This window comes from Leptolyngbya sp. FACHB-1624 (assembly GCF_047649235.1).
GTDB classification, from domain to species: domain Bacteria; phylum Cyanobacteriota; class Cyanobacteriia; order Leptolyngbyales; family Leptolyngbyaceae; genus Leptolyngbya; species Leptolyngbya boryana.
In genome coordinates, this window is record NZ_CP180258.1 from 4,419,945 (window position 1) to 4,475,573 (window position 55,629).

Sequence of the window (55,629 nt, forward strand, 5' to 3'; positions counted from 1 at the left end):
GCGCACTCAGTTTGGTTATCTTGGTCGATCGAGACTAAATTTCAACTGGATCTAGTCAGGGGATCAAACTCTGTCAATCCAATGCTGTATTTAAAAATAGGAGGCTTAAGGTTGCGTCGTTTCGGCTTTCTTTTCGGTTTTGCTCTGAGCCTAATCCTAGTGCTCAGTCCAACGACTTTGGCACAAACCCCAATTCTGCCAACTCCTAAAATTGCCCTTCCCCAAATCAATAGCACCGATATTGTCACGACCGGGATTCAACTTGACGGACGGGAACTCTTCACGATCGCGCTGCCTGCGACGGCTCAGCCGAATCAACCGAACCAAAGAAGCGCGATCGCAGTGCGTCGCCAAAGTATTGAAGCCACCTTGCAACGATTCGCAAATCAACGGAACGCCCCTGACCTTCAAGTTAATTCCACACTAGACGCAAATAGCAACCTGCCGATCATTTCCATCAATCAACGGTATTTGATGACCGTGACAACATTGGATGCCCAACTTCAGGGACAAGAACCGACTCCTTATGCAGAAGAACTCACTCGGATCATTCGCACCGCTTTACTCGAAGCGGAACGAGAACGACAGCCTGAAGTGATCACGCAACAAACGGGAAAAGCGATCGCGACTCTGGGTGGCATGTTTGCACTCAGTTGGCTCGTTTCCCGCTTGCAAAAATATTTGCGCAAGCGACAAAGGCTGCTTGAAGACGAAACGCCCTCCCCGGCTGACATTCTGCCGAACACACCAGAAACAGCGAGTCCTCGCACTCAACTCACTGTCAAACAACAGATGAAAAGTAGGCGGGAGCGAACCTTGCAAGATATGCAACGGAGATCGCTGCAACTGATGCAGATCGGAATCTGGATGGCTGGCATCTATTTCATTTTGGGACTCTTTCCAGATTCGCGTCCCCTCCAACCGCTCGTCCTTTCAACACCGTTAAAGGTACTTGGAATTATTGTTGCGACTTATTTGGTAATTCGATTGAGTGATCTGATCGTCGATCGCATCTTCGGAGCACTTGATATTTCTGAATCAACGCCAGATGCCTCTCAACGGGTGGCACTGAGAGTTTCAACGTTTTCGGGCGTTGCAAAAGGTATCCTCAGCTTAATGTGGATTAGCATTGGCATTGTGATTATTCTATCGATTATCGGAATTCAAATTCTGCCATTGCTCGCGGGTGCAGGAATTATTGGGATTGGTATCTCTTTAGCGTCTCAGAATTTGATCAAAGATATGATCAATGGATTTCTCATTTTATTTGAAGATCAATATGCAGTAGGCGATATTATTCAAGTCGATGATGTCAGTGGATTAGTCGAATTTATTAGTCTCAGAATTACTCAGATTCGTAGTGCAGATGGACGATTAATCACGATTCCCAATAGTTCGATCGCGATCGTCGAAAATCTCTCGAAAGATTGGTCAAGAGTCGATTTGTCGATTGTCATTTCATACGATGCAGATGTCGATCGCGCAATTCAGCTGATCGAAAAAGTTGGCAGAGATCTCAGCGCAGATCCCGACTGGCATACCAAAATTCTCGAAGCCCCTCAAGTATTAGGCGTTGAGGATTTTAGCAATGCAGGGATTACCTTACGAACTTGGATTAAAACCCAACCTTTACAACCAGCCGTGGTCGGGCGAGAATTCCGGCGGCGAGTCAAACAAGCCTTGGACGCAGCGGGGATCTCGATCGGAATTCCCCAACAGGTATTCTCGGTTCGAGAAGCATTCCAAGATGATCCATTTGATTCCCCGAATCGATCCAACCCAGAAAAGCAATAGAAATGGGTCTGCGAAGTTCGGGCTTTAGATTGCTTTTTTCACAGAGGTTTTCAGGATCCGGTTGACCAACTCAGGAATTTCTGAAGGTCTTTCCGCCACTGGAATGCCTGCCCGCTTAAATGCCGCCACCTTACTTTCAGCCGTGCCTAAATCTGGTCCTAGATCCGCTGCCTGCGAATCAATAATCGCGCCAGCATGTCCCATCCGGCGATTGCGGGGTGCACTCCGACCCGCAACATAGGCAACGACAGGCTTATCGATCGCTTCTGCAATATAGTGCGCTGCCACTTCCTCACAATCTCCGCCAATTTCCCCAACCAGTACAATCACATCGGTCTGAGGATCTTCATCCAAAATCTGCAACCACTGCGGAAACGTCGAACCCATAATCGTATCGCCGCCAATACTCACCGCGATCGATTGCCCTAAGCCCGCTTGTGACAACACCCAAGCTACCTCATAAGTTAGGGTTCCATTTCGACTCACCAGTCCGACTGACCCAGGTCGATAAAAGTCTGGAGGATGAATCCCGAGGAGCATTTGCCCTGGAACAATCACACCCGGACTATTAGGTCCCACAATGAGCGTATCGGTTGCCTCAGCTTTACGGATCAGATGTACCATATCTAAAGGAGGAATCCCTTGGCTAATCAGAATAATCTGACGAATTCCAACCGCGATCGCTTCTAAGGCAGCGTCTAAGGCAGCATAGGGGGGCGAAAAAATTACCGTTGTATCGATCGATCCCAGTTTCGGGATCGCCTGCTCCAGCATGTCAAATACCGGAATTCCAGCCAGCGAACGACCTCCTTTGCCAGGGCTAACCCCTGCGACAATCTGAGTTCCGTACTTCTGCATCAAAGGAGTATAAATTTCTCCCAATGGTTCCAGAATGCCTTGCACAATCACTTTGCTGGCTGGCGTAAATATCATAAGAAATAGATGATCGCTGGTAGACTAAAAATCATTCCGCTGAATGGCGCGCGAAACTGTTCAAAATGAGCTTTTCGCTAGAACTATAGACGGTTGACTTTGGCGATACAATCCGTTTAGGTTCAGCATTCTATGACACAAGTATTCGTATTTCTAATATCACTACGGAATTGCAATCGGCTCGAAGCATTCTCGTAGATCCCGTTATGATAACGCTATTCCAAGGATCAAGTCATCCCTAGAATTATAGTTGTGTGAGTTAAGGCACAGTTGCCTAGATTTGCCAAACTCCAAAAAAGAAACGATTTGGTCAAGCAAAAAATCCGTAAAAACACTCGAATTATATTTTGGTTAAAACAAGGTTAATACCGTCTTAACCTTCGCGCCGCTTTGTGAAAGCAATCAGTTGCTCGATCGCGCTATCGAGATCGTCTAGAACCAGGGCAGGAGTGCTTGCTAGGATTTCTTTTGCTTCATTCATGTTGGTGCCCAACAGCCGAATCACCAGCTTAGGAACTGGCACGCCTCGGCTAATCCGGAGATTATCTTTATGTGCCCCAATCGCGATCGGAGGCGCAGGCGGACGCTGGAGAAATTTTGAGATCGTTGAAGCAATACGATCGCTCGGAACCGTTCCACCGACGAGGTTCACTAAAATGACTTTGACTTGCTTGTTCTGCGACAGCATTTTCAAGCCTTGGTCAACCCGGTCACAGAGCGTTTCAGGTTGCCAATCGTGATGGGTTTCGCTGCCAATGTTGAGATAGTGCAGGAGCTTGCCACCCGCTTGACTGACTAAATCCATCGTTGCCATGGTCAACGCTGCCCCATTACAAAGAATGGCAATCTGTCCATCGGCATCGATCGTCGTGAGCGAATCCGGTAAGCGATCGAGCACAAATTTTTGGGGTCGGTTATCCAAAGCAGCAAGCGCTGGATGCCGTCCTAGGGCCGCATCATTCACGCTGACTTTTCCGTCGAGTGCCATGACTTCGCCTGCGGCATTCACGCCCAAGGGATTGATTTCGACTAAATCGAGATCTTTATCAATGAACAGGCGATACATTCGCTCCACCACATCACTGACCAAGTTGATCAAATCGCCACTCAGTCCCATTTTGATCGTTAATCGACGCGCATAGAATGAGGAAAATTCTTGATCGACGACCACATGCTGCATCTCGTCGATCGAGGTCTGAACATCGATCCCGCCTTTCTTCGATCCCAGTAAGACAGGGCGACGAATCGAGCGATTTAACACAACCGCCAGATAAAATTCTTGCTGAGCATCGTATTTCGCTTCAGCCAAGAGAACTTTGGGGTATTCGCCGACGATCGACAAATTGAAAATCGAATGAGCGGCAGCAATGGCATCGATTGTATTACTGACAAAACGAATTCCGCCGACTCGTCCCCGTTCTCCCACGTATACCTGGGATTTCAATACAACGGGGTAAGGAATTTTCAGTGCTTTCAAATCAGTTGGACGCTCAATTCGCTGGGCTGGAAGCACTGGAATTCCAACTTCGCGAAATAGCTCTTTGGCTTGATATTCGAGTAAATTCATTACAGGGAGGGCTGACGTTGACGATTTTTCCACTCTTTGGCGACTCGATCGATGCCGTAAAACTTCTGCCAAAAGCGATCGACGATCCATGTCGGTAACACCTTAGTCATCATAAACAACAGGAATCCACCCGCCGTCGCTGCTACATATCGGGGTTGAGGATATTCTGCCATGATAGCTTTAACGATGACCGCTGCAACTTTGTCAGAACTCCAAGCCTGGCTTTTTGTGAGTTTATCTAGGTTATCTAGATTCTCAAAAGCTGCGCGATATGGTGTATCTTTCCCGTCCGGCATCGTGATATTCACTTCCCGCTCCACCACATCAAAGAATTCTGTACTGACGGGACCGGGTTCAATCACACTAACTCGAATATTAAACGGTTCTAATTCTCGCCGCAAACTATCACTGAGCGATTCTAGAGCGAATTTAGAAGCACTGTACATTCCACAAAATGGAAATGCAATCCGTCCTCCAAGCGAACTGACATTAATAATTTTGCCGCCCCCTTGATCTCGCATCACCGGAATCAGGGCTTGAATTAATGCGATCGCGCCAATCACATTGACTTGGAACTGGCGCTGAGCTGCCTCGATCGGCATCAGTTCGATCGGTCCCATTTGCCCATACCCCGCATTATTGACTAACACATCAACTCTGCCAAATTTCTCGATCGCGGTGTTTGCCAACGCTTTCACTTGATCCGGCTCAGCCATATCTGTTGCAACGGTGAGCACTTCGGCTCCTTTTTTTCGAGCACGATCGGCAACAAGATCAAGCTTGGCTAAGTTCCGCGCCGCTAAAATTAATCGAATGTTGGGAATGCGATCGGCGAGGGCTTGAGCAAGTGCGGCTCCAATTCCCGCAGATGCACCCGTGATCAGAACAACTTGAGGCGACGCAGACATAAGCAAAAAGAATGATTTCTCCTTCTCAATCCTATGCTAAGTCGATAAATTGTAGCGGATCAGTTATTGCGCGGCTTATGAGATCGGCAGAGTGATACAAAATTGAGTCCCCTGTCCGAGTTCTGAAATGCATTGGATCGTGCCTTCATGTCGCTCTGTAATCACCTGATAGCTAATAGAGAGTCCCAGTCCCGTTCCTTGCCCTACAGGTTTTGTTGTAAAAAACGGGTCAAACAGCTTTGCTTGAATTGAAGCTGGGATGCCAGTGCCATTATCTGCAATCACAATCGAGACAGAATGCTCAGACTGCATCTCTGAAGTGATCGTAATGGTAGCTGGATTAGCTTCACACTCTTGTTTTGAGCATTGGGATGCAGCTTCATCCAGGGCATCGATCGCATTCACGAGCAAGTTCATAAAAACCTGGTTCAATTGCCCCGGATAACATTTCAGAGGGGGCAGATTGCCATAATTTTTAATGATTCTAATTTCTGGGCGGTCTATTTTTGACTTGAGGCGGTTTTGCAGAATCAACAGAGTACTATCGATTCCCTCGTGGATATCGGCAATTTTCATGCCATCCTCATCCAAGCGGGAGAAATTCCTCAAGGATTTAACAATTTCTTGAATCCGAATCGTACCGATATCCATCGAAGCTAAAACTTTCGGTAAATCCACACGGAGAAATTCAAGATCAACCGCTTCGCTCAGATCGACGATCGTCGCGTCCGGATGCGGATACGATCGCTCGTAAGCTTGCAGCATATCCAATAAGTCCTGCATATACTTCTCAACGTAATGCAAATTTCCGTGAATAAAGTTGACGGGATTATTAATTTCATGAGCAACGCCTGCCACTAATTGTCCTAGGCTAGACATCTTCTCACTTTGCACCAATTGCATTTGGGTTTGCTGCAATTCCTGGATCGTTTGAGAGAGATCTTGGGTTAACTGGCGGGCTTCGTTGAGTGCTGCATTTTTGGCTTGCATTAAAAACAGAAAATCGATGATCGGATCGTGAATCGCAAAATCCTTAAATTTCAAACCCAATTGGGCTAATTGCTGGGTGTCATTGATCCGAGGAGAACCGAGAAAGAAGATGACATCTTGTTCTTCGACATACACCATTTGCCCTCGAATGTGTAGATCGCTATGCAGGAGTTCCAGCAAAAACAGAGCCTGTGAGTGTTTCTGAATTGCCTCAAAATCGAGTTGTACTCTTGGACGGCTGATTTTGAAGTGATCGCGGAGGGAACTGCCGACCAAGGGTTTTCGACTCATACGTTGCAGCACTTCCCCAGTTTGAATAATCGTTAAACCGCGATCGTAAACAAAGTGAAAGGGAAATGCGGTCGTAAAGAGATGCGGGGGTAGGCTCCAAGCTTCACGGGGCAACTCAGGTGAAGTCATATGTGATTAGTCTTGATGGTATTGAATCACAAACTCATCATGGTCAGCCCCTTCTGCTTTGCTTTGTGTCTGAGTCACTTCTACCTCAGTCTCAAATCGGTTGCCTAAGCCCTTAACCAATCCAACAACCATGGGGGCGAGTCCTTCTCGATGCGTGTGGTATGCCAAAGTCATTGATGCTTCATCTGTCTCAGTGCACTCAAACGAAGGAGGCTGAAGTTTGGGAAAGGCAACGCCAACTCGTGCATGGAGGGTATCGAGATTCTGCAAGAATTCGGGTAAGTTCTCTCCACTCATTGCCATCAATTCTCCGTACCCTTCTTCTGCGGTATACTGTACCCAAAATTCGCCAAATGCCTGCATGATTTCGGCAGAAGAGAGTCCCAAGACCTGGCTGGCTGCTTTCACTAACCGATGAGTCAAGTCATCAGGATATCCTTCCATCGTCAGAAAAACGTCGATCTCAATATCAGCTTTTTGTCGAATTTCGTGCCAAGTTGCCTCACCAAAATGAGCGCAAACCATGTCGCGAATTGCCTTATTCACTAAGCCATACATAAAATATCTTTCCTTAGATGGATGGAAAATTAGTGAATCTAGTATTCCCAGGAGAATAATTGACCCAACAGAGCGAGATTGCGGTTCGGTGAAGTTGGAGTTGACCGATTGAACTCTTTTGAACTTAGTGCAGTCAAAAGAGTATCCTCAATGAATTGAAGGCACATCTTCCAGTGTTAGCGGTAGCAATTTCTTGGATAGGTTCTACATTTCCGGTGCAAGCAAATGATTCTTCCTCAAATTCTGCGGCTCAGGGCGATCGCGAACTGATTCTAGCTGCGATCGAGGGAGATACTCAGAGCTTCCGTCATCTGTATCGTCGCTATCATCCGCGTGTGCGTGCTTTGCTCTACCAACTTTGTGATGTCTACGCCATCGATGATCTGGTTCAAGAAGTGTTTCTGCGAGTCTGGAAAGGCTTGCCTAAATTTCGGCAGTCTTCGCAATTCTCGACGTGGCTTTATCGAATTGTTTGGAATGTTGCATCCGACTATCGGCAATCTGCGGCAAAAGGTCGATCGCGCTTAGAAGTTTTGACTCAACAAGCTTCAAAGCAGCAGGATGCACCGGATCTCATGCAATTACATTACGAAGATATTGTTAGGCGAGGATTACAAGACTTAAGTTTTGACCATCGAACGGTCTTGGTGATGCATGATTTAGAAGGAATGCAGCAAAAAGAAATTGCGGACATTCTACAAATTCCAGTGGGTACAGTTAAGTCTCGATTGTTTCATGCGCGTGGTGCGATGCGTCAATTTCTCGATCGTCAAGGAGTCCAATTATGAAACCTTTTCCTGAAGATGACGAGGATCTGACTCAGTTTCTTCAACGTCATCGGTCGAATCCTCCTCCGCCTGCCCTCGGCTTAGAAGACCAGATTATTCAATCCCTGCCGCGCAGAACTGCGCGATCGCGATCGCTGATTTTTCTAGTAGCTGGAATTGCTGCCTGCCTTTTGGCAACGGTGATCACGCGACCTGGACAAACGCCTTATCCGGTGGCTGATGCCGATGAGATAGAAAGCTTTATGACCAGCAATTGGTCCAGTGTGGTGGAGGGAGCATCGATAAACGATATGCCCGATTATCTTGCCTTGGTTGAACCAAATTTGAATGAATAGGAGTTGAAATCTATGTTTCGTCGTGTCGCGATCGTGGCAGCTTCAACCGTGCTTGTTTTAGTGGGAAGCGCGGCGGTTTTGCGGGCGATCGATTTTGGAAATGAGAATTCACCTACGATCGCCCAGGCTCCCAACGAACGTCCTGGCAAGCGAGGACCTGGATTGATGCGTGACTTAAATCTCTCTGCTGATCAGATGCGATCGATCCAGCAGATTCGATCGCGCTATCGAGATCAATTAGACAGCGATCGCACGGCTGCCCGTCAAGCTCAACAAGAGTTACGCAAATTAATGGCTGGAAATGCAAAAGACGATGAGATTCGCGATAAATTTCGCCAGGTTCAATCTCTAAGAGCAAAAGCCGCAGAAGCGCAATTTAACAGCATGTTAGAAATGCGCGGTGTTCTGACTCAAGAACAACGTCAGAAATTTTCGGAACACATGGAGAAACGGCGCGGGGAAGTGCGAGAACGATTTAGAGATCGGATGCCAGGGATTTGATGCGAGAATGGGGGAATGGCGATTTCCCTACTCCCCACTCCCCACCTTCCTAAAAATCCTCCTCGTAACCCGCCGACTCTCCACCGCCGCCTTCATTGTCACGTTTCGAGCCGAGTAATTGCAGCCGATCGACTAGAATGACAGGAGACGACCGCGCCGCGCCCGAATTTTTATCTGTCCAAGTATCGAGCTTCAGCGATCCCTTAACCCCGATTAAGCTACCTTTACGAACATAATTGGCAGCCACATCTGCTTGCTTGCCCCAAAGTTCTAAATTAAACCAATCTGGCTGATCGCTATTGCGTGTCTGACGATTCACTGCCAGCGTCAGCCGACACTTGACGCTGCCTGACTCAAAATACTTGACATCCGGATCTCCACCGACTCGCCCAACCAGCGTGACAACATTTAAGCTCATGGTTCTTTTGTACTAAATAATGCAGTTGCCTCCCATATTAAATGATTTTCTGGGTCATTGCTCTTAACTTGTGCTAACCCCTAGACTCAGGGGTGAAACTGTAATAAAATCCACTATCGATCAGCATCATTGCTTACCATTTCATTTGATCAGCGTACTCATTGCAGTTAAAGAGGCAAGAATCTAGTGGGTTTTTTCAATCGCTTCTCCCTCTCGCGGGACATGGGTATCGATCTCGGTACCGCTAACACCCTGGTCTACGTATCCGGAAAAGGTATTGTTCTCTCAGAACCTTCCGTCGTGGCGATCGACCAGTCTGACAGAGTCCCCTTGGCTGTCGGAGAAGACGCAAAGCGGATGCTAGGTCGAACCCCCGGAAACGTTGTGGCATTACGCCCACTTCGAGATGGCGTAATCGCCGATTTTGATACGGCTGAGTTAATGCTCAAACACTTCATTCAGCGCGTGCATGAAGGAAAAGCATTAGTTTCTCCGCGGATTGTGATTGGAATTCCTAGCGGTGTTACTGGCGTTGAACGCCGTGCGGTTATGGAAGCTGCGTCTCAGGCAGGTGCGCGTGAGGTTTATTTGATCGATGAACCAGTAGCCGCCGCGATCGGGGCAGGATTGCCGGTTGCTGAACCCACAGGGAACATGATCATTGATATTGGTGGTGGGACAACGGAAGTTGCTGTTCTCAGCTTGCAAGGAACCGTTTTGAGCGAGTCGGTTCGAGTTGCAGGGGACGAACTCAGTGACGCGATCGTGCAATATATGAAAAAAGTCCACAACCTGGTGATTGGGGAACGGACGGCGGAAGAAATTAAAATTCAGATCGGCTCGGCATATCCAGGTGCGGTCGATGAAGAAATGATGGAAGTGCGCGGACTTCATTTGCTGTCTGGATTGCCACGAACGGTGACGATTAAGGGACCTGAAATTCGTGAAAGTATGTCAGAGCCTTTGTCTGTGATTGTCGATGCTGTGAAACGGACGTTGGAAAGAACTCCGCCAGAACTTGCCGCTGATATTATCGATCGAGGCATTATGTTGGCAGGTGGTGGAGCATTGCTGAAAGGCATTGATACCCTGATCAGTCATGAGACTGGGATCGTCGTACACGTTGCTGCTGATCCTCTCAGTTGTGTTGTGTTGGGAACCGGGCGCGTGTTAGAAAACTTTAAGCAATTAGAGCGGGTGTTTAGTACTCGTCCGCCTCGCTAAAGTTGTCCTGATAGGGCGACCTTAAGTGTGAAAATTGTGTTTAATCTTGCCTCGGTAAGGTGTATTGTTAGGCTGCTCACTGATTGAGAACGCGCTGAATGTACGAACTGCGTCGCTGGTGGGATCGATTTGGGATTCCATTCACTCTTGCTACTCTTGGATTGGGAACTGCACTCTTGATACGTCAGAGTCAGGCGGGGTTTGTGATGGAAACTTATCAGTGGTTAACTCGCCCCTTCCAGAGTAAGCCAGTGGCGATGGATCGGTTGATGAATGCTCAAACCCGTGAGTTACAGCAGCGCTTAATCGAGCTAGAGAGCAAGAATCAAAAGCTCGAAGAACTGCTGGGATTTGTCAAGTCGAAGAAGGCAGAAGGGATTCCAGCCTCAGTGATTGGGCGGAGTGCGGATCATTGGTGGCAGCATGTGACGTTGAGCCGTGGCTCGAACGATGGTGTGAAAGAAGGAGCCGTGGTCATGAGTCCGGGCGGACTGGTCGGACGGATCATTGATGTTAGCCCGAGTACGAGTCGAGTGCTGTTATTGAGCGATCCTTCTAGTCGTGTTGGGGTGGCGATTAGCCGTAGTCGATTTATGGGCTATCTGCGCGGGAAAACAGGGAATCGCGCAGTTATGGAATTTTTTGAGAAGGTTCCAGATGTCCGCAAAGATGATGTGGTGACGACTTCTTCGTTTAGTCAACTGTTTCCGGCGGGAATTCCGATCGGACGAGTTGAATCTGTTGATCTCACCAAAAGTCCGGCTCCTGAAGCCACGATCGAACTGACTGCCCCGATTAATTATTTAGAGTGGGCAATGATTTATCCGCATTCTCCTGCTCTCGCAGATCCTCAACCTGCAGCTAAACCAAATCTGGTTCCGTCTCCCTCTGCCTCGCCTGATCCCACTGTTTCACCGAGTCCTGATGCTAGTTTGACTGTTTCGCCCACTCCTGAAGCTTTGCCGAGTTCTACGCCATGAGCCTGCGTGCGATCGAGAATTTTGTCGATACCTATCCGAGCGCTCGCCCGCTTGTGAATGGAGCCGTAACTGTCGCATCGGTATTTTTATGTTTGTTGATTTTGCCTCTGCGATTGCCAGGAATGGAACTGGCAGGGATTAGTCCAAACTGGCTCTTAATTTGGGTGGTCGCTTGGAGTGTCAAACGAGTGGTTTGGCAGGGCGCAATGGCAGGATTAATCTTGGGACTGTTGCAAGATGGCATGACTGCACCCGAACCGACTCATGCGATCGGCTTGATGATTGTGGGAGCTTTGACTGCAAAATTACAAAAGCAACGGTACGTGCAAGAAGACTTTATTTCTGTTGCACTCATTGTCTTTCTCATGGCAGTGATTTCAGAAACGATCACTGCGCTACAGTTTAGTTTCTTAGGGGAACGATCGCTGTCTGACATTTGGACGTATCACCAATTTATTGCGCTGAGTTCTGCAATTTTAAGCAGTTTGTGGGCACCGGTCGTTTATTTTCCACTGAATTGGTGGTGGGAAATGATGGGCATTGACGAACAGAGCTAAATCGATTTTAGATTGGGATTTTTAGACTGGGGATGGCTCAGTCTGAATTTGCGATCGACATAAATTTTGAAGATCAAGTGTGAATGAGGGGGTTGAACTAACGACCTCAAGATTTCGCGCGCAACTTAGATTGAGTAGCATAATATACTCACCTAGACTGATTTTTTGCTGTGAAATTACTTGCATTATTTTCTGCGATCGTTCACCCGTAACCGCTAGCATTGCCTTTGTTGTTGAAAGTGAGCACGATTGCGAATGCAATGATTTGAAAAGTAGATCAGCGTGCTGAGTTCGTTATCTTACTTTGAGCCATGATATTTCATCGAGCTTCTCGCAACTTAACCCGCAGGCAATTCACCGCACTTTCGACTTTTGGTTTTCTCAATTTGATGGCTGCTAGTGCAGGGGCAACGATCTCTCTGCCGGATCTTGTTACTCCACCTCGATCGATGAAATTAGGGACGACGTTTAGCCAGTTGCAATGTTGGTATTTGGGATTGGATTATCGTGAGACATTCCAAGCGATTTGCGATTTGGGATTTAAGCGGTTGCGGCTGTGTGCTTATTGGCATGAATTGCAGCCGCAGGCGAATCAGTTTGATTTCAGTAAGATTGATTGGCTCTTAGATGAGAGCCATCGACGCGGGATTCAGGTCGTATTAGCAGTCGGTATGAAAGCGCCTCGCTATCCTGAGTTTCATTTTCCAGATTGGATGCGAGCAAAGTACGATACGACGAGTGCGAGGGTTTTGGATCGAGATCCTGCGATCGCAGATTTGACGTTGAAGATGCTCGATCGCGTTGTTAGTCATGCAAAAACGGCTCCAGCGATTCGGTATTGGCAAGTTGAGAATGAGCCGTTTACAACGCTAGAGATTACGCATGGGCGATCGTTGAGTGAGAAGTTTGTCCGACAAGAAGTGAAATTAGTACGATCTCGCGCGCAAGCAGGTCAGAAAATTTTACTAACGAATGCAATTACCCTCCCAGATGGACAGGGACAAGAAGACGATCAAGCCTTTCGAGCCAGTCTTTGGTTAGCCGATGCGATTGGATTTAATGTGTATACGAAAGTGCCACAAGGGGCGAGTCAGGCCTATCTTGAGGCACAACCTTCGTATTGGAAAAAGTTAAAAGATTGGCGATCGCAGTTGCGACGATGGGGGAAAGAGAGCTGGATTGCTGAAGCACAGGCGGAACCTTGGGAGGCGAATGAGTTAGTTCCGGTATCGCAGCTTGAGTATCCAAGTTCATCCCCACTTCAGGCAACGAGTATTGTCGATCGAGTTCAAGAAATCGGCTTTGATCCGGTGATGTTGTGGGGCTGTGAATATTGGTATTGGCAGCGCAAGCAAGGGCGCGATCAGTGGTGGCTGGCAATGCAGCAATTGTTGAGTTTGTGATATCTCTTAATTGCTTCTGAGCGAGTCATTGACCGCAATAAATCTGATAGGGGGATAGGGTGAAGATCTGAAATCATGGTTTCTGCTCCTATCTCCCCAAGCGCACTTTTCCTCTCTTCAGGCGACACCATAGTCTGTATAGGGTCGTTTGTAAGGCGGCTGTAATCCTAAAACAATGTCTTCTCTAGGTACGCCCATCTTGATTAGCTCCTCAGCCGGATTCTGATCAGTTAGGTTCTGTTGAATCCAAATTTTTTCATTTTTGATATCAATGTGCATGACACAACGGTAGATCCGATTCAACCCTCGCCAACCAACATTCATCCACTGATAATGATCCCGTTCAGCATCAAGAATGAGTTGCACCTCAACTTGCTCATCTGAAATATCATCGCTGGCGTACTGGCTCAACAGCGTTTGAATATACTGGCGGTATTGAATTAGTTTGTCCATTGCATGATCACCTCATTGGCAGGATCGTACACAATTATTAGAACTTGATATCGTTGTATCGCAATTTGGGTGAATTCGTACTGAAAAAAGGTTTGATAGGTATCGAACGGGACTGCAAGGTATAAGGTTCGATCAGGATGAATTGATTCTAGAGCAAGGCGATAGCTCAGAAATTGCCCTAATGCAGCGTAGAAATCTGTAATTGCTGATGGATTGAGAAAACTTTTGATTTCGACTGCGATTTTCTCGCCCGATCGCTCTGCGGCAAGCAGTTGTTCTGCTCCTAAATCAACTTGAAAGTTGACGTTGCCAAATTTGAACTTCAAAGGATCGTCTGTGATCGTCCATTGTTCTTTCTGCAATGCGTGTTTGACAGCATCATGAAAAAAATCTTTGGCAGACACAGATCGAATCTCATTACGGCAAACTTATGATACTTTGTGCGATCGCTGTATTTTTGATGCGATCGCACAAGTGCAAAGCGATTTGCTAATCGTTCAAAAACTAAATCTATCGCAGCGCTGCTCAAAGTCGCGATTAACAACTTTGAGCAGTTCACTACTCTTCCTCGACTCGATAGCCAAATTCTGCAAGCTTGACTCGCGATTGTCGCCATTTCGGCATGACTTTCACAAATAGCTCTAAGTGAATTTTGCCTTCAACTAGCTTTTGCATTTGCTCGCGGGCAGCAGTCCCGATCGCTTTAATCATTCCTCCACCTTTTCCGAGCAAAATTGCTTTTTGTGAAGGACGTTCAACATTGATGGCAGCAAAGACTCGCGTGATCTTTTCTTCCTCCACAACTTTCTCAATTTCAACCGCAACCGAATGGGGAACTTCTTCACGAGTCATCATCAAGATTTGTTCTCGAATCAACTCGCCCATGATGAAACGTTCGGGCTGATCGGTGACTAAATCCGGTGGATAGTAGTAGGGGCCGGGTTCAAGCTGTCCGATAATTGCCTGCTGCAATTCCTCCATGCCATCGCCTTGCAGGGCTGAAAATTTCGCGATCGTCCAGTTTCGATCCGCCGCTAAGGTTTGGTAGGTTTGATCGAATTCTGCATCTGATTGCTGATCAGATTTGTTCAAACCCAGAATGACAGGCGTTTCAGTCTGGGCTAGAAGTTCTGCAACATAGCGATCGCCTCCTCCTGCGACAACAGAGCAATCGACGACAAATAGAACGACATCCACTGAGTCGATCGCACTTTGAGCATTTTTGACTAAGACTCGTCCGAGTTGATGATGCGGTTTGTGAATCCCAGGGGTATCCACAAAGATAATTTGGGCTTCAGGCGTGGTTAAAATGCCCCGTAACCGATTTCGAGTTGTCTGGGCAACGGGAGAGGTGATCGCGATCTTTTGACCCACGAGAAAGTTCATAATCGTGGACTTGCCGACATTGGGGCGACCAATAATGCCAACAAAGCCCGATCGATAGTTCTCAGGCGGCGTGGGAATCGTGAAAATGTCTGGATGTTCTGACATTCCTAAATGAATTCTGTAATCTGGGACACTGTCTGACGTGGCGTATTAAACTCACACAGCCTATTCAGTGTAGGGGATTTATGGGTGAAGTCAAACGGATTGGAATTTTAACCAGTGGTGGAGACTGTGCTGGGTTGAATGCGATCATTCGCGCTGTGGTGTATCGAGCGACGGGCTATGGCTGGAAAGTGTTTGGAATTTCACGAGCGACAAACGGGCTGATGGCTCGCCCGCCAGAGTTTACGGCTTTGGAGATTGAAAAAGTCGATCGCATTTTGACCCAGGGTGGCACGATGCTAGGAACGACGAACAAAGGCAATCCCTTCGCTTTCCCGATGCCGGATGGGCAAATTCTCGATCGCTCTGAGGAGATTATCGAAGGCTATCGTATGCTCAACCTCGATGCCATCATTGGGATCGGGGGCGATGGCAGTATGGCAATTCTTCGCAAACTGGCGCAACAAGGCGGAATGAACCTCGTCACCATTCCGAAAACCATTGATAACGATGTCGATATTACAGAACAATCGATTGGATTTGATACGGCTGTGAATATCGCCACAGAAGCGCTCGATCGCTTACATTTCACAGCAGCAAGTCATTCGCGCGTGATGATTTTAGAAGTGATGGGACGAGATGCCGGACATATTGCCATTAGTGCGGGAATTGCCGGGGGAGCGGATGTGATTTTGATTCCTGAAATTCCCTATACGATTAGCAATTTGTGTCGCAAATTAGATGAACGGCAAGCCCAAGGTAAAAATTATTCATTGATTATTGTTTCGGAAGCAGTCAAAACTGAGGCAGGTCAAGCCGTCAATTGTACTCACGCATTTGGGGAGATGCGCTATGGAGGAGTCGGGCAGTATCTTGCCGATGTGATTCATGAATGTCATGGTGCAGAAACACGGGTAACTGTGCTAGGACATGCTCAGCGAGGCGGTACACCTTCCCCGCTCGATCGCTTACTGGCTTCTGCCTTTGGCGTTGCTGCCGTGGATCTGATCGCACAAGGTAAGTTTGATCGCATGGTCGCTTGGCGCGATCGTAATGTGATTGATGTACCGATTCTGGATGCGATTCAGCAGTACTGTGTGGTCGATCCAGACAGTACACTCGTCAGGACAGCACGAGGGTTAGGAATTTATTTGGGAGATTGAATGACGGTTATTTTGACAAATGATGATGGCATTGATGCCCCAGGCATTCGAGCGTTATTGAAAGCGGTGAATGGATCTGGAATTTTGGTTGCGCCAAGTGGTCATTATTCCGGCTGTGGGCATCAGGTCACGACGACTGCACCGATTCGAGTTGAGAAAAGAACCGATCAAGAATATGCGATCGCAGGTACTCCAGCGGATTGTAGTCGCATTGCGCTAAATTATCTTTTTCCTGATACTAAGCTAGTTCTGTCAGGTATTAACTCCGGTGGTAACATGGGCGTTGATGTTTATATTTCAGGAACGGTTGCAGCGATTCGAGAAGCAGCATTTCATCGCGTGCCTGGAATTGCGATTTCACAATATAAGAAAGGCAGAATCCCGGTGGATTGGGAACGTTCGGCGCGATGGACAGCCCAGGTTGTCGAGCATCTCGCAAATCGTCTCTATGAGCCGGGATTTTATTGGAATGTGAATCTTCCTTACGTTGAACCTGATGCTCCCGATCCTGAAATGGTGTTTTGTCATCCTTGTACGCAGCCCTTACCCACCGATTTTCGGATTGAGGGTGATGAGTTTTATTACTGCGGCGAATATGGAGCGAGAAAGCGCGATCGCGGTTCTGATGTCGAGATTTGTTTGTCTGGAAAGATTGCGATTACTTACCTCAGCATTTAGAATTAGTACAAAACAACTCAAGGCATACAAATGGCAAGGCTGAGAAGGATTTGCCCATTTATTCCAGCAGGTGAAGATGTTGCAAGAACGATCGCATTTTATGAGCAGAAGCTAGGCTTCAAGCGGCAATGGCAAGATAGTGAAACGCCTGAATTAGCTTTGATTTCGCGCGATGAAATTGAGTTGTTTCTACAAAAGAACCCTGATCCAGAATGCGCGGAATGGACAACCTTAAGAATTGAAGTGCAGGACATTGCCGATTTGTATCGGGAGATCGTGGAATGCGATCGTACACTGATCCATCCGAATGGTAAGTTAGAAAAGAAGCCTTGGGGAAGTACTGACTTTACGATTCTCGATTGTAATGATGTTTGTATTACCTTTTATGAGTTCTAATGGGTTCTAGTAGTTCATCACAATGCTCTACATCAGTTCAATCAGCAACGTTAGATTCTAGTTCCAAGGCTTTCTCATGAACTAATTGCTAAGCAAATCGCTTACGCAAACGATTGATTCCACACAGCAGACCAGAAACCGCTAACCCTGGAAGCGGCGTGAAGCCGAAAGGCACAGGCGTTGCCTCTCCGAATTGAAGACTACTAATTCCTGCTGCTCTCAGTTCCGCACCACCTACAGCAATTTGGATTTGGTCGAATGTTACCCCTGTGAATCCATAGTAATCTCCGGGCATATCAAAGATACTACTAGAGGTAAACGATTCTATCGGCGTGCCATTCAGCAGGGCTGTGAAGGTTACAGTAGGTTTACTACTATAGATTTTGAAGGCCGCGCGTGTTTGGGGAGATGTGAACTGGATAGAGAAGGGGTTCACAGTTGTCATTCCATTGGAAAAACTAGTGATATTGAATGCAGATGCTGGATCTTGGTAAGGGAATTCGCCAAAACTCGAAATGTCGAAATCTGCAGACCCCACAAAATAAAGGTTAGAAAACGTGACTCCCGCGCTGGAATATTGATTAGTAAGCGCAGTGGTACCAGCCGGTGCCTCGCCAGCGAGGTCACTAAAGTCGATCGTTTGAGCAGGATTTGCAAGTCCAGTTGGCGAGGCATCAATCGCTAACGCATGAGCCGGGGCAACATCAATACTCGATAGTGCGATCGCTATCGCCGCTCCAGCTTGAGCAACGAGCGTACGCTTCAAAAATGCGTTCATCGTCTAAATCCCTGTTAGGAAACAAGACCATTTTGTCGATCTCTTAACCTGCGCCATCCACAGTTCTGCTTACATCTATTCTCTTGCATTTAGAGAAAATGTGAAGATATACTGACTTGCTTTGTTACGACACCTCACTCACTTACTCGCCCCCATCAGCGCAGGCTCAGGTAACGCTCCTTGCATTCGACCTAACCAATCGATCAAATTGGTCAATTGTTGATCGGCACTTAGCGCACCTAAACCGCGTACAGTTACTTTTCCAGCCGTGAAGACAAAGCGCGATCGTAAATGATCGGGTAAGTTCTCTTTCAGCAGATTCCAAGCGGGTTCTTCCATTGGAGTCTCTAAAATCACATGCTGCTTGCCTTCTGGCTTGATGCGCGAGAAACCGAGCTTTTTCGCAATTTGCTTGAGTTCCATGACTCTTAGCAATTGCTGGGCAGCGAGTGGAATCTGTCCATACCAATCAATCCAATCGGCTGAAACTTGCATCAACTCAGCTTTGGATTGAGCTGCAGCAACCGCACGGTAAGCGGACATTTTCTGATCGAGATCGGGAATGTAATCGGCGGGAATAAACGCCGTCAGACTGAGATCAATCTGAGTATCATCGACTTGCGGAATCTCTTGACCTCGGATCTCTTGAATCGCTTCTTGCAGCATTTCCATGTAGAGATCAAACCCGATCGCATCCATCTGTCCCGATTGTTCTGCACCCAGTAAGTTTCCGACTCCTCGAATTTCCATGTCTCGAACCGCTAATTGATAGCCCGATCCAAGCTGGGTGAATTCTTGCAAAGCTCGAAGCCTTTGTCTGGCATTATCTGAGAGTTGATGTTGCTTTGGATAGAACAACCAGGCATGAGCTTGAATTCCTGCCCGCCCGACTCGACCTCGAAGCTGATAAAGCTGCGATAAGCCAAACTTCTGAGCATCTTCGATGAGAATCGTATTCACTCTGGGAATGTCTAACCCAGATTCGATAATCGTTGTACAGAGTAAGACATCTGCTTCGCCTGCTCCAAACGTTAGCATCACCGATTCGAGTTCGGCTTCGGGCATCTGACCATGCGCGATCGCAATTCTCACACCCGGAATCATTTCTCGAATGCGCGCTGAAATCTCTTCAATTCCTTCGACCCGCGGCACGACATAAAAGACTTGTCCACCACGATCGAGTTCTTGGCGAATTGCCGATCGCACCATTTCCCCATCGTAAGGAGAGAGATGCGTTTTAATCGGACGACGCGAAGGAGGTGGAGTCGTAATTAAACTCATTTCTCGCACCCCTGAAAGTGCCATATACAAGGTTCTCGGAATTGGAGTTGCACTGAGCGTCAGCACATCAACTTGCGTTTTCAGGGATTTGATCTTCTCTTTCTGATTCACTCCAAATCGTTGTTCTTCATCGACCACGAGTAAGCCTAAATCTTTGAATGCAACGCCTTTTCCGAGAAGCTGATGGGTTCCGACAACAATGTCAAGTTCACCTGTGATCATTCGACGCTGAATATCTTTGCGTTCTTCAGCAGATCGAAATCGATTGAGCAATCCCACTTGAATCGGATAGGGTGCAAACCGTTCTTTGATTGTGTGATAGTGCTGCTGAGTCAGAATAGTCGTCGGTGCGAGTAACGCAACTTGCTTTCCAGCCGTCACCGCTTTGAAAATCGCTCGAATTGCAACTTCAGTTTTACCAAAGCCAACATCACCGCAAACTAAGCGATCCATGGGTCGATCGCTTTCCATATCGAGCTTCACATCTTGAACTGCTTTTAACTGATCCGGTGTGGGCTGGTAAGGGAAAGAATCTTCCATCTCTTGCTGCCAAGGCATGTCAACCGGATAAGTAAAGCCTTGCTGCTGAGCGCGTTGTGCATAGAGTTGTAGCAAATCGACTGCAACTTTTTTAACGGCTTTGCGAACTTTGCTTTTCGTTTTTTCCCAAGCTTTACTCGACATCTTGTTTAGCTCAGGCTTAGCATCGCCCATGCCTCGAAAACGCGAGAGTGAACCGAGTTGATCCGCAGCGACTCTTAGCAATCCGTCTGCATACTTCAGAACGAGATATTCACGAGTTTCATTGTTAATCGTCAAGCTTTCGAGCTTGATAAATTGCCCGATGCCATGACTTTTGTGAACGACAAAATCGCCTTGCTCTAGCTTGTTTGGATCGACTTGTTTTGATGCGGCTCGGCGACGTTTGCGAACATAAGTTGGAGTTGCTAACGTTTGCTGTCCAAAGAATTCTTTATCTGTAACGACGACTAAGCGAAACGTCGGTAGAATGAACCCTTCAAGTTCTGCTAAGCCAGAGTATTTGACTGCGACAGGAACGTGTTGAATTTGCAGTTTCTCGATCGCTAAATAATCTTTCGGATTCGGAACGAACTGTGCCGGACAGTCATGTTCTTGAAGCAATGCAACCGAGCGAGAAGGCTGTGCTGAAACGAGCCAAATTGCAAAGTTACGATCGCGTTCCCCCCTCAATGTCTCGGCTAATCGCGCAAACTGATGCGGAATTGCTGGAACCGGACGACTTGAAAGGTTCAGACCATTGTTGACCTCTGCTAACTCAGTGAGATTAATCCGCTCGAACCTTGCCAATTCGACCAGCGAATCCTCGAACGATCGATGAATCTTGGGCACAGTCGGCTTAACTTCTTGCCAATGCTCTTCGACATGTTCCAGCCAGCGATCGCTGTGGGCTTGTGCCATGTCTGGCTCATCGAGTGCCACCAGCGTATTCTCAGGTAAATAGTCGAGCAAAGAAGCTGGCTGCTCAAATGCCAAGCCTAAAAAGCGGCGAATTCCTTCGATCGGTGTTCCTTCTACAAATCGCTCTTGGTCTTCAGGTGAGAGAAGATCGAGAACGTCTTCTCCGAGTGCAGATTGAATAATCGGGCTAAAGCTCGTCGGTGTGAAGGTAACTTGCGTGACGCGATCGAGCGATCGCTGCGTAGACGGATCAAACTCCCGAATCTGATCCAACTCGTCGCCAAATAGCTCTAAGCGCACAGGGAGTTCTGCGGCAACGGGAAACACATCAATAATGTCGCCTCTGCGGCTCCACTGCCCTTCGGTCTCGACCAAGTTCGATCGCTCATATCCCAACTTCGCCAACGTATCGCTTAACTGAGCGAGATTGAGGCTACTTCCTTTCTCTAACGTCAGAAAATAGGGCAAAAAAGCGGCAGGCGGTGGTAAATGGGGCTGGAGCGCGCGCTCGGTTGCCACGATCGCAATCTTCTCTCCCGCTTTTACTAGATCCGCGAGCGTCTGCAACTGTCCCCAAGTCATCTCCGCTTCCGGGTCAAACGGTTCATACGGCGAAGATTCCGATGTGGGATAAAAATGCACCGTATTCCAGCCCATCGCATCCATCTGGACACTCCATCGCCCGGCTTCTTCCAAAGTCGAAGTTACGACTAAAAGCGTGCGATCGCTTGCCTGTGCCAACGTCGAAGCGACAATTCCTTTCGCCAAACGAGAAAGACCACTCAAATTCAGTGTCGAATTTTGTTTCAGTTTGCTCAGGAGTTCTGCCGTGAGCGGCGATCGACCCAGTGCGCGAATAATCGAAGAAAAAGCCATGTCGGACAAGAGGAGCTGAAATGAGTCTTTACATTGTATCGAATCCCGTTTCTGCTGGTTGGCAGAAGATCTCTCGCCTCAATGAACTCACCATTCAGGGATACACTAATACGGTCGGATTTAAGCTTTTTCAAATTCCCCGATGAATTCGTTCACTACAGATTTACTGATTATTTTGTTACTGACGCTAGCAAATGGGCTATTTGTCATGTCCGAGTTAGCGATCGTCTCGGCTCGCAAAATCCGACTTCAGCAAAACGCCAATCAAGGTGATACCCGAGCAAGAGCCGCACTCCGCTTGGCTGAAGAACCGAACAATTTTTTAGCGATCGTTCAAGTCGGGATCACGTTGATTGGGATTGCATCGGGTGCATTTGGGGAACAGGCATTAACAAAACAATTAGAACCGTTTTTCAGTTCAATTCCATTTTTACGTGGGTATAGTCAGCCGCTTTCTTTCGGGATTTCAATTCTGACTTTGACGTATTTAACGCTGATTGTCGGGGAATTAGTTCCCAAACGCGTCGCGCTGAATTCACCGGAGCAGATTGCATCCTGGGCAGCCGTCCCCATGAGTCTGATGGCAAAAGCTGCGGCTCCGATCGTCTACCTGCTCAGTGCTTCAACGAATGTCGCAGTTCGATTTTTGGGAATTCGTCCCTCGGATGATCCGCCCGTCACTGAGGAAGAAATCCGCGTCATGATCGAGCAGGGAACCGAAGCGGGGATGTTTGAGCAGGCAGAGGAGGACATCATGAAACGGGTATTTCGATTGGGCGATCGTCGAGTCAGTTCGCTGATGACTCCTCGTTTAGAAATCACCTGGATTGATCTAGAAGATTCCGAAGACGAAATTCGCCGCCAAATGATGGAAAGCGCTCATTCAAGATTTCCAGTGTGTCAGGGTGGACTCGACAATCTGCTGGGTATTGTCCAGACCTATGATCTGCTCGTTAAAACTATGTATGGTCAATCTCTGGATGTTCGTACCTCGCTGCAACCTCCCGTGTTTGTGCCAGAAAGTACTCGCGCGCTGAAAGTGTTGGAATTATTTAAGCAAACCGGAACTCAAATCGCATTTGTAGTCGATGAGTATGGCGTGATTCAGGGCTTAGTGACGTTGACGGATGTCCTACAAGCGATCGTCGGTGACATTCCCACCGTTGAAGAGTTGGCAGAACCTCAAGCGATTCAGCGCGAGGATGGAACTTGGTTACTTGATGGCATGTTACCGATTTACCAATTCAAGGAAATTCTCCATATTGAAGATCAGGAATTGCCGGGAGAGCAACGGGGGAGCTATCAGACTTTAGGCGGGTTTGTGGTGATGTATTTAGGAAAAATTCCCACTGCTGCTGATCATTTTGAGTGGGAAACCCTGCGGTTTGAAGTCATGGATATGGATGGAAATCGAGTAGATAAGGTGCTCGTTGGGGAAGTACATCCAGGAACTACGACATCTTGAGGCTTCGCAAGTTTTGCAGTACAACAAAGATATTGAATCGAGCGATCCCCATGATTAATACTGAGCATGCAGACTTGCTCAAACTCAGTCCTTCTGAACGTCTCTTGTTAGTGCAAGATCTGTGGGACAGCATAGAAGCAGAAGATATTCCTCTCACAGATTGGCAGAAAGACGAACTGGATCGTAGAAAAGCAGCTTATCAAGCCGATCCTTCTACAGGTCGTTCGTGGGAGGACGTGAAACGGCGCATTATTGAGAAACATGGCTAAAAGGATTACGCTCACTCCTGAAGCGGAGGACGATATCGACCAAGGATATTTTTGGTACGAAAGTAGAAAGATTGGATTAGGCTTAAACTAGCTTCCAACGCCTTGCACAATATGTTTCACGGTCGTTAAGGTTTCTAGTCCAATCAATCCGCGTCGATGTCCTTTCTGATTGGACATGCCGAGAAAGATTGCATCGCCTCGCTTCGGATTGCGATAAAACCGAGGCGACGTATTGATATAAGTTGAAGCACTATTCACCCCGAGGGCAAACTGCCGACTCTCCTGATAAGATTCGCTGACTAAACAATCGGCATGACCACTACTGTAGTGATTGATCAAATCGATCGCGCTAGTCAAGCCATCTACCATTCTAAAGCTGACAATACGATCGAGATAAGCCTGTCCCCATTCGACATCTTCTGTTAGTCGCAAGCCTGGAAATTGTTCGACTAAATTCACATCACCTCGAATCTCAAATCCTTTCTCGCGCAAGCTATCCCACAGCATCACGAGAGACGAAAAATTTTGCTGTCGATGAATTAAAACTTTCTCGATCGCATTGACCGGATCAGGCTCACTCAAATGGCTATCGACGATCATCGATCGCGCCAGATCCAAACTGCCCGACGGCGACCAATATAAATAACAATTGCCCATTGCCGATCGTAAAACTGGAGCCGTTGCCTGTCTTACGACTTGTTGCACTAGGCTCGGTCTTCCGTAAGGAATGATCAGATTGAGATAGCGATCTTGACTAATCAAATCCCGAATCGGCGTACTTTCGCCGGGAAGCAGTTGCACACTCTCGATCGGGAGTCCTTCATCTTCTAAAGCCTGTGCCAGCGTTTCAGCAATTACACTATTCGAGTGGCTCGCCTCATTTCCACCTCGCAGCACCAGACAATTTGCTGTTTTGATACACAATCCAGCCGCGATCGCACTGAGTTCTGGAAACGCTTCATAAATCAGGGCGACGACTCCAAGCGGCATCAACTGCGAATAGGTCTGAGCGCGATCGACTTGAAAATTGGCAGGCATGACCCGCCCGATCGGATCAGGTAACTCACTCAGGCGATTGAGAATTTGCACTGTATTTTGAATCCGCTCCGGAGTTAATTTCAGCCATTCCAGCAGCAAGTCTGAAATCGCCATCTCTCGACTAATTTCGAGATCGAGCGTATTCGCCTCCAAAATATCCATTTGGCGACGACACAACGCTTGCGCCATTGCCTGCACTGCCCGACTCCGGTTCACACCACTTGTCGCCGCTAAAGCCAGCGAAGTTGTATGAGCCGATCGCAGCGTTGAAATCGGGTCAAATGCTCCCAGAGAATCCGTTGTCATTGGGCTTACCGCCGATAGGCTAACCAAACCATTAAGGCGGGCAGCACGGCTAACACCAGCGCTACGATCGCCCACAACATAATACTGGCTCCGGACGGCGAATGAAGCGCAACGGGTAGCCAAATACTCAACAGCACTAGGAGAATACCGAGTGCTAGGGGTAAATAACTGTCTCCAAGTCCAGGCTGGACAATATTCCACTGGTGACCTGTCCAACGCCACGATCGCTTATAGGGGTAGCTGGTTGCGAGTTGTTCGATCACGTAGCCGTTTTCTTCGAGGACGAAGATCTGCTGACAGCGATCACAGCCAAATGCGTCAGTTAGCGCGATCGGGACAAGGCGACCGCGACGGCGGCACGGACAGGGATAATCCGTACTGAGTTCGATCTTTTGGTGCTTCTGGGTCTGCACGAGTAATAGAAGTTTTTTTAAATTCAAGTTGATCGGTATCTTTGCGGCGGGATAATTTCCACTGCACCCAGTCACATCCTAAACTTGAGCAGTATACTCAACTTCTGAAGGTGACGATGATCGAAATTCTATCATTTTCACTCTAGAGACACAGACTCTTTAAGATTGACATTACGATTGCTCTGTAACATTTATTCATTTATGGCGAAGAAACCCACCGATCGCAACGGTTCCGGCACAGGCAAGCAGGATCGCATTGTTTACTCTGAGTTTGGCAATTCAGAGGAGGTGTTCGAGCGGGCGGTTCCCGATTTGCCTCCGAATCAGCAAAATCTTCGGGTGCAGGTGTCACGCAAAGGTCGTGGGGGGAAAACGGTGACGGTGATCTCTGGGTTCCAAAGCAAGCCGGAAACGCTGAGCGATTTGGCGAAGAAATTAAAAGCGCAGTGTGGAACTGGGGGATCAGTGAAAGAGAACACGATCGAGATTCAAGGGGATCATGCTCAGAAGTTAGTACAACTCTTAACAGGACTCGGATATAAGGCAAAAATTAGCGGCGGTTAGTTTACGTAAAGATCAGTTGCTGCTTGATGCCGATCGAGGCTCGCGCGTGGAGATAAACCGGATCGGGTTTGTGCTGAATGGCGCGATCGTAAGACGCGATAGCGTTGCCATAGGCTGCCATTTCAGTTAGCATGGCTCCCCGATTGAACCAGGCTGCATGATAGTCAGACTTTAGAAAGACCGCTTGATCGTAATCTCTCAATGCCTCGGCATAGCGCTTTAATCCGGAGAGTGCATTCCCTCGATAGTTCCAAGCCGTCGCACAGGTTGGAACGGCTTGAATCGCTTGATCGAAATGGGCGATCGCTGTTAGAAATTCACCCTGCTGACAACATTCGCATCCTTGTTCTAGGCGGTTCATTTTTTTACTCCATAGGCTCACTTGAATTGTCGAAGCAAACTGCATTGCTGTCCGGGTGGGATTTCTCACCAGAATTGAGCCGGATTTACGACTGCAATATTGACGAGTGCGATCTACATTTAAGAGTTAAAGCCCTTGAGGAAAATGCTGTGGATTTGACTCTTCATACGGTGATTGAATTGCTTCTGGGCATCAGTTTGAGTGCAGCGGCAGGATTTCGCGTCTTTGTGCCACTGCTAGCGCTGAGTGCGTTCTCGGTTTTGGGACACTACGATTTGCCGAGCAGTTTTGATTGGATTGAGAATCAGCAGGCATTGACGTTATTCGCGATCGCAACCGTCCTCGAAATTATTGGTTACTCAATTCCTTGGTTTGACCATGCCCTCGATGTTTTAGCCACTCCAGCCGCAATGATTGTCGGCACGATTGTGGCAGCATCGGTTTCGCCGGATATGAATCCGTTGATTCAATGGACGTTAGCGATCGTTGCTGGAGGCGGAACAGCCGGAATTACGAAGCTATTCACAAATCTGCTGCGCGGAACTTCAACAGCAGCTTCAGGAGGTTTGACGAATCCGATTTTTGCAGCGATTGAACTTGTGATTGCGACTGCATTGTCGGTTTTGGCTTTTACAGTTCCAGCGCTAGCAGGACTATTGGTGATTGGATTATTCGGATTTGGAATTTCTCGGATTACACAGCTTGTCCTGCGCTGGCGGACTCGCGATCGAGGAGCAAGTCCAGCGAAATAGAGTCTCCCACTCCCCACTCCCCACCAAATTTCTAGTAGCCCAACCATTTACGGAACCTACTCTTCTGCTCGTGTGTCTTTACTTATGCAATCTCCATCAGTTTAGGAAAAATTGAGATTCCTGTTTTTAGAGGATGCCGTTTGTCAATCAATGACCCTTGACAGTTCGACAACGCCATCTCGCTAAACTCTAACGCTACAGACACCCGAAAATGACAAACTTAAAATTGTTTTCTTTGGTTGGCACTGCTCTGACTTTAGTAAGTTGTGCCGTTATAAATTCTTCACCGCGCGCAGTCTCTCAACCTTCGGCACAACCTGTGCAAGATAATCTCATTGGGCTTTTCATGCTCAAACGTAACAATCTCAATCAACAGTATCGAGGAGAAATTTATCCGATCGCACAATACAGGAACGGACGCTACACCGATGCTAGCCTCGACGTAACTCCAGAAGTTCGAGAAGATTCAAAAGAAGCAGAGATCGTTCAGCGCAATGCGGCAAACAGTGTGCTCAATACGAATCCGACTTTGACGATCGCGAATCCAGGTTATGCCCTGGGCAAATTCAGCGTCGATCGACTGGGAGTAGGTCAATTTGCTTGTTCTGCGGTTTTAGTTGGACGAGGAAAGCTTGCGGGACAGTCAGATCTCAACCTCGCATTTAATCAGCTTCCTCGCGCTAGCCAAAGAACCTCAAGTGGGGTCTTCAATGGTCAAGAATTTGATGAAACTTGGCGTTCCGCGATCGCTGCAAAAGTAACGACCCCGGCTACAACAGTTCGCCCAACTCGTGCCCAACTCGATCAATATCGCAAAGATTTAATCCGGATTGGGACAAACGAAATCGCCAAGAACCCACAGGCAAAATCAGTTCAAGGAACAGTCACACTCGTTGAACTCCGAGTGTTTGATCTCAATGGCGATGGTCAGCCAGAAGTGTTTGGAAAGTTAAGGAAAGCTTCGGCACGAGCGGTTCAACCCAACCGAGATCGACCAACTGTTAGCTCAATCTATGCCAATGTTTGGTTAGGCTATAGCGCGTCTCAACCGCAACTTCTTTCATCTCAGGCTGTTCCTTACTTTGTGCCTGCTATCGAGGCTGGACGAATCTATGAAATTGTCGGCACGATCGATGCAAATGGAGATGGTCAACAAGAAGTACTGATTCAGAACAATGGGTATGAAGCCATTACTTTCAGCCTTTACGAATTACAAGGAAACCAGTTGAAATCGGTGTTCACGGGCGCAGGCTATGGTTGCTAAACCCCGCTTTAGACTTGCATTGTAATCTAAAACTTCTTCATCGAACTGAATTGAAAAGCCAGTGATAGTCTGGCTTTTGCTGTTTCATCTCTCTATTTCACCAACTGTTTGAGCACGTTGATGTAGCAGTCGATCGCGTGATCTTTGAACCGTTGGCTAATAAAGTTTAGACTGAAGCGTTTGCCAATCCGAATTTCCTTATCGACTGATTTATAACCTTGCCACCATCGCGGTAGCTCTGGCACGAGATCCATTCCATGAACAATTCGATAGGTATTCGGAACCCGCTCATTGTAGGAATCTCGAAATCCACCATTTCCCACTGCGGGTGAACCGTAAGTATAAGATTCGACCGTAATCTTTGCTGAAAAATTGTATTGCAGATCGACGGCACACAATGTTGCCAATGCTCCCCCTAAACTATGCCCAGTCGTAACCACATTCGTGACTTCACTCGTCTTGATGTAATCATGAATTTGATTGCGAACGGCAAAGTAAGCCGCTACAAACCCGCTATGCATCTGCGCGTTTGAACTATTCTTCGTTGCATAAGGATAGGTTTTCTCTTTAGGTTCGACAATTAACTCCTGAATCACATTTTGATCAAACTGGGCGCGCTCTAATCGTGTAGTAAAATCAGTTTCCCAATCCTGAGACGAATCACTACCTCGAAAGACGATCGTGGCAGATGTTCCTTCGGTGAGAATGGCGCACTGCGTATCTGTTTTCGCTTCGCTGATCAAGACTGGAGTGAGAGTGATGCCGTCAAAACGAACTGTATCAAAGTTTTCGTAGACTTTTTTACAGAAGAGGGCATACTTTGCGGCTTTTGAGTAGTCGATCGACATCATGACCTCTGGAATTATGGATATTATTGGTCAATACTGACTACCATAAGCACTCAGCAATTTCCAAACGATCGACGTAAATCTATACGTCTTAATCTTTGACGATCCTCGATCTCTGATTGGAACTCAAGCCCAAAATCTTGCAAGCTCATTTCTGTGCATGAATGTAATCTACAAAGTAAAACTTCGGACGAAGCCAAAACTTTAGTCCACCATAAATGCCTAGCCCCAAAACTGCGATCGCAATGCCGGGTAGACCGAGTTTCAATCGGAGCGCATCTGGCAAAAGTGCAACGATCGCGACTGTGAGCGCAAAGTAAATTAAGAGTGCTATCTGTAAGCGATCGATCGTTAAGAGTGCTTTACGACAGCTACTACAATGCTGTGTGTGTTGTTGATAGCGATCGAGAACCTGCTCACGATGATCATTCCAGCGCGGTTGTGCTTCGAGTCCAACTTCGCTCCACGGCAGGTGTCCTTGGCAATATTGATCGAACCAGTTGCGAAACTCAATGACTAAACGATCTGCGCTCGTCGGTAACTTATAGGCAGTTTTCCAACTTTCGGTGCGCGTTTTTTGATGCAAAAAATACTCTTGCTGCTGAAGTAAAATCATATCTCCATCTAGCACCTGATTGCGCGTCTGGATATGTTCCCACCAGCGCGGCGTAAATCGATGCAGGGCTTGTGCAAAGTTGCGCGGGAACTGAGCGACAATTCTCGATTTTCCTGGAGACACAGGAATGCAATAGGTCACGAGTCCCACTTGCTTGCCGCTATCCCCAAACTGAATGGCATACTCTAAACGGCAAGGAGGCTCAAACGTAATTGTTGCAGGAAATCGCCCTGAAGCAGTTGCTTCAATCCGTTCGGGTGTCGATTGCACAATTTTAATGGGCATTGGGGCGGCTTTATTGCGATCGCCTTGGACTCCGTGATGTGCAAAAGGCACATGACTCGGATCAGTGACATTTTCGACTAAGGTCTGCCAGTCGTATTCTAGATCGCGCACGAAAGAAGACCAGACAAAGCCTTTACTTGCATCGATCTGAGGCGATAAAGGCAACGGAGTTTGTGCAGCTTGCTCAGGAGATGCTGGATCGAGCCAAACCCAAAGTAACTCTTGCTGCTGTTGCACCGGAAACGCGATCGCGCATAAATTATCTTGATTTTTACTGACTAATTCTGGATTGTCCGCTTGGGGAATCTGAGTACAAACGCCTTGCAAGTCAAATTGCCAGCCGTGGTAGCTACACATCAAATTTCCCGTTTTTTCGTCAATTCGCCCTTCGCTGAGTGGAGCAAGACGGTGAGGACACTGATCCAAGAATACTTGAAACGTCTCAGCAGACTTCGGTTTCCAGATGACTAACCGTAATCCTAGTACGGTGACTGCGGTAGGTTGATTGATCTCCAGATCTTCAATAGGAGTAAGCGGATACCAGTGCTGAAAGAAGTTAAATTGAGGTTTCATCTATTTTGATCTGAATCGTTGAACTGAAAGAGCGATCGCTCATTGTGAGATCTCATTGTGAGACATCATCGCTTTTGGCAACTATCCTACCTCTAACTCTACCTCTGATGTTCTGTGTTGTGCTTTAATGGTGGCTTGAATTGGGTGCTGGATTGTGAAGGTAGTAGTTCCAGACAAACTTTTTTAGAAACGCTTGAGTTTTGAACAAGTGAGTTCATTCTCTTTGGTTCCAAGGGTGTGATCCAAGTCGGAATGTCATTGATTTTTAAGCAATATGAAAACATCCACGATTTTTTTAGGCTCGCGGCTGAGTATTGTGCTTGCCGCTGGACTTGTGCTTGGTTTATCTACAGTGGCTAGAGCGCAGAAACAGCCAGCGATCGACGAATCCTTTGCCCGTGCTGCTCTGATTGTGAAAGTGTTTGATCAGTTGTCTACTCAATGTGCAGCAGGGCGGAGTTTTAATGCTAGTGAATCCGCATCTATCGCTGCTTGGGAAAAGGGACAAAATGTGACTGCGCTTCGGACTCAAATTCAGGGGCTATCCGCGGATATGCAGCGCCAACTGGACAAAGGAGCTTCGATTTTGCTCACTGCTCTGACTCAGAAACAGCCCAATGCTGATCCCTGTAATCTTGCTGTATCGGTTACACGGCTTGCTTCACCCACAGTCGCAACCGCAGGTTCACCATCGACGAACAATACCAAGCCACAGCAGGTCACAAATTCTGGGTCTAGAACGACGAATCGTTCAAGCAATCCAACAGCGATGTCGTCTAAATCTGACTCTGATGTTTCCAAGGTAGTTGCGACGATCGACTCTTTTGGTTTCAATATGCGAACCATGATGGGCGTTGGCGGATTCTTGACGCAGGATATCTATCCGGTTGTGCTGTTTCGGAATGGCGAAGCGCTCACCGATGTCAAAGGTTTGATGTATGCAGGTGGCCTGGATGCCTATCGACGCGCCCATCCTGAAGACTGGACGCAGTGGCAGCGCAGCGGCGGACGGGTGCAGTTAAAGACTGCTAAGGGATGGAAGGCACTCCCTTTTCCCACGACTTATCAATCTTTACCGAGTCAGTTTCGCTTAAATGGAACCTATCGATCTCTTTCCGGGACGGGCAACGTCGCGATCGGTGGAAGTGCTTCTGTGGCAGCGTGGCGTGCTTACACGTTTTTTCCAGATGGTCGAATTGTACGAGGTAATGGTGCGGGTTCATCCGCATCAAGTGGGGGCAGTAGTGTCGTTACCTCCTCGGTCGCACCGAACCAACGGGGACGATACCAAATCGATGGGTTAGTCTTGCGAATTAACTACGACGATGGGACGACAGAAAATCGCATCATTATTACCGATCCCAAAGATCCCAAAAGTGCGATTTGGCTAAATGGCACGGGTTATGTGAGACGCGGTAAATAAGTCGTTCTCGTTTGCATCCCGCCCCGCATTGAAAATACGGGCCTAACTGTGCGAAGTAGGTTGAAACCCAATGAATTCGGGGCGAGATAGAACGGAGCGAGAGAACTTGCCGAACTGGTGTTGAATTACGCCCATCTACTTGGAGTGTCGATCGTGCAATCCACGTTTAGTTTAGATTAAGGAAACTAACGCTTGATTGAGAGGTGGGCAGATCATGTTGATCCGAAAATTGGATGAGTGTGAAGAATTTTTTGCAGGAGATCAAACGATCCTACGTGAGCTTTTACACCCCGATAAGCAACCGATCAATCTGCGCTATAGTCTCGCTCATGCAATTTTGCCTGTTGGTGCAACTTCACTTCCGCATTCACTCACGACTTCTGAGGTTTACTACATTCTGAGCGGCACAGGAGAAATGTCGATCGATAACGAATTGCAAATGATTGAGCCTGGAGATGCGGTCTATATTCCGCCGAATGCGGTTCAATTCCTTCGCAATACTGGAACCGAAGCGATCGTATTTATCTGTATCGTTGATCCGGCTTGGAGAAAAGAAGATGAAACTGTATTTTCAGAGACTATATCCTGAGTCTTATTACAGAATTTAGGTTATGTCTTCCTCATTACATTCTGCTCGACTGATCGAACTTGCGCACCTCTTTCTGAAACTTGGCACAATTGGCTTTGGTGGCCCAAATGCCCACATTGCCATGATGGAAGAGGAAGTCGTCGTGAAGCGACAATGGCTCAAGCGCGAAGAGTTCCTCGATCTGATTGGGGCGACTAACTTGATTCCAGGTCCCAATTCGACTGAGATTGCTATTCATGTTGGGTATCTCTATGCAGGTTGGTTAGGGCTGATCGTAGCAGGGGTGTGTTTTATTCTGCCTGCGGTGCTGATTACGCTCGGATTTGCCTGGGCTTATGTTGCGTTGGGTGCGCTGCCACAGCTTGCTTTTTTGCTCTATGGCATTAAGCCTGCGGTACTCGCGATCGTCGTTGATGCCCTGTGGCGATTGGGCAAGAAAGCAGTGAAGAATCGCATATTATTTGCGATCGCGCTGATCGTGATTTTGCTCGTCTGGTTCGCTCGTGTGAGTGAAATTGTCGCTTTGCTGCTCGGTGGCTTTCTGGGAATGCTCTGGCTGAAAACACCGCACGATCGATCAAACGAGCAGGCGAATTTATTGATCACAGGGTTGACGCTTACATCGGCTCTGAAAGCAACGGCAGCAGTCGGGCTGACTACCGTTCCATTCTCACTCTGGCAATTAGGCTGGACATTTCTGAAGATTGGAAGTGTGTTGTTTGGGGGTGGATATGTCTTAATTGCCTTTATTCAAGGATCGTTTGTTGACAATTTGGGTTGGTTAACTCAGCAGCAATTGTTCGATGCGATCGCAATTGGTCAATTTACACCAGGTCCAATTCTTTCGACAGCAACATTCATTGGCTATGTAATCGGAGGAATTCCTGGGGCGATTGTTTCGACGATCGGAATTTTCTTACCGTCGTTTGTGTTCGTCGTGGTGCTGAATCCTGTGATTCCGCTCTTACGTCGTTCTGAATGGGCTTCGGCATTCTTAGATGCAGTGAATGTCAGTGCGGTCGGATTAATGGTTGTCGTAACGGTGCAACTCGCGATCGCAACGCTTGGAAAATCGTCAGCTCCATTTATCGATGTTTTAGCAACTATGATCGCACTCATGAGTGCCTTGCTTGCGATTCGATTTCGAGTCAGTGCCGTCTGGCTGGTACTTGGTGGAGCCGCGATCGCTTGGGCTGCTTCTTGGTTAGGGTATCTATAGAATGCGATTCTGGATGTAGAGCGTTTCAGAGAGATGATATGGAAAAAGCAACGTTTGGAGCAGGATGTTTTTGGGGGGTAGAAGCCGCATTTCGTAAGATTTCGGGCGTGAAATCTACTTCTGTTGGGTATATGGGTGGACATTTCGAGAATCCTTGCTATCTGGATGTGCTCTCGCGAATTACTGGGCATGCGGAAGTCTGCCAGGTTGAATATGATCCAGCACAGGTGAGTTATGAGGCTTTACTGGATGTGTTTTGGCGAATTCATGATCCAACTAGCCTAAATCGACAAGGTGCAGATCGAGGCGATCAGTATCGCTCTGTGATTTTCTATCACACCTCGGAACAAGCCACGATCGCGCGCCAATCTAAGCTTGCTTTAGATCGTTCAAACCGCTATGACAAGCCAATTGTGACTGAAATTCAACCTGCTGCTGATTATTGGTTAGCGACAGAGGATCATCAACAGTATTTTGAGAAACAAGCCGCACAGAGAGAAGTAGCAACATGATTACAGGCATTTACGATGTGTGCATTGGAGTCTCTGATATCGATCGCGCGATCGCGTATTGGCAGCAGTTTGGCTACAGTGTGGATCAAACAGGTAGCCTTTCAGCCGAGAGCGCTCAACGGTTATATCAATCAAATTCTGCTTTGCATTCAGTGCGACTGACTCATCAAACGGCGGATCATGGTTTGATCCGACTCATGCAGTGGGAGCATCCCCGAAATGAAGGCTTAGGGCTAGCTTCAATGCGAGTCAGAGGTAATCGTTGGGCAACGACGATGACAGCAGATGTGCTAACGATTCTCAATCAGGCAGAAGAAGCCGATCGCGCAGGATTTCCAATTCGTTACACAATGCCGTATTGGGAGATCATTTACAACAAAGATCGCAAGATGCGCCCGTTTCTAGACGATACGATCGGGGTTCGTGAAGCCCTACTATTGCAGCCTTTGACGCGACAGGTTTTATTTCAACGCTTTGGGTATAGTGTGCCAAACTATGGGCAGATCAATGAACAATCTGCATTCAAAGCCAGCCAAGTCACTCACATGGGCATGATTGTTCAGGATGATAGCAAGGAAACCATCCAGTTTTACGAAGATGTTTTAGGCTTGTTGCGAGTGCGGGACGATGTAGAAACGTTCTATGAGTTTTCAGAGGCGGGGCGCGTGTTTTTTGATTTGCAACCCGGCGAGAAGTTTATTGTGACTGCATTTGATGATCCGCGATCGTCTACAACGGATTGGCAAGCCGCACGCTCTGGACGATTGTACATTGTGAGATTTCCAGAAGCATCTGTAGTCCCAGAGCAGTTTGAGAAGGCACAACCTGGATGTTTAGGAATGTCCTTATATACCTATCGAGTTGGGGAGGTTGAGGAATATCGCGATCGCATTCAGGCAAGTTCTGCTCGAAATGTGACTGAAATTTGTTTGGATGAATTTGGCGATCGTAGCTTTTCTTTTACTGCTCCTGATGGTTACTTTTGGACATTAATCGAGAGTTAAGAGGATGTTTGAAACGTATCGTTCATCGCCTTCACCCGCCCCCGGAATAGAACGGAGCGAGGAAATTCTTGATACGTTTCAAACACCCTCATGAAGACAAGAAAAGAACCCCTACTTCCCACTCCCCGCTAAGCCGCCGGAATCGGAAAAGTCTCCCCCGCCAGATAAGCATCAAAATGCTTCTCAAAGTAAAGCCAAGAAGTCATATCTTCCGTATCTAGCTGATCTGCTGGAGCATCTCGATACAGTGGCATTCGCGTATTAATCTCATCTTGAAGCAACTGAGGCAACTGCTCAAAGCCATCGACTTTCTTACCCGTAGCACTGTAGATTAAATATCCAGCGCGATCACCCATTTTCATCCAAGGTAGCCAAGGCCCAATGCGATCCCAACTCAGCCAGAGCTTAGAACTCGAGAGAACTTGGTCATCAAATAGCTCATCTGTCGGAATCATAAACTTAAACAACTCTGCCGCCTGGTAATCGGGATTGGGGAAGTACTCGGCAAACTTTGGATCAGCAAGGGGACTGGGATAAGCCGGAAAGATATCAAACGATAGAGTTGTCGTTTCATCATCGACTTGGGCAGGAAACTGTCCTTTGAAAAGTCCTTGAATCGGATTGTTTGCAACATGCATGACGGGCAGAACTTCCTCAGTCCAGGGATTTTTCCAAGTTTCGAGCTTCTCACCTGTCTGTGGGTCTAAGTAGTACGTTAATTCTCTAGAGGTGAACTTCCAACTATTCTCCTCAGTGGGAAGACAACGACTCACGCTCATTCCGACCATTTTGAACAAGCGCTGTCGCTTTTCACCAGGGATAAACGAGTGAATCGAACCTGTCCAGATTAAGAAATTCGATTGCGCCGGGTCGAGTGACGATCGCACTTTCACCCAATGTTTGGCATCGAGAAGCTGAGTTGAAACTGACATGTCAGGATTCCCCCATGTTGCACTGCCTGAATTATATTGGCGTTTCTCTCAAGTTTTACAACGCAAGTCGGTGGGAATCGTTGTATCGATGCTAGAATTCACGCGCAATCCTCAGCAGCAGCACTATGATGATTGACCATGAGCTTGCTTATCAAGCATTAGCACTTCAGGTAACCTGTCATGCGATTAATCAAAGCCGCGATCGACAAGAAGCGCGATCGCGTATGCAAAGTGCGATCGCACGGTTAGAACCTCAAATTGCTGCAAGTCTTGCATTTATTGGGTCGAGATGTCGCTTAATTGTTTTGCCAGAATATTTCCTCACTGGGTTTCCACTGGGCGAATCTCTGGAAGATTGGGCAGAAAAAGCTTGTTTGGAAATGGCAGGTGCAGAGTACGAAGCTTTAGGCAAAATCGCTCAAACTCATCGAATTTTCTTAGCCGGAAATGCTTACGAAGTCGATCCACATTTCCCAGGCTTATATTTTCAAACTTGCTTTGTGTTAGATCCGAGTGGCTCGATCGTGCTGCGCTATCGTCGCTTGAATTCACTGTTTGCGCCTACTCCTCACGATGTTTGGGATCGCTACCTTGATCAGTATGGATTAGAGGGTGTGTTTCCAGTTGCTCAAACCGAAATTGGCAATCTTGCAGCAGTCGCATCAGATGAGATTTTGTTTCCAGAAGTGTCGCGCTGTTTGGCAATGCGTGGGGCGGAAGTGTTACTTCATCCGACTTCCGAAATTTATGGTCAAGCTCGCGCGCCGAAAGAAGCAGCAAAGATTAGCCGCGCTGTAGAAAATATGATGTATGTGATTTCAGCAAATACTGCCGGAATTGCAGATAGTCCGATTCCCATCTCATCTGTCGATGGTGGTTCTAAAGTTGTCGATTATCGGGGCTTAGTACTCGCAGAAACCGGAGCAGGTGAGAGTATGGCAGCTTTTGCAGAAGTCGATTTAACGGCTTTGCGGCGCTACCGTCGGCAGCCTGGACTGGGAAATTTACTATCGCGTCAACGGTTTGATGCTTATGTGGAGAGCTATCAGAATGCAGAGTTCTATCCTAAGAATACAATGGCAAATGGCGCGATCGAGCGTAAGCATTTTATTCAAACTCAGTTAGCAACGATCGAACGTTTAGCGAAGCAGGGAGTGATTTGAACCATGTCAAACATTCCGGTTCGTAATCCTCGCACAGGAGAGATCGATTACTGGATTACTCCTCCAAAGCTCTCTGAAGAGTGCGATCGCTTGCGAATGGCTCAACCTGCTTGGGCTGAAAGTTTAGAACAGCGAATCAGCGCACTCCAGCAGTGGAAACAAGCGATTCAAACTCATCGCGAAGCTTTACTAACCGCATTAGTTGCAGATACAGGTCGATTCGGTGTTTCAGTGCTAGAGATTGATTCTGTACTATCGAGTCTCGATCGCTGGTGTAAGCTGGCTCCAGAATTGTTACAAGAAATCGAGAAAACCACTGCAATTCCATTCATTCATCTCAAACAAGACTCAGTTCCTTATCCATTGGTCGGGGTGATTAGCCCGTGGAATTTTCCATTTTTACTAGCAATGATTGATACGATTCCGGCTCTGTTAGCTGGATGTGCTGTGATTGTGAAACCGAGTGAAATTGCACCTCGATTTATTCAACCCTTGTTGAAAACGCTCGATGAAGTTCCAAAACTGCGCGAGATATTCACCGTCATTGAAGGAGCAGGAGAAACGGGAGCCGCTTTAATTGAGCAGGTTGATTTAGTGTGCTTTACAGGGAGTGTGAAAACTGGGCGAATCGTTGCGGAGGCGGCAGCAAAGCAATTTATTCCTGCTTTTTTAGAATTGGGCGGAAAAGACCCTGCGATCGTTCTAAAATCCGCAGATTTAGATCTCGCAACTTCTGCAATTTTATGGGGTTCAGTGGTCAATACAGGACAGTCTTGTTTGTCGATCGAGCGAATTTATGTGGATCAATCGATCGCTGAACCTTTTACAGAACAACTCGTTTCTAAAGCAAAACAACTCAAACTTGCCTATCCAACTGTGAATAGTGGCGAAATTGGGCCAATGATTGCCGAGCGCCAAGCCGCAATTATTTCAGATCAATTACAAGATGCGATCGACAAAGGTGCGATCGTTCAATGCGGTGGAAAAGTTGAAAATTTAGCAGGCGGATGGTGGTGCTATCCAACAGTGCTAACGAATGTGAATCACAGCATGAAAATTATGACTGAAGAAACATTCGGAGCAATCATGCCGATTATGCCTTTTACAACTGTAGAGGAAGCGGTGCAATTGGCAAATGATACCATCTATGGGCTAAGTGCAGCCGTATTTGCAGGGTCAGAAACAGAAGCATTATCTGTAGGCGATCGCATTCAAGCAGGTGCAATTAGCATTAACGACGCAGCCTTGACCGCTTTGATTCACGAAGGAGAGAAGAATGCGTTTAACTATTCTGGTATGGGCGGATCGCGCATGGGTTCTGCTGCTTTGAAGCGATTTATGCGCAAGAAAGCGTATTTGATCAAAACAAAACCTGTTACTGACCCTTGGTGGTTTCAATAGGAGGACACAATGGAAAATATTCGCGAAGAAATGCCCGTACTTGCTCGACATGCAGGGGATTGGGTTGGAACCTATACCTTGATCGATTGCGATGGGAAGGTGCTCGATCGTCATCGATCGCATTTGACTTGTTCATTTCCAACCGACGATCCAACGAAGTACTATCAAATCAATCGCTACACTTGGGACAATGGTAAGCAAGAAGAACATCAGTTTCCAGGAGCTTACTGTGATAAAAAACTCTGGTTTGATACAGAACGCATTAAAGGTCATGCCTGGGAAGTAGACGATTCAACTGTGATTCTGTGGTTTGCTTACAAATCGGTTCCAGATTTCTACCTCTATGAAATGATTCAGATTAGTCCCTGTAACAATCATCGTGCGCGAACTTGGCATTGGTTCAAGCAGGACAAAATCTATCAACGGACTTTGATTCAAGAAGAACGGCTTAACTCAACTATTTAGCAACTATTTAGCGACTGTATCAGAATTATGGTTTCTCGAATTAAACGTGCTTTTCTCGATACTGAAGATGGTCAAATTCATTACCGCGTTGGTGGTGAAGGAAAGCCGCTGTTACTCCTCCATATGAATCCTCGTAGTAGTGATGAATATCGCGAATTAATGCCGATATTCGTTCAACAGGGAAGACAAGTCATCGCAATGGATTTGATGGGATTTGGTGATTCAGATAAGCCATCTCGGTTATATTCCGTTGCGGACTATGCAAAAACTGCGATCGCACTGCTTGACGAACTTGGAATCGAGAAAACGGATGTTTTAGGCAATCACACAGGCGCATTTGTTTCTGGTGAAATTGCAGTAGCGTATCCCGATCGCGTGAACAAACTAATTTTGGGAAATGTTGCAGGTTGAAATGACCCCTCAAAACTAGACCACTTCCTTTGTCGATAGAAGCAGCATTAGCTCACAGCTAGTATACTGCTATTTCTAATTCTTCTCCATGTTTGTTTTACTGATTACTCCTCCATTCACTTTCAAATTCAATCGGTGTTAGATATCCAATTGATGAATGTATCCTCTTTCTCATGTACACATCCTCTAAAAACGTTTTGATCTGCATGTATGCTTCCGCAAAGTTGCGATACTCGGATAAATCCACTTCCTCCTCTTTGATAGTTCGCATTAATCGCTCCGCATAGCCATTCTGCGTCGGCTCTCCCACTTCTGCCATGCTGATTTGGATGTTTCGCTGCTTTAGGACTTCGACATAGCCCGTTGCTGCATATTGCACGCCCTGGTCAGAGTGATGAATCTCAGGTTGGTAATGTTCGAGCGCTTTGTTCAATGCGGTCAAGGTCAAGCTGTGATCCAGTCCTCTCCCTAAGTGCCAACCCCGAATACACCGAGTAAACACATCCATCAACACGGCGAGATAAACAAAGCTTTCTCCCAGTCGAATGTATGTGATATCTCCGACCCAAACCTGCTCAGGTCGTTCGATCTTTAGTCCTGCTACCCGATTCGGATAACGAGCAAAGCTATGGTTGCTATTGGTTGTGCGAACTCGCCGTTTGGGAGCTTTTCCAGCGAGTCCCATTTCTTTCATCAATCGTGCCACTCGCTTGTGGTTGACGACAATCCCTTGCCGTTTCAATTGCTGCGTAATTCTCCGATAGCCATATCTGGAAAACTCCCCTGCAATTTCCGCAATCGCATCTTTGAGTTCTGCTTCTGCTTCCAGATCTTGCTTAACAGGCTGATAGTACAAGCTACTTCGATTCACCGATAGCACTTCACAGATCAGTCGTACCGAGTAGCTCGGTTCAAGCTCAGCTACGATTTGCCGCTTTGTTTCGTCACTAAGATGCTCGATGCTTTTTTTGCAATCTCTAACTGCATGGTCAATTTCCCCACCATCTGTTCGAGTTCCGCAATTCGCACTTCGGTTTCTGAAACTTGTCCAACTTCGCCAAACACTGATGGCGCTCGTTCGACAAATTCGTTTTGCCACCGCGTTAAGACACTGCGATGTACGCCATGCGCTCGACTGATCTCGGTTTGCGTCTTTTCTCCACGCAGCAGTTCGAGTACAACTTTGGCTTTGAATTGAGGTGTATATTTCTTCGCTGGATTTGACATGCACTTGATCCTACTCCTTAAACGGTTCCTTGTTGCTTTTGGAGTGGTCTAGATTTTCGGGGTCATTTCAGGTTTTGGTGAGGCTGGAAAAGCAGAGCTAATGCGGCGATTTGACGAAGGATTTGTGATCAAAGACGATGGTTCTCATCTCATGGAACGTTGGCTTGCTCGCAGTCGCTATGTGGGTTCAGCCCAGTTAAATCACCGTTGGGTCTTAGATGATCTCAAGTGTTTCGGCTATCCGTTGTATGCAGTTTGGGCAGTGGGTAACTATTGCATTGATGCCGCCGAAAGATTTCGATCGATTCAGTGCCCAACGATGATTTTGTGGGGTATTGATGATGTGCAAGAATTCGAGCATTTAGGATTGGCACTCGCAAAGGATCGTTACTTTGTATCTCAAGCAATTCCCCACGGCAAAGTTGTTGAGATTCAAGGCGGCACAATTTGCATGATGAATCAGATGCCAGAAGAAATTTCTAAGGTTGTAGTCGAGTTTCTAAATGAATAGCAATCTCAAACGATAGCGACTGTCTTGAAAAATCAGGAGGAAGACCATGAGCAGCAAACTACCGCTTATCATCGAGTGTCGCAGCAACGATACGGACTACCGTAAGGATAATCCCAACTGCCCACACAGCCCACAGGAAATCGTTCGGGAAGCGGTTCGTGCTTGGGAAGCGGGAGCCTCAATCTTTCATTGGCACGGGCGAGATCCAGTCAGTGGTGCGTGGATTAGTGATGTTGAAATTTATCTTGAAGCGATTCAAGGAATTCGAGAAAAGACTGATCTGATTATCAATCCCACGTTGAACTACGTTACCAAACAAAGTCATGTCAGCGATCGCGTCAAGCACATCCTAGCAGCAAAAAATAATCCAGCGTTGGGAATTGATATGGTTCCTTTAGAGTTTGGCTCCCTGAATATAGACTTCTGGAACCCACAGACAAAGCAATTTCAAACATACGATCAAGTACATATTAGTTCTCGTGCTTACATGCAAGAAGTTCTAAAAATACTAAAAGAAAACGATATCTTTGTGAGTACAGTCTGTTGGGATGTAGGACAAATTCGTACAGCACTCTGCTTTCGAGAAATGGGACTGCTTCCAGAGAATACATTTTGGGAATTTGTATTCACAGGGGAAATCATGCCAAGTGGCATTCTGCCAACACTCTCTAATTTACAAGCGGTAGTCGATTCGATTCCCGCAGGTGAGCCTTGGCTAGTGATGTGTTGGAATGGGGATGTAATGCATTTGGCAGCCTGGGCAATCACACTGGGAGGTCACGTTGGCATTGGATTAGGCGATCATCCTTACACCCGCTTTGGAACACCGCACAACGGCGAGTTAGTCGAGAAGGTTGCACAGATGGCAAATATCCTAGGTCGGGAAGTTGCAACACCCACACAGGCTCGCGAGATTCTAAAAATGCCACCGCGTAATGCTGCAAGCTCTCCAGAGAAACGCTCCTACTAGAGGATGAGAGGTAGCGGATGATCAAATCGGCAGTGAAGGTGAGGCTCTACTTTTACTGCCCATGAACTCTACAGTAGCGATGATGTCAAAAACTTACAAAAAACTGATTGCAACCCGGTTGAGTGATAACTTTAGAAGCGCGATCGACATTCAAGAACTCCCCATTCCCACTCCAAATTCTGGCGAAATTCTGATTCGCAATCAATTCGCTGGCATCAATGCTGGATTCGATACATTACTATGCAAAGGCAATGTTCCTTACGTGAATCTCACTCCTCCATTTGATCTCGGTGTTGAAGCAGTTGGCGAAGTTGTAGAAATCGGGCAAGACGTTCATACCTTAAAAGTTGGTGACGCAGTTGCAACAACCATTCGTGGCGGAGGTTATCGCGAATACCAAGTGATTTCTGCACACCAAGCGATCAAAATTCGCGAAGCTATTCCTGAAGTTCTCACACTGATGCCTACTGGAATGTCAGCACTCGTTGCCCTCGAAAAAGTTGGAGAGATGAAAAGCAGTGAAACTGTCTTAGTAACAGCCGCAGCCGGAGGTGTCGGACATATTGCGGTGCAGCTTGCTAAACTTGCTGGAAATCATGTGATTGGGGTTTGTGGCTCTGAAGTAAAAGCAAAATTGTTGGAAAGTTTGGGATGCGATCGCATCATCAATTATCGAAACGAAACGCTCGATACCGTTCTCCAACAAGAATATCCCAACGGAGTTAATTTAGCTTTTGATTGCGTTGGACAACAAACTTTCGATACCTGTGTGAATCATTTAGCAGTTCGAGGGCGATTGGTTGTTGTTGGTTTTATTTCTGAGTATGCGAATGATTTAGAATCTGTGACTCAACCGCGAATTTATCAGAAGTTATTTTGGAAATCTGCTTCAGTGAGAGGATTTTTGATGCCGCACTTTTCTGAATATGCCGAGGAAGCCCGCGATCGCTTACTCGATCTGTTTTACACAGGTAAGCTCAAGGTCGCGGTTGATCCTAGAAAATTTCATGGCATTGAGGCGATACCGGATGCCGTCGAGTATCTCCTCAGTGGTCAGAACTGCGGCAAGGTCGTCGTAAAATTCTAGGGCATCAGAACGGCTGTACATTTAATTTCTACAATTAACCCAGGAGTCGAAAGCGTTGTCACTCCAACTCCTGTCCAAGTGGGATAAGGATTCGTAAAATAGCGATCTTTCACCTGCATGAACAACGCGAGATAAGGAATTGTAAAAGGTTGTTGCTCTGATGCAGCATACAATTCTGGACTCGTCACATGGTAAGTTACCATTTCAACAACATGATCAAACGTTGCACCCGCAGCATCTAAGACTCTTCTGACATTTTCAAAAGTTTGAACAAATTGTGCTTCCGGTTCCGTTACGACTTGCATATTTTCATCTCGACCAACTTGTCCAGCGATATACAAAGTGTTACCAATTTTAATACCAGGACAATAATGATAGCGTTCGTATAACATTTCCATCCCTTTTGGGACAATGACTTCACGAGTTGCCATGATCAACCTCTAGAACAACGTTAGAGCCATTTTAGTATGACCTCAGAATCTGCCAATACATTAGCTGTTGCTCAGCAAGCATTCACGCATTTTGAGCATGGACTTGCGACCGGAGACTGGCAAGCTTTTTTCGATATGCTGACCGATGATTTTTCGTTCTGGTTTCCGCTTGGGAAATTTTTGGGATTAAATGTCGGGAAGGAACGCGCGATCGAGTTTTTTAACTATGTTTCTGAAGTTTACGAGCAGGGCTTAACATTGACCCTCGATCGTGTCACTAGCAACGAAACGACAGTCGTATTCGAGTTCCGCGATCAAGGACTGATGCGGGGAACGCCGTACAAAAATCGCGTTGCAGTTTCTTTCGATGTACGCGGAGACAAAATTTGTGGCTATCGAGAGTATCTCGGCAGCGATGGCAAATCGAACTAAGCCCCCAATCCTTTGTCCCATTCCAACTGATGACTTAGACCATATAGAACAAAGTCTTCAGGCTTGGCTTTGTCATTCTTGCCAAAAACACCCAAGCTATAAGGATCTTCCGCCATCCGCTGCTTGACTAACTCTTGCTCAAATCGAACGACATCTTCTCTCGGTTGATCCGTTTTGAAGAAATCGACGACTAGCACCGTTCTTTCATGGTCTGTATAGTTATGCGGGCAGTGCGGATAGCTATGATCGAGCACCATAAACTCGCCCTCATGCCAGTACAGCTTGTCATGACAGATTTTCATCGCAATATCGCCTTCTGGCACAATCAAACCGAGATAGCCCCGATTCATATGGGGATTGTAGTTCACATGCAGCTTCACATCTAACCCCGGCAGAAACGTTCCAAAATAGACGTTTCTCAAAACATCCTCGTACAGAGCGTTCGTTTGCGCGATCGCGGTTGCTAGCTTCGGGAAATAGTGCTCTCTTAACTCAAGTACTTTTTCCGAGACATTCTGTAACTCATACTGCGGATATGTAAGGTGATGTGCCTGAATATATTGTTCAATAAACATTCCTTGAAATAGCACACCAAACGCACTATATTTCGACTTACCTTTTGTTTTAATTGTTTTACTTTTTGGCCCCATCACATTGAAGGCAAGCTCTATTTCTTCGGGAGAAGCATTCTGCCTGAATGAAATAAATTCATCTCGAATCGCTTGCCAATTTTCCTGAAGAAGATTTAGGAAAGAAAACTGTTTGGGATCGAAATGATACTCGTTAAACTGTGCCATAGGTTTTGCTCCCAACCTAGAATCTCACTTCATTCTAAGAGCTTTGGAGGCGTTGTGAATCTGCTGGATAAACTGATCAAAAAGGTGCGGGTTGTCCGCCCCAACCAATCTGAAGTTGAGTGTCTCGACTTAGGGATCAAAGACGGGAAATTCGTTCAAATTTCACCCAAAATCAGTGCTGACCAAGCCAAAGAAGTCCTCGATGCTCAAAATCTGCTTGGCTTTCCGGGTGTAGTCGATGCTCACATGCATATTGGAATTTATCGACCCCTTGAACAAGATGCGATCGCAGAAAGTAAAGCTGCTGCAATGGGAGGCGTAACGACGAGCCTCAATTACATGCGCACCGGACAGTATTACCTGAACAAAGGAGGCTCGTACAAAGATTTTTTTCCAGAGGTACTTTCTCTATCAGAAGGTAACTTTTTTGTTGACTATAGCTATCACATTGCACCGATCAGTGCTCAACATATTGATGAAATGCAATGGCTATTTGAACAGCATGGCGTTGCGTCGTTCAAAATCTTCATGTTCTATGGAGGCTATGGCTTGCATGGTTTGTCTGATCAGCAAAATCTCTTCTTAATGATCAACAAAGAAGAGCGCTATGATTTTGCTCATTTTGAATTTATTATGCGAGGCTTGTCTAAACTCCGAGAGCGCTATCCCAATGAGGCAATTAGCCTCAGTCTCCATTGTGAAGTCGCTGATATTCTGAATGCTTACACCAAGATAGTTCAGCAAGATTCAAGTCTTACAGGACTCAGTGCCTACAGTGCTGCTCGTCCGCCGCATTCCGAAGGGTTAGCAATCTGTATTGCATCTTATCTCGCTCATGAAACGAACTGTGTCAATATCAATCTGCTGCATCTGAGTTCTCGTAAAGCGATCGAGGCAGCACTGATGATGCAAACGATCTTTCCTCATATCAATTTCAAGCGAGAAGTTACAGTAGGTCATCTTCTCTTAGATGTCGAAACGCCGACAGGCAAATGGGCAAAAGTCAATCCTCCGATTCGACCGCGATCGGATGTTGAAGCGCTGTGGAATGCGGTGATTCAAGGTCAGATCGATTGGATTGTCAGCGATCATGCTTGCTGTTCTGCGGAGAAGAAAGCCAGCCTTCAAGATCCAGAGAACATTTGGCTTGCGAAAGCAGGTTTTGGCGGAACAGAATACTTACTGTCTGGAGTGGTCAGTGAAGGGAGCAAGCGGGGGCTGTCCTACAATCAAATCGCAAAGTTACTGTGCTGGAATCCGGCTCAACGATTTGGATTATCGCAAAAGGGAGATATTGCGATCGACTATGATGCTGACCTAGTGCTGGTTGATCCGAATGAAACCTTTGTAGTTCATGCTGCTGAATCTCTGTCACAACAAGGATATACACCGTTTGAAGGGATGGAGCTAACCGGACGAGTCAAGCAGACCTTCTTGCGAGGGAACCTAATTTACGATCGAGGACAAATCTTAGGAAACCCGCAAGGGCGTTATTTACCGCGATCGCGCAACTTGTAGAAGAAACAGAACAAAAGAAGCGATTTCCTTGATCAATCATACAAAGTGGCAACAAAAACTCGCCCTAAAATCAGTCTCCCCCAAGCCAAAATGGTATAACTCGGGAACAAGCGATCGCACACTCAAATGTAAGTGTGTGAGTTTAGGGAGTCATCATGTGTCAGTTATTGGGGATGAACTGTAATGTGCCCACCGATATTTGCTTCTCGTTTGAAGGATTTTGTGCGCGGGGTGGGAAGACAGACGATCATAAAGACGGCTGGGGGATCGCTTTTTTTGAAGGCTTAGGATGTCGGATTTTTCTCGATGATAATCCCTCAAGTTCTTCTCCGATCGCTGCCTTTATTCGTCAATATCCGATCAAATCGATGAATGTGATCGCGCATATTCGGAAAGCAACAATTGGAGCCGTTGGGTTAGAAAATAGCCATCCTTTTCGCCGAGAATTGTGGGGACGCTATTGGGTATTCGCTCATAATGGAGATTTACCATCGCTGCAATACGATCACAAAGGGTTTTATCGTCCGGTCGGACAAACCGACAGCGAGCAGGCATTTTGTCTGATGCTCAACTACATTCGGCAACAATTTCCTGATGGAAAACCTGCGATCGCAGAACTCTATGCTGCCTTGCAATCGATCACACAGAAGATTGCTCAACATGGCATCTTTAACTACTTACTTTCTGACGGTGAACACTTCTTTGCTCATTGCTCAACCAAACTTTGCTACATTGTCCGACAAGCTCCGTTTGCCGCAGCACACCTGATTGATGAAGATGTTACCGTTGATTTTCAAGAGCTAACGACATCGAGCGATCGGGTTGCAGTCATTGCCACGACTTCATTGACAGATAATGAAACCTGGACAGTGATACAACCCGGTGAATTGCTCGTCTTTCAAGATGGTCAACCGCTGGAGCTATCTCAGCAGATTTGAAGATTGTTGCCAACGTCCTGTAAACACAAATGATTCTAGAGGTTTGCGCGATCGCGGAGCCGATAATCTTTGCTGCAATTTATCCGACAGGCTGTAAGGATCGCCGAGATAGCCTAATGCGACTGCATCGACAGGCTCATAACCTTGAGGAATACCATATAGTTCTCTTGCCTTTTCAACATCAAAGCCTGCCATTTGGTGAACATGCAGTCCTAGCGCAGTCGCTTGAATCGCTAAATTTGCCTCGGCTGCTCCAACATCATGAAAGGCGTGACGGTTCTGAGTTCCATTCTTCTCAAAATTGAGCTTAGCAACCGAAATCATCAGCACAGGAGCACTCTGCGCCCATTCTTGATTGCCTTCTGCTAAACAGCTTAAGAGCCGATCGAATTCTGCTGGATTGTCTTTTGTCGCAACAATGAAATTCCACGGCTGCTCGTTGTAAGAAGAAGCTGCCCAGCGTGCGGCTTCTAGCACACTTCTCAGTTTTTCTGGCTCGACGAGACGATCCGAAAACGCAAGCGGACTCCAGCGATTTTGGATCACAGCTTCGATCGGATACTGCGTTTCGACAACTTTATCAACTAACGGATCAGAGACAGTTTGGCTCATAAAAAACTCCTAACGGGGCGCTCGTTCAATCGTGGTCTAATTTACTTTTTGCAACCTCACTCTCTAGAGGGTTGCCTGTTACTTCATGGCTTGCATTTCCTGAATCACAGCAAATCGAATATCTCGTTTTTCTGCGATCAGCTTCACTCCGGGCGCTTGCAGCGACAAAAATCCAAGATTTTGTTCGTTGCCACTCATCAGAAACTCACTGATTGCAATTCTATAACTTCGGTTCGTCTGAAGCGATCGCTCTTGAATCAACCATCCTAACTTTTCGTCATATCGCACATTCGCCATTTGCAAATATCCACCTGCACCTCGGTTTGCGCGACCTTGATCTAACACTCGTTTCAGCAATTCTCCGGGGATTTCCACCGAGAGTACTTTCCCACCAAATGGCAAAATCCGAATCACATCATACTGGGTAATTTTTCCGGGTGGAATGCGATCGTCAATCCGAATGCTCCCACTGTTAAAAATTGCAAGTTCTGCATCTCCAACTTCTCGAAGCATTGATTTTGCAATCAGATCAGTCAAATTCGTCGATCGATTGCGAACGCTTTCTTCTAGTCCATCTAAATATTCAGAGGTCGTCGCAATGGTTTGAGCCGGATCAAATCCACTATCGCGAAAGCCTTGGAACCCTTTCTGCTGCCACTCTTGCACAACCTTAGCTGTCGTCGGATCATCAGGAATCGCATCGGTAATCAGTTGCAGTCGAGAGTCGATCGTCAGACAGCGGCTCGTCGTGTCGTATCTGAGCGTATGAATATAAACGGTTCGAGCATTGGCATCTGCTTTGAAAATCGGAGTTCCTCGGTCCAAGCAGCGAGCCGATCGAGTTGGGCGCTGAACAAATCTCCATTGCTGAATGTTCTCATGTTCGTGTCCACCCAGAATCAGATCAATTTCGGGAACAGCAACCGCAAGCTGCTGATCTTCTGCAAGACTGAGATGCGTCAGAGCCACAATTACATCTACTTTTCCACGCATTGCAGCAACTTGAGCTTTTGCAGTTTCAATCGGGTCACGATAGCGGACATATTGAGCGGGATTACTATCAATCGTTAGTCCAATTAATCCAATGCGAACTGTGTTACCGCGATCGCCTTGGGTAATGATGATCGGAGCGCGTTCTACATTCGGAAAAGGCTGCCCAAACTCATTATCGACATTGCTCGAAAACCATTTAAATTTTGATTCACTAAGACGTTGTAAAAATTCTTCTTTCGTAATGTCAAATTCATGATTTCCCAGAGTCGCGTAGTCGAAGCCAACTGCATTCATAGCAGCAACCATTTGCTGACCTGCGAGACGTTTACCATTAATTTTTGCAGTGCCTAGCGCGGATGGACTCAGTGCATCACCTGCAAGCATAGTAAACGTTCGGGGATTCCTAGCAAGAAGCCGTTTTCGCAATGTTGCGATCCGTGCCATTCCGCCTCGTTTACCTCCTTCAATCGGGGTGATTTCATAAATATCATTGAGATGTAAAAGTGTAATATTCACAACTTCTGCAACCGAAGTGTGAGCAATGCTGAGCACAGCGCCAAAGCTGAGCATGAGACTTTTTGCAGTCAAAGAAATACGTTTTTGTATTGAGCGTTTCGCGGCTCGCCGTTTCGAGAATTTCATACTAGGATGAACGATGTAAACTGAGTCGCCTAGAATACATCGGAATTCGAGGAAGTAGCGCGAGGTGTTTGGATTTCTTAAGAGTGGTCAGACTTTAACAGGTGCTAAATTCTGGTGACAAGCTAGGCAAGTGCATAGGGCACTTGCCTAGAGCTTCTTTTGATCAATGCCAGCGTGAATAGAGCAGCGAGCAGGGTTGAATATGCTGCCATCCTGAAGGAATACTCTAGAGTAACTTACCCAATTGGGTTTCTCCTTTCATTTAGGTCGCATCTAGTGCAGGCTCAGAAATTCACGGCGGCTTATGGCACACTTGCTATGCTTACAAGCGGCAGTCTTGGTTTTGCTGAGGATGCAATGTTGTCCCAAAAGTAGTAAAACATGTGTTCTGAGGGACTGTAGGGAAGCGGTGAAAAAAGACTCGTCTGGTCTCATTAAATAAGCCCGTGAAGAGAATGCCTTCAGTCCGAATATCGGTTGCATTGAAAGGCACTTTAAAGCTGACTGATCGGTTGATTACAACATCCCCTGTTTTGTGAGTGACAGGTCTGCCATTAACCGTGTAACTCAATTGATAGCGAGCAACGTAGAGACCTTTATTGATGAATTGAAATAATCTCGGTGGAGGTGTTTGGGCAGTGCTGGGCGCGACATTGGTTGTCATATGAGTCGCTGTCATGGTTGCAGCGGTCATTGCCATTAGACCCATTGCTTGAATTGCTTTGAGGGAGTGGCGAAAGTTCATGGTTCAATAGCTCCTAATGAATGTAGGGTTTTGTGCTTGTGATGAAATTCACGTTAGGAATTTGCAGTTTATGCAGGCAGACCTGACAAATTAGGAGTGTCTTGGATCAGATTATTTAGAAAAGGCAAGCGGAACGGGAAACTGAACAGCTGACAACTGACAATTTTCGGCACAAAGTTGCGTTGTCGTTGTAGACAACGTTCCAAATGACTGAAATGTGATGTTCTCAGTTTTTGGAGAACGACACTTATGCGGCTCGATTTTCCCAAGGCTGGCTGTGATTTTGCTCTTTCATCCATTGAAACGATACAAAATTGATCAGTAATCCCAGCACAAATAAAATCAGCATGAGGAAGATCTGATACCAGAGAATTGGCGACACGAGTAAATCTGCGAGTAAATGCAAGAAATTCGATACCGTGTAGAGAATGGTGAAGCCAAAATGGAGTTTCCGATAGCGTTTTGAATCCAGAAACAGAGTCGCAACGATCGCGAACATGGGCAAGACAAAAAAGCCTAACATTGCCCAAAAAATTGGTGTAACCTCTGCGATATCTTTCGCTTGAGATTCAGCAACACTCAGGTCATGGAAAAGTGGCATCAATCCAAGATCAGTATGAAAGAGCAGCCCGAGCAAGAAAACAAGCCAGAGAATGATGATTTTCACCGGATGCGGAATTGCTGTCCTTGTTTGCGTGATCATAAGATTTAAATTGTTTTATTTTTTTCAAGGTGTAGCGACAGAGCGTGCTAGGGCAATGCGACCTGTTGTCCTAACATCAAGAGAGTCTTTGAACCAGTAGGAATCAAAGATGATTTACTACAAGACTACAACTAATGTGCCGACGATAATCAGCAGCACTCCTAGAAATATTTTGAGCGTCAGGGGTTCTCCGAGAAAAAAATGTGCGAAGAGAATCACCCAAACCAAACTGGATTTGTCGATCGCCACAACCGATCCAGTCGTGCCAAGCTGAAGCGCCCGAAAGTAGAAAATCCAGGATAATCCGGTCGCGATACCCGAACCCACTAAGAAAACTAAGGCTTTCTGAGGAATATGCAAAGCTTGTTGCAAGTTGCCTTCACGGATGACAATGCCCCAAGCGATCGCGAGAATAATCACCGTCCGAATTGCTGTTGCCAGATTTGAGTTGACTTCAGCCACGCCAAGCTTCGAGAAGATCGCAGTTAATGCCGCGAACAGGGCTGATAGAAGCGCCGGAATCAACCAGGCGAGTTCATGATTGAGCATGGCTGAATAGTCTCTGACACGAGCAGAGAATGATTTAACTTATGTAGTTAATCTTAAACAAGATGCGCTAAATGCCCGAATCAGGTCTGAAAATTGTAAGTTGCGCTCCATGAGTACCATATGTCCTCCGGGAGACAGTACGCTGAGTTGTGCTTGAGGAATGGCTGTACTCATACGCTCGCTGGCAAAAGGGCGTGTCGCAATATCAGATTTACCAACGATAACGAGCGTCGGTACTACGATCGTCGATAAAGTGTTAGTCTCATCAAATCTCAGCATCGCAAGCACTCCTCGCGCCAATACACCCGGAGATGCTTTGATTCCGATCAAACTAGAAAAATTAAGCTGTCCCCGTGTTTCTCTGCCTGTAAATCCAGAAAGTTCAGTTGTGAGTAGCGTTGTTCCGTTCAAATAGCTTAACCAACTCATCACCCAGAGAACCGGAGATAGTGCGATCGTAAGGTAAAGCAAAGGTTCTAGTAAAGGCTTTTGCAGTGCTACTAATAGCCGATTCAATAAAGCTGTTTTGAGAGGATTTGTATAAGTGCCATCGACTAGAATTAAGCCTGCGACTCGCTGCTCTAGCTGCTCAGGGAACAGGCGGCAAAACGTTAGCAGAATCATTGCCCCCATACTATGCCCGAGTAAGATAGCAGGCTGATCCCCAACTAACGTTAATACTGCTTCCAAGTCACGCGCATACTTTTCTAACGAGTAGTCTCGATTCTGGGGCTTCTTAGATTTACCAAGCCCTGGCAGATCCCAGACGATGACTCGAAACTGCTCAGCAAGTTGCTTTTTCGCGTAATACCAAACCGTGCTATCGGGACCCCAACCATGTGTCAAAATCAGTGGAGGCGCATGTTCAGGCCCATAAAACTCAACATTGATTTCACTGCCATCGGGTCGTTGTAACCGTTGAACTCGCTCACTTCGGAGTGGACTAGGCTCATCTCGTCCAGGACGGCGAAGAAGTAAAATGGGCAGCAAGCCGAGAAATGACCAGGCGAATAGCCCAATACTCAGATACAACCAGCGATCGCTAATCAATTCACCCTGATACCATTCGTAAAAAATATAAGCGCCACTTCCCAGAATCGCGACTGTCACCAAATTAGACAAAAAACGTAGTAAAAAGTCGAGGGGCATGAACATAATAGGATTCGGCTACTTAAAGTAGTAGATTCAGATAGTGCTGAGCTTAAAGGACAATTGAAATAGACGTAACCCTCTGAAGTTAGAACACAATTTTTCCGAACAACATAATGATGTAATCCTGACTGTAAATAACCTCAGTTCGGGTTAACGTTTGGGTGGCTGGCGAATGGAATTCGCATCGACACAGGGGCAAAAACTCTTATCCCGAATTCACGTTAAATACTCTCAGAAAGATGAACCGACCACAATTCATCCCCAAGACGGTAACATTTCATTTGCAGAGATGATTTATTCTCTTTGAAGTACAGTACTGCAGCCCTCTAATCTTTATGGAATTTCAGGAACTTCTCAACAGAATCGTCATGCAAGGCTTGCCTGAGGAGTTTTCTAGCTTTTTCTCAACTCATTTATTTACTTTTGGGGGAAAGCAGTTCTCGATGGGATCGGTTATCGAATTACTTGTCCAAGTGATTCTGGTGCTGGTCATTTCTAATTTAATTAAACAGCTTCTAAAACAGCGAGTCTTTCCAGGATTTGGCTTAAATATTGGAACCCGAGAATCGCTGTCTACGATCGTGAGTTATGTGATCACGATTATTGGTTTTTTTATTGTTATTGAAACGACAGGCATTAATCTGAGTTCGCTGACGGTGTTTGCAGGTGCGATCGGGGTTGGGTTCGGACTCGGCTTGCAAAACCTAACAAGTAACTTTGTCAGTGGCATTACCCTTCTGCTTGAGCAACCTGTTAAAGTTGGCGACTACATTGAAGTCGATCACTTAGCTGGCATTGTCGAAGAAATTTCGATTCGCAGCACCACGATTCGGACAATTAATGGGGTATATGTGATTGTGCCGAATAGCCGATTTTTGGACAATAACGTCGTGAACTGGAGCTATCGCAGCTCAGAATGTCGCATTGTTCTGCCCGTGTCTGTTGTGGATGAAAGCGATTCTTTAGCAGTGATGGAAGCTCTACTTGCAGCATCGCGTCAAGAATCGCGCGTTTTAAGCTCGCCTCTACCCGAAGTGTACTTTAAGGGGTTAGATGCTGAGAATTCGATGTTACGGTTTGAACTGCTCGTTTGGATCGAGCGACCGATTGAGATGGAGTCAGTTCAGAGCGCACTGCGATTTTTAATTGAAGCTGAGTTTCGCGATCGCGGAATTGATACGAAAGCAGCGCCAACTGATATCGTGTTCAACCATTTGCCAATTTTGGTGCAACTCCTCAATCAAACGCATCAAAATGGCTCAGTTCCAGAAATTACAACGTCTGACCAACCGATTGGCGGGTGGCTTTTGCGAGATTTGCTCAAAAAAGTGAGCTATTTTCAGAACTGTTCAGACGTAGAACTTCGCCAGGTGATTGAAAAAGGGTATCGTCAGAAGCTAGCAGCAGGTCAGGTCATTGCGCGCGAATCTGATCCAGGCGATGCATTTTATCTCATTCTGTCCGGTGCAGTTGAAGTGGTCGTCGAATCGATCGATCAGCAAGTTGCTGTTCGCCGAGCAGGTGAATTTATTGGAGAGATGTCTTTATTGCTCGGCACGCCGCGGACTGCTACACTCCGCACGATCGAAGATACGATTCTATTTGTTGTCGATCATGATAATCTACATAGCTTATTGAGACAGCATCGCACGTTAGCCGACCAAATTGCTGAAGCGCTGTCTCAGCGACAAGAATCGCTCAGAAGTTTAGGAGTCGCGGTCGTAGAAGAAACGAAAGAAGAAACAACGTTTGAACAGATTCGCAAACGGATTCGATCAATTTTTGATCTTTGAAGCATTGCTCCTGAGACCGAATCAATTGGTCAATGCTACAAATCAATTTGGGATGACACAGTTCATATCACAGCCCCAACTTGCAAGATCTGACACATCAACCCTCATCTCGATCGTAATCTCCCTGATTCATGCCGTCTCTAAGAGGCAATTTCACCGTGAATGTTGCCCCTTGATTGACTCCTAGACTTGCTGCTTCAACTGTTCCTCCATGCAGTTCAACGAGATAGCGAACTAATGCTAACCCCAATCCCAAACCGCCATAACTGCGCGTGAGTGTACTATCTTCCTGCCGAAATCGATCAAAAACATACGGCAGAAACTCAGGATGAATGCCTTGACCCGTATCGCTGACTTGAATTTGAATACCGTCATCCACTCGGGTTAAGGTCACGTTTACCCTCCCTTCAGCAGGCGTGAATTTCACGGCATTCGAGATCAGATTCCATACAATCTGCCGCATTCGATTTGGGTCGCAGAGGACTTGATCGATTTGGGGATCAAAATCCGTGTGAATGTGAATTCGTTTCGCTTGGGCTGCCGGGCGAATCGTGCGAATTACTGTTTCAATCACGCTTGCTAACCGAGTTGGAGAAAGCTGTAACTGGAGCCGACCTTGCGCCAGTCGCGCCATATCCAGTAGATCTTCAAGGATTTGGGCTTGGGCTTCGGCATTCCGTTCGAGGGCATCAATGCCTTGCGCAACCGTATCAGGCTTGAGCGATCG

At 46.7% G+C, this 55,629-nt stretch carries 60 protein-coding genes (1 of these 60 cut by a window edge); 33 read left to right on the forward strand and 27 right to left on the reverse strand.

The genetic code is table 11. The annotated features are described in order from the left end of the window. Positions 1-159 precede the first annotated feature (159 nt). On the forward strand, positions 160-1,794 hold the full coding sequence (locus ACMUEV_RS20915) for a mechanosensitive ion channel family protein (protein WP_051077786.1): 1,635 nt from the start codon (positions 160-162) through the stop codon (positions 1,792-1,794). A gap of 24 nt (positions 1,795-1,818) precedes the next feature. On the opposite strand, the gene ACMUEV_RS20920 is transcribed toward ACMUEV_RS20915, so the two are convergent. From ACMUEV_RS20920 to ACMUEV_RS20940, 5 genes are all read right to left on the reverse strand, one after another. Then, positions 1,819-2,727 carry a succinate--CoA ligase subunit alpha gene (locus ACMUEV_RS20920; protein WP_017287306.1) on the reverse strand — a complete coding sequence of 303 codons (909 nt, stop codon included), beginning with the start codon at positions 2,725-2,727 and terminating at the stop codon, positions 1,819-1,821. 373 nt (positions 2,728-3,100) lie between these two features. Beyond that, on the reverse strand, positions 3,101-4,384 hold the full coding sequence (locus ACMUEV_RS20925; RefSeq protein WP_242044454.1) for a succinate--CoA ligase subunit beta: 1,284 nt from the start codon (positions 4,382-4,384) through the stop codon (positions 3,101-3,103). Further along, positions 4,294-5,202 carry an SDR family NAD(P)-dependent oxidoreductase gene (locus ACMUEV_RS20930; protein WP_017287308.1) on the reverse strand — a complete coding sequence of 303 codons (909 nt, stop codon included), beginning with the start codon at positions 5,200-5,202 and terminating at the stop codon, positions 4,294-4,296. Before ACMUEV_RS20930 ends, ACMUEV_RS20925 begins: the two co-directional genes overlap by 91 nt. 75 nt (positions 5,203-5,277) lie before the next feature. Continuing rightward, positions 5,278-6,612, reverse strand: a complete 1,335-nt coding sequence (locus tag ACMUEV_RS20935; RefSeq protein WP_190651609.1) for a sensor histidine kinase — start codon at positions 6,610-6,612, stop codon at positions 5,278-5,280. Between the two features lie 6 nt (positions 6,613-6,618). After that, complete coding sequence (locus tag ACMUEV_RS20940; protein ID WP_190651611.1) at positions 6,619-7,170, reverse strand: heme NO-binding domain-containing protein; 552 nt, start codon at positions 7,168-7,170, stop codon at positions 6,619-6,621. 173 nt (positions 7,171-7,343) lie between these two features. On the opposite strand from ACMUEV_RS20940, the gene ACMUEV_RS20945 reads away from it, so the two are divergent. The 3 genes from ACMUEV_RS20945 to ACMUEV_RS20955 are packed head-to-tail and all read left to right on the forward strand — an operon-like array spanning position 7,344 to position 8,794. Further along, on the forward strand, positions 7,344-7,958 hold the full coding sequence (locus ACMUEV_RS20945; RefSeq protein ID WP_415354676.1) for a sigma-70 family RNA polymerase sigma factor: 615 nt from the start codon (positions 7,344-7,346) through the stop codon (positions 7,956-7,958). Next, entirely contained in the window at positions 7,955-8,293 is a 339-nt protein-coding gene (locus ACMUEV_RS20950) for a hypothetical protein (RefSeq protein WP_190651614.1), read from the forward strand. The genes ACMUEV_RS20945 and ACMUEV_RS20950 overlap by 4 nt, the downstream gene beginning before the upstream one ends. A gap of 12 nt (positions 8,294-8,305) precedes the next feature. Further along, positions 8,306-8,794, forward strand: coding sequence for a Spy/CpxP family protein refolding chaperone (locus ACMUEV_RS20955; protein WP_190651616.1), 489 nt, complete (start codon positions 8,306-8,308; stop codon positions 8,792-8,794). Between the two features lie 49 nt (positions 8,795-8,843). Here the strand turns inward: ACMUEV_RS20955 and ACMUEV_RS20960 are convergent, their stop codons facing one another. Continuing rightward, a complete protein-coding gene (locus ACMUEV_RS20960; protein WP_017287314.1) occupies positions 8,844-9,212 on the reverse strand; it encodes a single-stranded DNA-binding protein in 369 nt (122 codons plus the stop codon). A gap of 222 nt (positions 9,213-9,434) precedes the next feature. Here ACMUEV_RS20960 and ACMUEV_RS20965 point away from each other — a divergent pair, with 222 nt between their 5' ends. The 4 genes from ACMUEV_RS20965 to ACMUEV_RS20980 all read left to right on the forward strand — a co-directional run bounded on the left by ACMUEV_RS20965 (position 9,435) and on the right by ACMUEV_RS20980 (position 13,376). Beyond that, entirely contained in the window at positions 9,435-10,436 is a 1,002-nt protein-coding gene (locus ACMUEV_RS20965) for a rod shape-determining protein (RefSeq protein WP_017287315.1), read from the forward strand. Positions 10,437-10,534: 98 nt separating this feature from the next. Continuing rightward, positions 10,535-11,416: a rod shape-determining protein MreC gene (gene mreC, locus ACMUEV_RS20970; RefSeq protein WP_190651619.1), complete on the forward strand. Its 882-nt coding sequence runs from the start codon at positions 10,535-10,537 to the stop codon at positions 11,414-11,416. Next, the gene (gene mreD, locus ACMUEV_RS20975) at positions 11,413-11,973 is read left to right on the forward strand and encodes a rod shape-determining protein MreD (RefSeq protein WP_190651621.1); all 561 of its coding nucleotides are present in this window, start codon (positions 11,413-11,415) and stop codon (positions 11,971-11,973) included. Before mreC ends, mreD begins: the two co-directional genes overlap by 4 nt. Positions 11,974-12,284: 311 nt before the next feature. Next, positions 12,285-13,376 (forward strand): beta-galactosidase, encoded by a 1,092-nt coding sequence (locus tag ACMUEV_RS20980; RefSeq protein ID WP_190651623.1) that lies wholly within the window; start codon positions 12,285-12,287, stop codon positions 13,374-13,376. 117 nt (positions 13,377-13,493) lie between these two features. Here the strand turns inward: ACMUEV_RS20980 and ACMUEV_RS20985 are convergent, their stop codons facing one another. The 3 genes from ACMUEV_RS20985 to era form a co-directional block, all read right to left on the reverse strand. After that, positions 13,494-13,829, reverse strand: coding sequence for a XisI protein (locus tag ACMUEV_RS20985; RefSeq protein ID WP_190651625.1), 336 nt, complete (start codon positions 13,827-13,829; stop codon positions 13,494-13,496). Next, the gene (locus ACMUEV_RS20990; protein WP_190651626.1) at positions 13,817-14,233 is read right to left on the reverse strand and encodes a XisH family protein; all 417 of its coding nucleotides are present in this window, start codon (positions 14,231-14,233) and stop codon (positions 13,817-13,819) included. The genes ACMUEV_RS20985 and ACMUEV_RS20990 overlap by 13 nt, the downstream gene beginning before the upstream one ends. Positions 14,234-14,387: 154 nt before the next feature. After that, entirely contained in the window at positions 14,388-15,320 is a 933-nt protein-coding gene (gene era, locus ACMUEV_RS20995; protein ID WP_190651628.1) for a GTPase Era, read from the reverse strand. A gap of 80 nt (positions 15,321-15,400) precedes the next feature. Here era and ACMUEV_RS21000 point away from each other — a divergent pair, with 80 nt between their 5' ends. Genes ACMUEV_RS21000 through ACMUEV_RS21010 form a run of 3 tightly spaced genes read left to right on the forward strand, consistent with a single transcriptional unit; the run spans position 15,401 to position 17,554 of the window. Further along, positions 15,401-16,480: an ATP-dependent 6-phosphofructokinase gene (locus tag ACMUEV_RS21000; RefSeq protein ID WP_017287322.1), complete on the forward strand. Its 1,080-nt coding sequence runs from the start codon at positions 15,401-15,403 to the stop codon at positions 16,478-16,480. Then, the gene (gene surE / locus ACMUEV_RS21005) at positions 16,481-17,158 is read left to right on the forward strand and encodes a 5'/3'-nucleotidase SurE (RefSeq protein ID WP_190651630.1); all 678 of its coding nucleotides are present in this window, start codon (positions 16,481-16,483) and stop codon (positions 17,156-17,158) included. Positions 17,159-17,188: 30 nt separating this feature from the next. Further along, entirely contained in the window at positions 17,189-17,554 is a 366-nt protein-coding gene (locus ACMUEV_RS21010) for a VOC family protein (protein ID WP_190651632.1), read from the forward strand. Between the two features lie 88 nt (positions 17,555-17,642). Here ACMUEV_RS21010 and ACMUEV_RS21015 read toward each other — a convergent pair whose 3' ends face one another. After that, a complete protein-coding gene (locus ACMUEV_RS21015) occupies positions 17,643-18,332 on the reverse strand; it encodes a hypothetical protein (RefSeq protein ID WP_190651634.1) in 690 nt (229 codons plus the stop codon). Between the two features lie 138 nt (positions 18,333-18,470). Then, a complete protein-coding gene (gene mfd / locus ACMUEV_RS21020; protein WP_190651636.1) occupies positions 18,471-21,929 on the reverse strand; it encodes a transcription-repair coupling factor in 3,459 nt (1,152 codons plus the stop codon). Positions 21,930-22,071: 142 nt separating this feature from the next. Here mfd and ACMUEV_RS21025 point away from each other — a divergent pair, with 142 nt between their 5' ends. Both ACMUEV_RS21025 and ACMUEV_RS21030 read left to right on the forward strand, forming a co-directional pair. Further along, entirely contained in the window at positions 22,072-23,394 is a 1,323-nt protein-coding gene (locus ACMUEV_RS21025; RefSeq protein WP_190651638.1) for a hemolysin family protein, read from the forward strand. Between the two features lie 50 nt (positions 23,395-23,444). Further along, positions 23,445-23,663, forward strand: coding sequence for an addiction module protein (locus ACMUEV_RS21030; protein WP_017287329.1), 219 nt, complete (start codon positions 23,445-23,447; stop codon positions 23,661-23,663). Between the two features lie 87 nt (positions 23,664-23,750). Here ACMUEV_RS21030 and ACMUEV_RS21035 read toward each other — a convergent pair whose 3' ends face one another. Both ACMUEV_RS21035 and ACMUEV_RS21040 read right to left on the reverse strand, forming a co-directional pair. Further along, positions 23,751-25,007, reverse strand: coding sequence for a glutamate-5-semialdehyde dehydrogenase (locus ACMUEV_RS21035; RefSeq protein WP_190651640.1), 1,257 nt, complete (start codon positions 25,005-25,007; stop codon positions 23,751-23,753). A gap of 5 nt (positions 25,008-25,012) precedes the next feature. After that, the gene (locus tag ACMUEV_RS21040) at positions 25,013-25,420 is read right to left on the reverse strand and encodes a hypothetical protein (RefSeq protein WP_026148526.1); all 408 of its coding nucleotides are present in this window, start codon (positions 25,418-25,420) and stop codon (positions 25,013-25,015) included. A 201-nt stretch (positions 25,421-25,621) separates the two neighbouring features. On the opposite strand from ACMUEV_RS21040, the gene ACMUEV_RS21045 reads away from it, so the two are divergent. After that, a complete protein-coding gene (locus tag ACMUEV_RS21045) occupies positions 25,622-25,984 on the forward strand; it encodes a translation initiation factor (RefSeq protein ID WP_017287333.1) in 363 nt (120 codons plus the stop codon). Between the two features lies 1 nt (position 25,985). Here the strand turns inward: ACMUEV_RS21045 and ACMUEV_RS21050 are convergent, their stop codons facing one another. Beyond that, positions 25,986-26,345 (reverse strand): tetratricopeptide repeat protein, encoded by a 360-nt coding sequence (locus ACMUEV_RS21050; protein WP_242044455.1) that lies wholly within the window; start codon positions 26,343-26,345, stop codon positions 25,986-25,988. A 26-nt stretch (positions 26,346-26,371) separates the two neighbouring features. Here ACMUEV_RS21050 and ACMUEV_RS21055 point away from each other — a divergent pair, with 26 nt between their 5' ends. Together ACMUEV_RS21055 and ACMUEV_RS21060 are read left to right on the forward strand one after the other, a co-directional pair. Continuing rightward, positions 26,372-27,097 (forward strand): DUF4126 domain-containing protein, encoded by a 726-nt coding sequence (locus tag ACMUEV_RS21055; RefSeq protein WP_242044456.1) that lies wholly within the window; start codon positions 26,372-26,374, stop codon positions 27,095-27,097. A 319-nt stretch (positions 27,098-27,416) separates the two neighbouring features. Then, entirely contained in the window at positions 27,417-28,361 is a 945-nt protein-coding gene (locus ACMUEV_RS21060; RefSeq protein WP_348251570.1) for a hypothetical protein, read from the forward strand. Positions 28,362-28,453: 92 nt separating this feature from the next. On the opposite strand, the gene ACMUEV_RS21065 is transcribed toward ACMUEV_RS21060, so the two are convergent. Together ACMUEV_RS21065 and ACMUEV_RS21070 are read right to left on the reverse strand one after the other, a co-directional pair. Beyond that, on the reverse strand, positions 28,454-29,212 hold the full coding sequence (locus ACMUEV_RS21065) for a lipase family protein (protein WP_242044460.1): 759 nt from the start codon (positions 29,210-29,212) through the stop codon (positions 28,454-28,456). A 145-nt stretch (positions 29,213-29,357) separates the two neighbouring features. Next, positions 29,358-30,683, reverse strand: a complete 1,326-nt coding sequence (locus tag ACMUEV_RS21070) for a Rieske 2Fe-2S domain-containing protein (protein ID WP_190651647.1) — start codon at positions 30,681-30,683, stop codon at positions 29,358-29,360. A 274-nt stretch (positions 30,684-30,957) separates the two neighbouring features. Between ACMUEV_RS21070 and ACMUEV_RS21075 the strand changes: the two genes are divergently transcribed. From ACMUEV_RS21075 to ACMUEV_RS21095, 5 genes are all read left to right on the forward strand, one after another. Then, positions 30,958-32,106 (forward strand): hypothetical protein, encoded by a 1,149-nt coding sequence (locus tag ACMUEV_RS21075; RefSeq protein ID WP_190651649.1) that lies wholly within the window; start codon positions 30,958-30,960, stop codon positions 32,104-32,106. A 214-nt stretch (positions 32,107-32,320) separates the two neighbouring features. Next, entirely contained in the window at positions 32,321-32,695 is a 375-nt protein-coding gene (locus ACMUEV_RS21080) for a cupin domain-containing protein (protein ID WP_190651651.1), read from the forward strand. A 22-nt stretch (positions 32,696-32,717) separates the two neighbouring features. Next, a complete protein-coding gene (chrA, locus tag ACMUEV_RS21085; RefSeq protein ID WP_190651653.1) occupies positions 32,718-33,914 on the forward strand; it encodes a chromate efflux transporter in 1,197 nt (398 codons plus the stop codon). 38 nt (positions 33,915-33,952) lie between these two features. After that, entirely contained in the window at positions 33,953-34,426 is a 474-nt protein-coding gene (msrA, locus tag ACMUEV_RS21090; RefSeq protein WP_190651655.1) for a peptide-methionine (S)-S-oxide reductase MsrA, read from the forward strand. Continuing rightward, positions 34,423-35,430 carry a VOC family protein gene (locus ACMUEV_RS21095; protein WP_190651657.1) on the forward strand — a complete coding sequence of 336 codons (1,008 nt, stop codon included), beginning with the start codon at positions 34,423-34,425 and terminating at the stop codon, positions 35,428-35,430. The genes msrA and ACMUEV_RS21095 overlap by 4 nt, the downstream gene beginning before the upstream one ends. A gap of 128 nt (positions 35,431-35,558) precedes the next feature. On the opposite strand, the gene ACMUEV_RS21100 is transcribed toward ACMUEV_RS21095, so the two are convergent. Continuing rightward, on the reverse strand, positions 35,559-36,362 hold the full coding sequence (locus ACMUEV_RS21100) for a DUF1838 domain-containing protein (protein ID WP_190651659.1): 804 nt from the start codon (positions 36,360-36,362) through the stop codon (positions 35,559-35,561). Here ACMUEV_RS21100 and ACMUEV_RS21105 point away from each other — a divergent pair. The 5 genes from ACMUEV_RS21105 to ACMUEV_RS21125 are packed head-to-tail and all read left to right on the forward strand — an operon-like array spanning position 36,361 to position 39,802. Then, positions 36,361-36,498: a hypothetical protein gene (locus ACMUEV_RS21105; RefSeq protein ID WP_190651661.1), complete on the forward strand. Its 138-nt coding sequence runs from the start codon at positions 36,361-36,363 to the stop codon at positions 36,496-36,498. The genes ACMUEV_RS21100 and ACMUEV_RS21105 overlap by 2 nt on opposite strands. Beyond that, entirely contained in the window at positions 36,488-37,525 is a 1,038-nt protein-coding gene (locus tag ACMUEV_RS21110) for a nitrilase-related carbon-nitrogen hydrolase (RefSeq protein WP_190651663.1), read from the forward strand. The genes ACMUEV_RS21105 and ACMUEV_RS21110 overlap by 11 nt, the downstream gene beginning before the upstream one ends. 3 nt (positions 37,526-37,528) lie before the next feature. Next, positions 37,529-38,926, forward strand: coding sequence for an aldehyde dehydrogenase family protein (locus ACMUEV_RS21115; RefSeq protein ID WP_190651665.1), 1,398 nt, complete (start codon positions 37,529-37,531; stop codon positions 38,924-38,926). Between the two features lie 9 nt (positions 38,927-38,935). Continuing rightward, positions 38,936-39,391, forward strand: coding sequence for a DUF3598 family protein (locus ACMUEV_RS21120; protein WP_190651667.1), 456 nt, complete (start codon positions 38,936-38,938; stop codon positions 39,389-39,391). 27 nt (positions 39,392-39,418) lie between these two features. After that, a complete protein-coding gene (locus tag ACMUEV_RS21125; protein WP_242044462.1) occupies positions 39,419-39,802 on the forward strand; it encodes an alpha/beta fold hydrolase in 384 nt (127 codons plus the stop codon). A gap of 97 nt (positions 39,803-39,899) precedes the next feature. Here ACMUEV_RS21125 and ACMUEV_RS21130 read toward each other — a convergent pair. Beyond that, positions 39,900-41,029 (reverse strand): IS3 family transposase gene (locus tag ACMUEV_RS21130; protein ID WP_268243053.1). Its coding sequence is split into 2 segments (ribosomal slippage): positions 39,900-40,747 and positions 40,747-41,029, totalling 1,131 coding nucleotides; the frame shifts between segments, so codons are not numbered across the junction. Between the two features lie 100 nt (positions 41,030-41,129). Here ACMUEV_RS21130 and ACMUEV_RS21135 point away from each other — a divergent pair. The 3 genes from ACMUEV_RS21135 to ACMUEV_RS21145 all read left to right on the forward strand — a co-directional run bounded on the left by ACMUEV_RS21135 (position 41,130) and on the right by ACMUEV_RS21145 (position 43,597). Beyond that, positions 41,130-41,540, forward strand: coding sequence for an alpha/beta fold hydrolase (locus ACMUEV_RS21135; protein ID WP_242044231.1), 411 nt, complete (start codon positions 41,130-41,132; stop codon positions 41,538-41,540). A gap of 46 nt (positions 41,541-41,586) precedes the next feature. Then, complete coding sequence (locus ACMUEV_RS21140) at positions 41,587-42,510, forward strand: 3-keto-5-aminohexanoate cleavage protein (protein ID WP_190647787.1); 924 nt, start codon at positions 41,587-41,589, stop codon at positions 42,508-42,510. Between the two features lie 61 nt (positions 42,511-42,571). After that, on the forward strand, positions 42,572-43,597 hold the full coding sequence (locus ACMUEV_RS21145; protein WP_415354677.1) for a zinc-binding dehydrogenase: 1,026 nt from the start codon (positions 42,572-42,574) through the stop codon (positions 43,595-43,597). Here the strand turns inward: ACMUEV_RS21145 and ACMUEV_RS21150 are convergent. Then, a complete protein-coding gene (locus ACMUEV_RS21150) occupies positions 43,594-44,028 on the reverse strand; it encodes a RidA family protein (RefSeq protein ID WP_017287352.1) in 435 nt (144 codons plus the stop codon). The genes ACMUEV_RS21145 and ACMUEV_RS21150 overlap by 4 nt on opposite strands. Positions 44,029-44,064: 36 nt before the next feature. Between ACMUEV_RS21150 and ACMUEV_RS21155 the strand changes: the two genes are divergently transcribed. Then, positions 44,065-44,460, forward strand: coding sequence for a nuclear transport factor 2 family protein (locus tag ACMUEV_RS21155; RefSeq protein ID WP_017287353.1), 396 nt, complete (start codon positions 44,065-44,067; stop codon positions 44,458-44,460). On the opposite strand, the gene ACMUEV_RS21160 is transcribed toward ACMUEV_RS21155, so the two are convergent. Continuing rightward, the gene (locus ACMUEV_RS21160; RefSeq protein ID WP_190647783.1) at positions 44,457-45,257 is read right to left on the reverse strand and encodes an aspartyl/asparaginyl beta-hydroxylase domain-containing protein; all 801 of its coding nucleotides are present in this window, start codon (positions 45,255-45,257) and stop codon (positions 44,457-44,459) included. The genes ACMUEV_RS21155 and ACMUEV_RS21160 overlap by 4 nt on opposite strands. Positions 45,258-45,311: 54 nt before the next feature. On the opposite strand from ACMUEV_RS21160, the gene ACMUEV_RS21165 reads away from it, so the two are divergent. Together ACMUEV_RS21165 and ACMUEV_RS21170 are read left to right on the forward strand one after the other, a co-directional pair. Further along, positions 45,312-46,775 (forward strand): amidohydrolase family protein, encoded by a 1,464-nt coding sequence (locus ACMUEV_RS21165; RefSeq protein ID WP_190647780.1) that lies wholly within the window; start codon positions 45,312-45,314, stop codon positions 46,773-46,775. A 155-nt stretch (positions 46,776-46,930) separates the two neighbouring features. Beyond that, complete coding sequence (locus ACMUEV_RS21170) at positions 46,931-47,713, forward strand: class II glutamine amidotransferase (protein WP_190647778.1); 783 nt, start codon at positions 46,931-46,933, stop codon at positions 47,711-47,713. Here ACMUEV_RS21170 and ACMUEV_RS21175 read toward each other — a convergent pair. The 6 genes from ACMUEV_RS21175 to ACMUEV_RS21200 all read right to left on the reverse strand — a co-directional run bounded on the left by ACMUEV_RS21175 (position 47,696) and on the right by ACMUEV_RS21200 (position 53,067). Further along, positions 47,696-48,325: a nitroreductase family protein gene (locus ACMUEV_RS21175; protein ID WP_017287357.1), complete on the reverse strand. Its 630-nt coding sequence runs from the start codon at positions 48,323-48,325 to the stop codon at positions 47,696-47,698. The genes ACMUEV_RS21170 and ACMUEV_RS21175 overlap by 18 nt on opposite strands. Positions 48,326-48,403: 78 nt before the next feature. Next, a complete protein-coding gene (locus ACMUEV_RS21180) occupies positions 48,404-49,888 on the reverse strand; it encodes a bifunctional metallophosphatase/5'-nucleotidase (RefSeq protein ID WP_348251537.1) in 1,485 nt (494 codons plus the stop codon). A gap of 394 nt (positions 49,889-50,282) precedes the next feature. Next, positions 50,283-50,705 carry a hypothetical protein gene (locus ACMUEV_RS21185; RefSeq protein WP_190647775.1) on the reverse strand — a complete coding sequence of 141 codons (423 nt, stop codon included), beginning with the start codon at positions 50,703-50,705 and terminating at the stop codon, positions 50,283-50,285. Positions 50,706-50,952: 247 nt separating this feature from the next. After that, entirely contained in the window at positions 50,953-51,408 is a 456-nt protein-coding gene (locus ACMUEV_RS21190; RefSeq protein ID WP_190647773.1) for a hypothetical protein, read from the reverse strand. A 117-nt stretch (positions 51,409-51,525) separates the two neighbouring features. Continuing rightward, positions 51,526-51,957, reverse strand: coding sequence for an EamA family transporter (locus tag ACMUEV_RS21195; protein ID WP_190647771.1), 432 nt, complete (start codon positions 51,955-51,957; stop codon positions 51,526-51,528). Between the two features lie 39 nt (positions 51,958-51,996). Beyond that, complete coding sequence (locus tag ACMUEV_RS21200; RefSeq protein ID WP_415354678.1) at positions 51,997-53,067, reverse strand: alpha/beta fold hydrolase; 1,071 nt, start codon at positions 53,065-53,067, stop codon at positions 51,997-51,999. Positions 53,068-53,444: 377 nt separating this feature from the next. Between ACMUEV_RS21200 and ACMUEV_RS21205 the strand changes: the two genes are divergently transcribed. Beyond that, the gene (locus ACMUEV_RS21205; protein ID WP_017287247.1) at positions 53,445-54,902 is read left to right on the forward strand and encodes a mechanosensitive ion channel domain-containing protein; all 1,458 of its coding nucleotides are present in this window, start codon (positions 53,445-53,447) and stop codon (positions 54,900-54,902) included. 97 nt (positions 54,903-54,999) lie between these two features. Here ACMUEV_RS21205 and ACMUEV_RS21210 read toward each other — a convergent pair whose 3' ends face one another. Beyond that, positions 55,000-55,629 carry the 3' end of a sensor histidine kinase gene (locus tag ACMUEV_RS21210; protein ID WP_190647769.1) on the reverse strand. 1,431 nt of this gene lie beyond the right edge of the window, so the window shows 630 of its 2,061 coding nt (coding positions 1,432-2,061); the start codon falls outside the window, past its right edge — the gene reads right to left on this strand; the stop codon is at positions 55,000-55,002.

Bases quoted from the DNA above. Each gene is read 5' to 3' on its own strand.
- ACMUEV_RS20920 (WP_017287306.1), bottom strand. From the start codon at position 2,727: ATGATATTTACGCCAGCCAGCAAAGTGATTGTGCAAGGCATTCTGGAA.
- ACMUEV_RS20925 (WP_242044454.1), bottom strand. From the start codon at position 4,384: ATGGATCGTCGATCGCTTTTGGCAGAAGTTTTACGGCATCGATCGAGT.
- ACMUEV_RS20930 (WP_017287308.1), bottom strand. From the start codon at position 5,202: ATGTCTGCGTCGCCTCAAGTTGTTCTGATCACGGGTGCATCTGCGGGA.
- ACMUEV_RS20935 (WP_190651609.1), bottom strand. From the start codon at position 6,612: ATGACTTCACCTGAGTTGCCCCGTGAAGCTTGGAGCCTACCCCCGCAT.
- ACMUEV_RS20940 (WP_190651611.1), bottom strand. From the start codon at position 7,170: ATGTATGGCTTAGTGAATAAGGCAATTCGCGACATGGTTTGCGCTCAT.
- ACMUEV_RS20950 (WP_190651614.1), top strand. From the start codon at position 7,955: ATGAAACCTTTTCCTGAAGATGACGAGGATCTGACTCAGTTTCTTCAA.
- ACMUEV_RS20955 (WP_190651616.1), top strand. From the start codon at position 8,306: ATGTTTCGTCGTGTCGCGATCGTGGCAGCTTCAACCGTGCTTGTTTTA.
- ACMUEV_RS20960 (WP_017287314.1), bottom strand. From the start codon at position 9,212: ATGAGCTTAAATGTTGTCACGCTGGTTGGGCGAGTCGGTGGAGATCCG.
- ACMUEV_RS20965 (WP_017287315.1), top strand. From the start codon at position 9,435: ATGGGTATCGATCTCGGTACCGCTAACACCCTGGTCTACGTATCCGGA.
- mreC (WP_190651619.1), top strand. From the start codon at position 10,535: ATGTACGAACTGCGTCGCTGGTGGGATCGATTTGGGATTCCATTCACT.
- mreD (WP_190651621.1), top strand. From the start codon at position 11,413: ATGAGCCTGCGTGCGATCGAGAATTTTGTCGATACCTATCCGAGCGCT.
- ACMUEV_RS20980 (WP_190651623.1), top strand. From the start codon at position 12,285: ATGATATTTCATCGAGCTTCTCGCAACTTAACCCGCAGGCAATTCACC.
- ACMUEV_RS20985 (WP_190651625.1), bottom strand. From the start codon at position 13,829: ATGGACAAACTAATTCAATACCGCCAGTATATTCAAACGCTGTTGAGC.
- era (WP_190651628.1), bottom strand. From the start codon at position 15,320: ATGTCAGAACATCCAGACATTTTCACGATTCCCACGCCGCCTGAGAAC.
- ACMUEV_RS21000 (WP_017287322.1), top strand. From the start codon at position 15,401: ATGGGTGAAGTCAAACGGATTGGAATTTTAACCAGTGGTGGAGACTGT.
- surE (WP_190651630.1), top strand. From the start codon at position 16,481: ATGACGGTTATTTTGACAAATGATGATGGCATTGATGCCCCAGGCATT.
- ACMUEV_RS21010 (WP_190651632.1), top strand. From the start codon at position 17,189: ATGGCAAGGCTGAGAAGGATTTGCCCATTTATTCCAGCAGGTGAAGAT.
- ACMUEV_RS21015 (WP_190651634.1), bottom strand. From the start codon at position 18,332: ATGAACGCATTTTTGAAGCGTACGCTCGTTGCTCAAGCTGGAGCGGCG.
- mfd (WP_190651636.1), bottom strand. From the start codon at position 21,929: ATGGCTTTTTCTTCGATTATTCGCGCACTGGGTCGATCGCCGCTCACG.
- ACMUEV_RS21025 (WP_190651638.1), top strand. From the start codon at position 22,072: ATGAATTCGTTCACTACAGATTTACTGATTATTTTGTTACTGACGCTA.
- ACMUEV_RS21030 (WP_017287329.1), top strand. From the start codon at position 23,445: ATGATTAATACTGAGCATGCAGACTTGCTCAAACTCAGTCCTTCTGAA.
- ACMUEV_RS21035 (WP_190651640.1), bottom strand. From the start codon at position 25,007: ATGACAACGGATTCTCTGGGAGCATTTGACCCGATTTCAACGCTGCGA.
- ACMUEV_RS21045 (WP_017287333.1), top strand. From the start codon at position 25,622: ATGGCGAAGAAACCCACCGATCGCAACGGTTCCGGCACAGGCAAGCAG.
- ACMUEV_RS21050 (WP_242044455.1), bottom strand. From the start codon at position 26,345: ATGAACCGCCTAGAACAAGGATGCGAATGTTGTCAGCAGGGTGAATTT.
- ACMUEV_RS21065 (WP_242044460.1), bottom strand. From the start codon at position 29,212: ATGATGTCGATCGACTACTCAAAAGCCGCAAAGTATGCCCTCTTCTGT.
- ACMUEV_RS21070 (WP_190651647.1), bottom strand. From the start codon at position 30,683: ATGAAACCTCAATTTAACTTCTTTCAGCACTGGTATCCGCTTACTCCT.
- ACMUEV_RS21075 (WP_190651649.1), top strand. From the start codon at position 30,958: ATGAAAACATCCACGATTTTTTTAGGCTCGCGGCTGAGTATTGTGCTT.
- ACMUEV_RS21080 (WP_190651651.1), top strand. From the start codon at position 32,321: ATGTTGATCCGAAAATTGGATGAGTGTGAAGAATTTTTTGCAGGAGAT.
- chrA (WP_190651653.1), top strand. From the start codon at position 32,718: ATGTCTTCCTCATTACATTCTGCTCGACTGATCGAACTTGCGCACCTC.
- msrA (WP_190651655.1), top strand. From the start codon at position 33,953: ATGGAAAAAGCAACGTTTGGAGCAGGATGTTTTTGGGGGGTAGAAGCC.
- ACMUEV_RS21095 (WP_190651657.1), top strand. From the start codon at position 34,423: ATGATTACAGGCATTTACGATGTGTGCATTGGAGTCTCTGATATCGAT.
- ACMUEV_RS21105 (WP_190651661.1), top strand. From the start codon at position 36,361: ATGTCAGGATTCCCCCATGTTGCACTGCCTGAATTATATTGGCGTTTC.
- ACMUEV_RS21100 (WP_190651659.1), bottom strand. From the start codon at position 36,362: ATGTCAGTTTCAACTCAGCTTCTCGATGCCAAACATTGGGTGAAAGTG.
- ACMUEV_RS21110 (WP_190651663.1), top strand. From the start codon at position 36,488: ATGATGATTGACCATGAGCTTGCTTATCAAGCATTAGCACTTCAGGTA.
- ACMUEV_RS21115 (WP_190651665.1), top strand. From the start codon at position 37,529: ATGTCAAACATTCCGGTTCGTAATCCTCGCACAGGAGAGATCGATTAC.
- ACMUEV_RS21120 (WP_190651667.1), top strand. From the start codon at position 38,936: ATGGAAAATATTCGCGAAGAAATGCCCGTACTTGCTCGACATGCAGGG.
- ACMUEV_RS21125 (WP_242044462.1), top strand. From the start codon at position 39,419: ATGGTTTCTCGAATTAAACGTGCTTTTCTCGATACTGAAGATGGTCAA.
- ACMUEV_RS21135 (WP_242044231.1), top strand. From the start codon at position 41,130: ATGCGGCGATTTGACGAAGGATTTGTGATCAAAGACGATGGTTCTCAT.
- ACMUEV_RS21140 (WP_190647787.1), top strand. From the start codon at position 41,587: ATGAGCAGCAAACTACCGCTTATCATCGAGTGTCGCAGCAACGATACG.
- ACMUEV_RS21145 (WP_415354677.1), top strand. From the start codon at position 42,572: ATGAACTCTACAGTAGCGATGATGTCAAAAACTTACAAAAAACTGATT.
- ACMUEV_RS21150 (WP_017287352.1), bottom strand. From the start codon at position 44,028: ATGGCAACTCGTGAAGTCATTGTCCCAAAAGGGATGGAAATGTTATAC.
- ACMUEV_RS21155 (WP_017287353.1), top strand. From the start codon at position 44,065: ATGACCTCAGAATCTGCCAATACATTAGCTGTTGCTCAGCAAGCATTC.
- ACMUEV_RS21160 (WP_190647783.1), bottom strand. From the start codon at position 45,257: ATGGCACAGTTTAACGAGTATCATTTCGATCCCAAACAGTTTTCTTTC.
- ACMUEV_RS21170 (WP_190647778.1), top strand. From the start codon at position 46,931: ATGTGTCAGTTATTGGGGATGAACTGTAATGTGCCCACCGATATTTGC.
- ACMUEV_RS21175 (WP_017287357.1), bottom strand. From the start codon at position 48,325: ATGAGCCAAACTGTCTCTGATCCGTTAGTTGATAAAGTTGTCGAAACG.
- ACMUEV_RS21180 (WP_348251537.1), bottom strand. From the start codon at position 49,888: ATGCTCAGCTTTGGCGCTGTGCTCAGCATTGCTCACACTTCGGTTGCA.
- ACMUEV_RS21185 (WP_190647775.1), bottom strand. From the start codon at position 50,705: ATGAACTTTCGCCACTCCCTCAAAGCAATTCAAGCAATGGGTCTAATG.
- ACMUEV_RS21190 (WP_190647773.1), bottom strand. From the start codon at position 51,408: ATGATCACGCAAACAAGGACAGCAATTCCGCATCCGGTGAAAATCATC.
- ACMUEV_RS21195 (WP_190647771.1), bottom strand. From the start codon at position 51,957: ATGCTCAATCATGAACTCGCCTGGTTGATTCCGGCGCTTCTATCAGCC.
- ACMUEV_RS21205 (WP_017287247.1), top strand. From the start codon at position 53,445: ATGGAATTTCAGGAACTTCTCAACAGAATCGTCATGCAAGGCTTGCCT.